Consider the following 54,581-nt stretch of genomic DNA (forward strand, 5'->3'; position numbering starts at 1 on the left):
TAGTCATAAACACGGTCATTTGACTACCTCTTAGTTTAAGAGGGGAACCGTGTCCTCAGATTCAGGGGGCCGCTCCACTGCCAGCGTGGCTGCCGCGCCGCCAAGCGGGCAGGTTGGGGACAAGCCCGTGGCGTTCGGCGGGTGTGCGCGCATCCGTGACCGATGCCAGTGCTTTGACGACAAGGGAACGCCGGTCGAGAAGGAGCGGCTTTTCTGCGAGGACATGACTCGCGTGGCCGTGGGCATCGGTGCTCCGCTGGAAAAGCTGCGCGATGACGGGGCAGCGCATCGTGAACTGCTCGCGCGTCTCGAGTGGGCCGACAACGACGCTGCCGTGCTCACGTACATGCGAGGCCGGACGGCTGCGCAGGTGGTCGGGGAGAAGGGGCCCGCACAAGCGAAGGTGCGCTAGCCTGCGACGCGCACCGTAGCGCCGGGCGGGCAATCAGGCACCTTCTTGCTAAGCGGTATTCCGGGGACCCGCTTGCGGGGGAAAGAACCTCGTGCAACCTGTACCCGGTAGTTCGTCGCCGCTATTGAACTCGGCAGTTGTTGCGCCTGAGTTCGGAGCGGATGGCAATGGTCCGCTTTTGATCCTGGTTGACTGTGTCTACCGGTTGCCAGTAGCCCTTGCTGTATCTCCCCTCGATCTCGTTGAGCTCGTTTATCAGCCTGCCGCAGTATTGGTCTGTTCCTGCTGCCTGGGCGTTCGCGCTCGCGCTGTGGCCGCTCCGGTTCATGTTCCTTTGGGCCTGCTCTACCTGCTGGTCGAAGGGCACGTCTGCCACGTTCTCGATCCTCTCGATGAAGGCATTCCTGCTGCTGCAGGTTCCGTCCGTCCAGAACGTCGAGCCGTTGTAGGCCTTGCAGAGATAGATCGTCGCGGCGTTGGCATGGGCGGCGAAGAACAAGGCGATCAAGATGAGTGGCTTGGTCATGTTGCCAAATGTACTATGCTATAAAAAGAATAGCGCGGAGTGAGGCGGGCTGATGCTTGTTGGCTATGCGAGGGTGTCAACGAATGAACAGGAAACGAGGATGCAGCTTGATGCGCTGCGGGGTGCGGGTGTGCGCCGAATTTTCTCGGAGAAGACGAGCGGGGTAGGGCCTCGACCCGAGTTGCACAAGGCTCTGGCTTTCCTTGAGCCGGGGCATACGCTGGTGGTCTACAAGCTGGATCGGTTGGCGCGCAGCCTGAAGGATTTGCTGCAGTTGTTGGACCGTCTCAAGGCGGCGGGCTGCTCGGTGAAATCACTGACCGAGCCTATCGACACATCTTCTGCGATGGGCGAGTTCGTGCTGCAGATACTGGGCGCGGTCGCTCAGCTTGAGCGGGCGATCATTCGGGAGCGGTGCGAGGCCGGGCGCGTGGCTGCTCGGGCGCGTGGCGTGCTGTTCGGGCGTCAGCCGCTGGTTACCGGCGATGAGGCCAGGGTGGCCGCGATCCTCTACCGGGAGGGCTTTACGTTGGGGGAGATTGCGCTGATGTTCGGTGTCTCGCCTACGGCGGTCCGGTCTGCGCTGGTGAGGGATGGAGTCACGCGAAGGGCGTGGGGTGGTAGCCGGCGCCGTCGATTGAGCTAGTCTCGTCGTCGGCGACCGAATTTTTTAACGTACAACACTAAAATCTTGCAATGCTGGACGACCGTGCCAAGTTGCTGTTGAAGACGCTGGTCGAGCGTTACATCGCCGATGGGCAACCCGTCGGATCGCGCACGCTCTCGCGTTCGGCAGGGCTGGATCTCTCGCCCGCGACCATCCGCAACGTCATGTCCGACCTCGAGGCGCTGGGACTCATTGCCAGCCCCCACACCTCAGCCGGGCGCGTGCCGACCACGCGCGGCTACCGGCTCTTCGTCGACACCATGCTGACCGCGCAGCGCGAGCAGATGAGCACGCCGAGCCTGGCGGCCGACCAGCCGCAGAAGGTGATCGCCAACGCCGCGCACCTGCTGTCGAACCTGTCGCAGTTCGTGGGCGTCGTGATGGCGCCGCGGCGCGTCTCGGTGTTCAAGCAGATCGAATTCCTGCGCCTGTCGGAGCGGCGGCTGCTGGTGATCATCGTCTCGCCCGACGGCGACGTGCAGAACCGCGTGATCTTCCCGGAATCCGACTACTCGCAGTCGCAGCTGGTGGAAGCCTCGAACTACATCAACGCGCACTTCGCGGGCCTGACGATCGAGCAGGTGCGCGACCGCCTGCAGTCCGAGGTCGAGAAGCTGCGCGGTGAAATCGCCGCGCTGATGCAGGCCGCGGTGCAGGTCAGCTCCGAAGTGCTCACCGACGCCCAGGCCGACGACGTCGTGATTTCCGGCGAGCGCAACCTGCTGTCGGTGACCGATTTTTCCAGCGACATGGGGCAGCTGCGGCGCGCCTTCGATCTTTTTGAAGAGAAGGCGCAGCTGATGCGGCTGCTCGACGTGTCGAGCAAGGCCGAGGGCGTGCGCATCTTCATCGGCGGCGAAAGCCAGGTCGTGCCCTTCGAGGAGTTGTCCATCGTCAGCGCCAACTACGAGGTCGACGGCCAGGTGGTGGGCACGCTGGGCGTGATCGGCCCGACCCGCATGCCGTACGACCGCATGATCCAGATCGTGGACATCACGTCGCGGCTGGTGAGCAACGCGCTGAGCCACCGCAAGTAAGCGGCCGCGCGCGGCGCATAGAATCGGGCCCGCGTGGGCCGTTAGCTCAGTTGGTTAGAGCAGCGGACTCATAATCCGTTGGTCGAGTGTTCAAGCCACTCACGGCCTACCACCACACATTCCCCCTCTGTAGACACTCCGACGAAGGCCGCATTGCGCGGCCTTTTTCCTTGCAGCTGCGGGGGCGCGAGCAAGGCCTGCGGCCGCCGCCGATTTCACCTACGGCAAACACAGGATTCCTTCAGGTTGCAATGCAACATCGAAGGCAGAATGCACCATTTGAGTGCAAATGTAACGAGCCGGGTGATCCCTGCGCACGCCGCACTGCGATTCCCGATGGCCATGACCCCGCTTTTCAAGCTCCTGCTTCCGATGTCCCTGCTCGCGCTCGCTGCATGCGGCGCCAAGCAGGCCTCCACCACCGATGACGCGCCGCCCGAAGTCGGCGTGGTGGCGCTGCACGCCAGCGACGTGGCCGTGCACACCGAGCTCGCGGGCCGCACGGCCGCCTACCGCGTCTCCGAGGTGAGGCCGCAGGTCAACGGCATCGTGCGCAAGCGGCTGTTCGAAGAGGGCGGCATGGTCCGCGCGGGCCAAGTGCTGTACGAGATCGAGCCCGGCCCGTTCGAGGCCGCGCACGAGCAGGCGCAGGCCGCGCTGGCCACCTCGCAGGCCACCATTGCCAGCCTGCGCGGCAAGGCCGATCGCTTCGGCGAACTGGTCAAGGCCAACGCCGTGAGCAGGCAGGAACACGAAGAGGCGCAGGCGGCGCTGGTGCAGGCGCAAGCCGGCGTGAAGGCCGCGCAGGCGGCCGTGAAGGCGGCGCGCATCAACCTCGACTTCACGCGCATCACCGCGCCCATCGCGGGACGCATCGGCCGCTCCGCCGTGACCGAGGGCGCGCTCGTGGCGCCGGGCCAGGCGATGGCGCTGGCCACGATCCAGCGGCTCGATCCGATCTATGTCGACGTGGTGCAGTCGAGCCTGGAACTGACGAAGCTCAAGCGTCGCTTCATCTCGGGCGACATGGCGCCGGCCAGCACCCAGGTCCGCCTGCGCATGGAAGACGGCCTGCCTTACCCGCATGCCGGCACGCTGAAGTTCTCCGAAGTGGCCGTCGACGAGGCCACCGGCTCGGTCACGCTGCGCGCGGAATTCCCGAACCCGCAAGGGTTGCTGCTGCCGGGCATGTACGTGCGCGCGCAGGTCGAGTCTGGCGTGGAGCGTCAGGCCATCCTGGCACCGCAGCGCGGCGTGGCCCGCAACGAGAAGGGCGAGCCGACCGCGCTGGTGGTGGCGGCCGATAACAAGGTCGAGCTGCGCGCGCTCGAAGTGCGCAGCACCGAGGGCGAGCACTGGGTCGTGACCCGGGGCCTGCGCGAGGGCGACCGCCTGGTGGTCGACGGCCTGCAGCGCGCGCGCCCTGGCGAAAAAGTGAAGCCGGTGCCGGTGTCCACGGCGGGCGCATCGTCCGCTGCTGCGCCTTCTCCGGCCGATTGATGAGAAGCGACAACCTCCCGTGATCGCTCATTTCTTCATCCAGCGGCCCGTCTTCGCCTGGGTCATCGCCATCCTCATCATGCTGGCCGGCGGCGTGGCCATTCGCACGCTGCCGGTGTCGCAGTACCCGGACATCGCGCCGCCGACCGTGGTCGTGTCGGCCAACTACCCCGGCGCCTCGGCGCAGGCGGTGGAAAACAGCGTGACGCAGGTGCTCGAGCAGCAGCTCAAGGGCATCGACGGCCTGATGTACTTCAAGTCGACCAGCAGCGCGGCCGGCTGGGCCGAGATCAACGTCACCTTCCGCCAGGGCATCGACCCCGACACCGCGCAGGTGCAGGTGCAGAACAAGGTCAGCCAGGCCACCAGCCGGCTGCCGCAGGCGGTGCAGCAGCAGGGCGTGACGGTCGCCAAGTCGCAGAACAACTTCCTGCTGATCGTGGCGCTCTACGACGAGACCGGCCAGCGCACCGACACCGACATCGCCGACTGGATGGCCAGCAACCTGCGCGACCCGATCAGCCGCGTCGACGGCGTGGGCTCGGTGCAGGCCTTCGGCGCGGCGTACGCCATGCGCATCTGGCTCGACCCGCACCGGCTGGCCAGCTACCAGCTGATGCCGTCCGACGTCACGGCCGCCATCACCGCGCAGAACACGCAAGTGTCGGTGGGCGAGATCGGCGCGCGGCCATCGGCGCCGACGCAGCACCTGAACGCCACCGTCACCGCGATGTCGCGGCTGCAGACGCCCGACCAGTTCAAGGCCATCGTGCTCAAGACGCAGGCCGACGGCGCCGTGGTGCGGCTGGGCGACGTGGCACGCGTGGAGATCGGCAGCGAGTCGTATGCCGAGACCACACGCCTGAACGGCCACCCGGCCGCGGGCTCGGCCGTGATGCTGGCCCCCGGTGCCAACGCGCTGACCACGGCCCGCGCGGTGAAGGCGCGCATCGCCGAGCTCGAACGCTCGCTGCCCGCGGGCCTGCGCGTGGCCTACGCGGAAGACACGACGCGCTTCGTCAAGATCTCGATCCAGTCGGTCATCCGGACGCTGCTGGAGGCCATCGCGCTGGTGGTGGTCGTGATGTTCCTCTTCCTGCAGAACTGGCGTGCCACGGTGATCCCCGCGATCACCGTGCCGGTGGTGCTGCTGGGCACCTTTGGCGTGCTCGCGGCCTTCGGCTATTCGATCAACGTGCTCACGCTGTTCGGCATGGTGCTGGCCATCGGCCTGCTGGTGGACGACGCCATCGTGGTGGTGGAGAACGTCGAGCGCGTCATGCACGAAGAGGGGCTCGATGCGAAGGCTGCCACGATCAAATCGATGAAGGAGATCACCGGCGCGCTGGTCGGCATCGCGGTGGTGGTGTCGGCGGTGTTCCTGCCCATGGCCTTCTTCGGTGGCTCGGTGGGCGTGATCTACCGGCAGTTCTCGGTGACCATCATCGCGTCGATGGTGCTGTCGGTGGTGGTGGCCATCGTGCTCATTCCGGCGCTGTGCGCGCGCTTCCTGAAGGCCGGTGTGCCGCCGCGCACGCGCGGCTTCCTGGGTGCGTTCAACCGCCGCTTCGATGCCGCGCAGGGCCGCTACGTGGGCGTGCTGGGCCGCATCCTGCGCAAGCCGCTGCGCTTCACGGCGGTGTATGTCGCCATCGTGGCCGGCATGGGCCTGCTGTACCTGAGCCTGCCCGGCGGTTTCCTGCCGGAAGAGGACCAGGGCAGCGTGATGGTGATCGCGACGCTGCCGGCCGGCGCCACCTCGGGCCGCACTGACGAAGTGAACCGCGCCATCGAAAAGCACTTTCTCGAGACCGAGAAGGACACGACCGACACCATCTTCACGCTCACCGGCTGGAGCTACAGCGGCTCGGGGCAGAACATGGGCATGGCGTTTGTCTCGCTGAAGGACTGGTCCGAACGCGCCAGCGCCGACAAGCGCGCGCACGCCATCGTCGAGCGTGCCGGCAAGGCGCTGGCCAAACAGCAGCGCGACGCCGAGGTCTTCGGCATGGTGCCGCCGCCGATCGAGGGGCTGGGCGAATCGAACGGCTTCGAGTTCTGGCTGCAGGACACCTCGGGCATGGGCGCCGAGCGGCTGCTGCAGGCGCGCGAAAAGCTGGTGCGCGAGGCCAACAAGGACCCGCGCCTGCAGTCGGTGCGCGCCAACAGCGTGGCCGGCACGCCGCAGCTGCAGGTCGACATCGACCAGCTGAAGGCCTCGGCCCTGCGGCTGTCGCTGGACGACGTGAACACCACGCTGGGCATTGCCTGGGGCGGCAGCTACGTCAACGACTTCATCGACCGCGGCCGCGTGAAACGCGTGTACGTGCAGGCCGATGCGCCGTACCGCTCGGCGCCGGACGACATCGGCCAGTGGTTCGTGCGCGGCAGCACGGGCGCGATGACGCCGTTCTCGGCCTTTGCCACCACGCGCTGGTCGCAGGGTGCGTCGCAGCTGGAGCGCTACAACGGCTTGCCCGCGGTGCAGATTCAGGGCGCGGCCGCGCAGGGCACGAGCTCGGGCACGGCCATGGCGGCCATCGAGACCCTCGCGAAGAAGCAGAGCGGCACGGGCCAGGCCTGGAGCGGCCTGTCGTACCAGGAGCGGCTGTCGGGCGGGCAGGCGCCGCTGCTGTTCGCGCTGTCGATCCTCGTGGTCTTCCTGTGCCTGGCGGCGCTGTACGAGAGCTGGTCGGTGCCGGTGTCGGTGATGCTGGTGATTCCGCTGGGCGTGCTCGGCGCGGTGATCGCGGCGGCGCTGCGCGGGTTGTCGAACGACATCTACTTCCAGGTCGGCCTGCTCGCGACCATCGGCCTGTCGGCCAAGAACGCGATCCTGATCATCGAGTTCGCGGAGGCCGCGCTGCGCCGTGGCGTGCCGCTGCTCGAAGCGGTGGCCGAAGGCGCGCGCCTGCGGCTGCGGCCGATCCTGATGACCTCGCTGGCCTTCCTGGCGGGCGTGATCCCGCTGGCGGTGGCCACCGGCGCGGGCTCGGGCAGCCAGGTCGCGATCGGCACCGGTGTGTTCGGCGGCGTGCTTGCGGCGACAGCACTGGGCATCTTCTTCGTGCCGCTGTTCTACCTGCTGGTGAAGCGCGTGGCCGCAAGGCTGATGGGGCGCAAGGCGGAGGAGGGCGGCGAACAAGTGGCCTGAGGCCGTCGCATCACAAGGCCGTGAAGCTTTTTTGAAGGCCTCGCCGGAACAGCGCTTTCGGCGGGGTAGAATTCAAGGCTGCGCGGCTGTAGCTCAGTTGGATAGAGTACTTGGCTACGAACCAAGGGGTCGTGGGTTCAATTCCTGCCAGCCGCACCATCTCTCGAATAGCCTGGAAGAGTTTCTCTTCCAGGCTATTTTCGTTTGGGCGCCTCGCAAAGAGGGGTTCGCTGCCCGCACTCGCTGCGCGGCAGGCACCCACAAAAAAAGCCGCCCGAGGGCGGCTTTTTGACGTCGATACGGACAGCTGCCAGGCCAGGCCTGTGCAGCGTCGCACCATGCGTCTTACTTCTTCTTGGCGACGGCCTTCTTGGCGGGAGCCTTGGCGACGACTGCCTTCGTGACAGCAGCCTTGGTGACAGCTGCCTTCTTCGGAGCGGCGGCCTTCTTGGCGGCGGGTGCAGCAGCGGCCTTTTCAGCCTTGCGCTTGGCGGCCTTGGGGTCGATGGCGGCCTTGAAGGCAGCGCCGGCGACGAACTTCGGCACCTTGGTGGCGGCGATCTTGATCTTGGTGCCGGCCTGGGGGTTGAAGCCCGAGCGTGCAGCGCGTGCGACTTGCTTGAAAGTACCGAAGCCGACCAGCTGGACCGAATCGCCCTTCTTCACGGCAGCGACGACGCTGCTGGTGATCGTTTCGAGGACGCGTGCGGCCTCGGCCTTGCTCAGGTTGTGGGTGGTGGCGATCTTCTCGACCAGTTCGATGCGGTTCATTCAGTATTCCTTGGATGGTATGGCGCCGTGTTGCCTACGGCGGCCCAGGCTTATTCCGGGCGGGGCGGAGTGTACCGGGTCGGAAGGGCCTCTTTGGAACGGCACGGGCCGGATGCGTTGCAACAGACCCCATGGCAGGCTGCCGTCGTCCGTATTTTCAGCTTTCGATCACAAAGGTTGGGACGGGAGAAAAAACACGCTATAATCGAAAGCTGTGCGGCTGTAGCTCAGTTGGATAGAGTACTTGGCTACGAACCAAGGGGTCGTGGGTTCAATTCCTGCCAGCCGCACCACTCTTCAAGGGTTAGCTCGTTTTTCGAGCTAACCCTTTTTCTTTGGCCGGTCATTGCGGCGTGCCCGCATCAAGGACGTGCCGGCCGTGCGTCCTTCCAGAGGCCGGCCCGCTTGGCCTTCGCTTCTTCCTCCGCAAATTCGTACTGCCCGCGCTCCTGGGGCGACAGGCGCTGCGCCTGCGCGGGCTGCCAGCGTGCCAATCCGACGGTCAGCAATGCCAAGCCTGCGTCGAGCGTCCTCGGGCCATTGGGGGCTGAATCCGGCGTGACCATCACGCGGCAGACGCGTTCGTGGGCGTGGGATGTGGGATCGTCGCAGTCGACGTCTGCCGGCTTCAGGCGAACCATGTCGTGCATCCTCTGCCGGGCCTGCTCGGCGAAGGGCTGCCCCGGCTTCGGCGCCTCGATGCCCTGCAGGCGCACGCGGCGCCACGCATCGGCGCTGGCTGCGTCGCCGCAGCGGGCGGTCATGGTGTCGCCGCTGTGGATGCTCACGACGAAGCAGGTCTGCGTCCTGGCGCGGGTGTCGAAGGGAAGAAAGCCCAGTACGGCAGCAAAGACCGCGAGAGCGTACAAATGAAGCCCCGCCGAGGCATGGCGACGGCAGGGGAAATGTCCGGTGGCGATCACGGGGGCTCCTGTCTCCTGGGCATGGAGGTTGCGGCAAACTCACCGGCTTGTAGGGCGCGGCAAGGGCGCCCAGTATTTCCGATTTGAAGGGCTCTGCATTGAACAAGGCATTCACCAAGGAGTCGGACGCCGATGCGGACGACGACGATGACGGCGCAGGTGGCGCCGCACCCGCGCTGCCGGCGGGCAGCAAGAACTACATCACGCCCGAGGGCTACGCGCGCCTGCGCGACGAACTGCTGCAGTTGATGGACGAGGAGCGCCCCAAGGTCGTCGAGGCCGTGCACTGGGCCGCGAAGAACGGCGACCGCTCCGAGAACGGCGACTACCTCTACGGCAAGAAGCGTCTGCGCGAGATCGACCGGCGCATCCGCTTCCTCGGCAAGCGGCTCGAGATCGCGGAGATCACCGACCCGTCGGTGCACCACGGGCGCGACCAGGTCTTCTTCGGCGCCACCGTCCGCTATGTCGACGAGACCGGCGAGGAGCGCAGCGTCACCATCCTCGGCATCGACGAGGCCGAGAGCGCCAAGTCGGAAGTCAGCTGGATTTCCCCGATCGCACGCGCGCTGCTCAAGGCGCGCGAAGGCGATGTGGTGAAGCTCGTGACGCCCGGCGGGGCGCACGAGGTGGAGATCCTGTCGGTGAGCTACCCGGCGCCACGCACGCCGGCGAACTGACGGGCGAGCGAACTCAGGGCGCCGGAATCGTCCGCGCCGCGGTCAGCACCGATGCGGTCCGGCGCGCAGCGCGCAGCACGGCATCGAGGTGCGTGCGGTCGCGCACCGCGATCACGAAGCGCAGGTCGGTCGAATCCTGCGGGGTCTCGTCGGCCATTTCCACGTGCGTGATGTCGGCCTCGGCGTCGGCCAGCGTGGCCGCCACGCGGGCCAGCACGCCCTTGTCGTTGCGCACGGTGATGACCACGCCGGTCTCGAAGGCACGCGTGGGCTCGTCGGCCCATTCGACTGCGAAGAAGCGCTCGCTGTCCTTGTTGCGCAGGCGCTGGCCGACGCCGCAGTCGTCGGTGTGCACCACCAGCCCTTCGCCGTGCCCGAGGTAACCGACGATCTGGTCGCCGGGAATGGGTCGGCAGCACTGCGCAAAGCGCACGGAAGAGTTCTCGCTGCCGTCGAGCGTCACCGCGCCTTGCGACACGGCCTCGTGCGAGGTGAAGCGCTCGCGGCTCAGGAGGAGGGCGTCGGGGCGCTCGCCGATCTCGGCCAGCAGCGCCATGAGCCGCTTGGCGACGATGCTCGCGATGCGCTTGCCCAGGCCGATGTCGGTCAGCAGCTCGGCGCGGGTGCGGTTGCCGGTGAAGCGCAGTAGCTTTTCCCACAGCGCCTGGTGTTCGTCGTCTTCCTCGGGCAGTTTGCCCAGGCCTTCGGCGCGCAGCGCCTGCGCCAGCAGCTTCTCGCCCAGGCCTTCGGACTCGGCATGCGCCAGCGTCTTCAGGTAGTGGCGAATCTTGGAGCGTGCCCGGCCGGTGCGCACGAAGCCCAGCCAGGCGGGGTTGGGCGTGGACACGGGCGCGGTGATCACTTCGACCACGTCGCCGTTCTTCAGCTCGGTACGCAGCGGCACCTGGTCGCCGTTGATGCGCGCGGCCGAGGTGTGGTCGCCGATGTTGCTGTGGATGGCGTACGCGAAGTCGACCACCGTGGCGCCGCGCGGCAGCGCCATGATCTGGCTCTTGGGCGTGAAGACGTAGACGGCATCAGGGAACAGGTCGACCTTGACGTGGTCCCAGAACTCGGCGGCGTCGCGTGTCTCGTCCTGGATGTCGAGCAGCGACTGCAGCCACTTGGTGCCCAGCCGGTCGTTGCTCGCGGCATTGGGCTCGGCAGCCTTGTAGAGCCAGTGCGCCGCCACGCCCGATTCGGCCACGACGTGCATGGCCTCGGTGCGCAGCTGGAACTCCACGCTCACGCCGGCCGGTCCCACCAGCGTGGTGTGCAGCGACTGGTAGCCGTTGAGCTTGGCGATCGCGATGTGGTCCTTGAACTTGCCCGGCAGCGGCTTGTACATCTGGTGCAGGATGCCCAGGCCGGTGTAGCAGGCGATCACGTTCGGCACGATGAGCCGGAAGCCGTAGATGTCGGTGACCTGCGCGAAGCTCAGGTGTTTTTCTTCCATCTTGCGGTAGATGGAATAGAGCGTTTTCTCGCGACCCGCGATGCGCAGCGTCATGCCGGCGGCGGAGAAGGCCGTCTCGACCTCTTTCTGCACCTTCTGGATCAGGTCGCGTCGTCGTCCGCGCGCCTTGGCGACGGCTTTGGCCAGCGTGGCGTAGCGCCAGGGCTTGAGGTGGCGGAACGACAGGTCCTGCAGCTCGCGGTAGGTCTGGTTCAGACCCAGCCGGTGCGCGATGGGCGCGTAGATCTCGAGCGTTTCACGCGAGATGCGGGCCCACTTTTCGCGCGGCGCATCGGCCAGCGTGCGCATGTTGTGCGTGCGGTCGGCCAGCTTGACCAGGATGACGCGCACATCGCGCGCCATGGCCAGCAGCATCTTGCGGAAGGACTCGGCCTGGTTTTCTTCGCGCGTGTTGAACTGCAGCTTGTCGAGCTTGGTGAGCCCGTCGACAAGCTCGGCAACCGGGGCGCCGAAGCGCTCGATGAGTTCCGGCTTGGTGACCCCGCAATCCTCGATGGCGTCGTGCAGCAGCGCGGCCATGAGCGCCTGGGCGTCGAGCTTCCACTCGGCGCACTGCGCCGCCACGGCGATGGGGTGGGTGATGTACGGCTCGCCGCTGTTGCGCAGCTGCCCGAGGTGGGCTTCGTCGGCGAAGCGGTAGGCCCGGCGAACCAGCTCGGTGTCTTCGGGGCTCAGGTAGTCGAGGCGGGCCGTCAGCGCGGCAAAACTCGCGGCGGCCGCGTTCAGCGCCGCCGGACTCGGTTTCGGCGTGGGGGACGGAGGTTTGGCGACCGCGCTCATGGCTACCACTTTAGCGTGACCGCTCTGTGGACGCGTCCAGACGTAAAAAAAGCACCGCAATGCGGTGCCTTTTCGTTGCAGGGCTGCGTCAGAAGATCAGCCCGGCACTTTCTTGAGCATCTCGATGCCGATCTTGCCTTCGGCGATTTCGCGCAGGGCCGTGACGGCGGGCTTGTTCTTGCTCTCGATCTTGGGGGCGTGGCCTTGGCTCAGCATGCGCGCGCGGTACGTGGCGGCGAGAACGAGCTGGAAACGGTTCGGGATCTGAACGAGACAATCTTCGACGGTGATGCGGGCCATGATGAATTCTTTCGGTCGGTGAGCGGGGATTTCAAGGGATGTTCAGTGCGGCGAACGTATCGGCACGTGCTCTGCGCTGTGCGGAATACCGGAGCCGCTGCGCGTGGACGATCGCCTTGAGATCGAAAAGTGCGCGCTCAAATAACTCGTTGATTATAACGAAATCGAATTTTCCGGCCTGGGCCATCTCTTCGGCCGCATTCTTCAGGCGCAATTCGATCACCGCCGCGCTGTCCTCGCCGCGCCGCTCGAGGCGGGAGCGCAGCTCTTCCCAGCTGGGCGGGAGGATGAAGATCATGACTGCGTTGGCAAAGGTCTTGCGGATCTGCAGCGCGCCCTGGAAGTCGATTTCGAGGATCACATCGGTGCCCAGGGCCACCCGCTCCTCGACCGCCTTCTTCGACGTGCCGTAGCGGTGCCCGTGCACATGGGCCCATTCCACGAAGCCGTCAGCCGCAATCAGGGCGTCGAACTCGGTCGGGGAGGCGAAGAAGTACTCCCGGCCGTGCTTTTCCTGCCCGCGCGGGGGGCGCGTGGTGTGGGAGACCGAGGGCTGAACGGCCGAGTCGAGCTCCATGAGCGCCTTGACCAGGCTCGATTTGCCAGCGCCGCTTGGCGCGGCGACCACGAAGATATTGCCGGGGTAGTCCATGGGTAGGCTCGTCGTCATTCGATGTTCTGCACCTGCTCGCGCATCTGTTCGATGAGGACCTTCATGTCCACGCCGATGCGCGTGAGTTCCAGGGCCGCCGACTTGGAGCCCAGGGTGTTGGCTTCGCGGTGCAGTTCCTGGATCAGGAAATCCAGCCGCTTGCCGATCTCGCCGCCCTTCTTGAGCAGCCGCTCGATCTCGTCGAGGTGCGAATTCAGCCGCGTGAGCTCTTCCGCCACGTCGATGCGGATCGCGAAGGCGGTGGCTTCGGTCAGGGCGCGGTCCTGGGCGGCTTCGGGCAGCGTGCCGCCCGTGCCGGCGGTCAGGCCCATGGCCTCCTGCCAGCGCTCCAGGAAGCGGTTGCGTTGCTGTTCGACCAGCTGGGGCACCAGTGGGCCGGCCTGCTGCACCAGGGTGCGCAGCTGCGCCAGGTGCGCTTCGAGCATCTTGGCCAACCGGGCGCCTTCGCGCTGGCGGGCCGACATCAGCGCCTCAAGCGCCTTGCCTGCCACGTCGAGCAGGTCGGGGCCCCAGTCGCCGCGCGTGGCGCCGTCGCTGCCGGCCAGGCGCAGCACGTCGGCCACGCTGAGCTCGCGGGCGCCCGGCAGCCAGGCGCGGATGCCGTCCTGCACGCCGTTCAGCCGCTGAAGCAGCTTGACGGAGGGCTCGACCACGCCCGCCTGGGACGTGTTCTCGATGGCCGCGCGCACCTCGACCTTGCCGCGCTTGAGCTTGCCTGTGAGCAGCTCGCGCAGCGCGGTCTCGTGCTGGCGCAGCTCCTCGGGGAGCTTGAAGGTGAGGTCGAGAAAGCGGCTGTTGACCGAGCGGATTTCGACCCCGAGCCGGCCCGCGGCGGAGGGCCGTGCATCGGCTTCGGAGTGGCTGCCTGCGGGGCCGTTCTGGCCGCTGGCGTAGCCGGTCATGCTGTAAACTGGCATTGCGCCTCACTGTGGTTTTGCTTGCAAGCACCGAGGCGTCGGTACAGCGTTCGCTTGCCGCACCATCGCCTTCGGGCGAAACTCCCGGATTATGTCAAAGGTCAAGCCTACGCCCCTGTTGCCCGATACGGTCATTGGCGGATATCGCGTTGTTCGCCGGCTTTCCGCGGGCGGTTTCGGCGTGGTCTACCTCGCGATCGACCCGAACGGCCAGCAGGTCGCCGTCAAGGAATACCTGCCTTCGTCGCTCGCCACGCGGGGCCCCGGCGAGCTGGCGCCGCAAGTGCCGCCCGAGAAGCTGTCGCTGTACCGCCTGGGGCTCAAGAGCTTTTTCGAAGAAGGCCGCTCGCTCGCGCAGATTTCGCATGCGTCGGTGGTCAGCGTGCTCAATTTCTTCCGCGAAAACGAGACCGTCTACATGGTCATGAACTACCTGGAGGGCGCGACCCTGCAGGATTTCGTGGTCACGGCACGCGACCTGAAGCGGCAGAAGGTGTTCCGCGAATCGACCATCCGTTCGCTGTTCGACGAAATCCTGCGCGGCCTGCGCATCGTCCACCAGTACAAGATGCTGCACCTGGACATCAAGCCCGCCAACATCTTCGTCACCGACGACGACCGCGCCGTGCTGATTGACTTCGGCGCCGCGCGCGAAGTGCTCAGCAAGGAAGGCATCTTCATCCGCCCGATGTACACGCCCGGCTTCGCTGCCCCCGAGATGTACCGGCGCGATTCGTCGATGGGCCCCTGGACCGACATCTACGCCATCGGCGCCTGCATCTACGCCTGCATGCAGGGCTACCCGCCCAACGACGCACCCCGGCGCATCGAGAAAGACCGCCTGAGCCTGTCGCTCTCGCGCCTGCGCGGCGTGTACTCCGACAACCTCATCGAGGTGGTCGAGTGGTGCATGTCGCTCGACCCGCTCTCGCGCCCGCAGTCGGTGTTTGCGCTGCAAAAGGAACTCAGCCGCGAAGGCGAGCGCCGCTACACCAAGCTCACGGTCGGCGAAAAGGTGCGCCTGTCGATCGACAACATCCGCTCCTTCGACAAGAAGAGCCTGCCGCGCGCCGCCGCGCCCACCACCCGTCCGGCCTGATCGACATGAAGTTCTCCGTGTTCCAGGTCAGCCGCAAGGGCGGCCGTCTCAAGAACGAAGACCGCATGGGCTACTGCTACACGCGGGAGTCGGGCCTGTTCGTGCTCGCCGATGGCATGGGCGGCCACCCTGAGGGGGAAGTGGCGGCCCAGCTGGCGCTGCAGACCATCGCCGCGCTGTACCAGCGCGAGGCCCGCCCCACCGTGAAGGACGTGAAGGCCTTCCTGGCCGAATCGGCCATGTCGGCGCACCAGCAGATCATGCGGTACGCGAGCCACAAGGCGATGCTCGACACGCCCCGCACCACCGTGGTCGCGGCCGTGCTGCAGAACGCTACCGCCACTTGGCTGCATTGCGGCGACTCGCGCCTGTACGTCGTGCGCGATGGCCGCCTGCTGACCCGCACGCGCGACCACTCGCACGCCGAGCGCCCCAAGCCCCACGGCGCCACCGACGCGCCCGTCAACCGCAACCTGCTGCTGACCTGCCTCGGCTCGCCGACCACGCCGCTGTTCGACGTGTCGGCGCCGCTGCCGCTGCAGCGCGGCGACCGCCTCATGCTGTGCTCCGACGGCGTCTGGGGCGTGCTCGACGACGCCGTCATCGTGCACACCCTTTCGTCCGGCAAGCCCGTGTCCGACGCCGCGCCCGACCTGGCCGAAATGGCGCTGCGCAAGGGCGGCGCCCACAGCGACAACGTGACGCTGATCGCGCTCGAATGGGAAATGCCCGAGACGCCCGGCGACGACCGCGGCGTGTCCACCGAAACCATCGACGACGGCGTGTTCGCCTCGACCATCCAGGCCGGCATGCCGTCCGACAGCGAGATCGACGACCTCGACGAAGACGCCATCGAGCGTTCCATCGCCGAGATCAACGAAGCCATCCGCCGCTCTGCCGCCCGCAAGACCTGATCTCCTGATCGGGTCTCGCGGTTTTTCTTTTTCTTTTTCGGTTTCCTCCAGACACATGACTGCTTTCACACGAAGCGGCGGCCGCGCCGCCGACCAGCTGCGCCCCGTGCGCATCACCCGCGGCTTCACCATCCATGCCGAAGGCTCCGTGCTCATCGAGTTCGGCCAGACCCGCGTGCTATGCACCGCCTCGGTCGAAGAAAAAGTGCCGCCGCACAAGAAGGGCAGCGGCGAAGGCTGGGTCACGGCCGAATACGGCATGCTGCCGCGCGCCACCCACACCCGCAGCAGCCGTGAGGCCGCCAAGGGCAAGCAGACCGGCCGCACGCAGGAAATCCAGCGCCTCATCGGCCGCTCGATGCGCGCCGTGTTCGACCTCGCCGCTCTGGGCGAACGCACCATCCACCTCGACTGCGACGTGCTGCAGGCCGACGGCGGCACGCGCACCGCGGCCATCACCGGCGCCTTCGTGGCCGCACAGGACGCCGTCGACAAGCTGCTGGCCTCCGGCGCGCTCAAGACCTCGCCCATCAAGGGCCACGTGGCCGCCATCTCGGTGGGCATCGTCGACGGCACGCCGCTGCTCGACCTCGAGTACACCGAAGACTCTGCCTGCGACACCGACATGAACGTCGTCATGACCGGCGCCGGCCACTTCGTCGAAGTGCAGGGCACGGCCGAAGGCGTGGCCTTCACGCGCGAAGAAATGAACCTCCTGCTCGGCCTGGCCGAGAAGGGCATCGGCGAACTCGTGAGCCTGCAGCAGCAGGCCCTGCTTTCGAACTGACTGAACGACGATCACAACCAACGAGCCACTGGCGCCCGCTCATCGGACGCCACAGCCATCTTTGACTTTCCATGAAACTGGTTCTGGCTTCCAACAACGCGGGCAAGCTCGCCGAACTCCAGCAGCTGTTTGCCGAGCTGTCCGTCACCCTGGTGCCGCAGTCGGCACTGGGCGTGGGCGAGGCTGAAGAACCCTTCCGCACCTTCGTCGAGAACGCGCTGACCAAGGCGCGCCACGCCAGCGCCGCCACCGGCCTGCCGGCCATTGCCGACGACGCCGGCCTGTGTGTCGACGCCTTCGGCGGCCTGCCGGGGGTCGACACCGCCTACTACGCCACGCAGTTCGGCTACGCCAAGGGCGACGCCAACAACGTGAAGGCGTTGCTCGAACAGCTCGACGGCGTGGTCAACCGCCGCGCCGCGCTCGTCAGCACGCTCGTCGCGCTGCGTCGCCACGACGATCCCGAGCCGCTCATTGCCGTCGGCCGCGTGGTCGGCGAGATCGCGCCCGCGCCCATCGGCGACAACGGCTTCGGCTTCGACCCCGTCATGTACCTGCCGACCTTCGGCAAGACCTTCGCCCAGCTGCCGCCCGACGTGAAGAACGCCAACAGCCACCGCGGCCGCGCCGCGCACGCCATGCTCGCCCTGATGCGCGAGCGCTGGTTCTGACCCATGGCCACCGTCTTCCCGATCCAGCCCGCCCAAGCCGGCGGCGCTCCCCAGGCCAATGACGTGCTGCACTGGATGCGCCCCGGCCCCCTGCAACTCGCCGCGCTGCCGCCGCTGTCGCTGTACATCCACCTGCCGTGGTGCCTGCGCAAGTGCCCCTATTGCGACTTCAACTCGCACGAGTGGCGCGCCACCAGTGAGGCCGACATCGACGGCCTTCCCGAAGCCGCCTACATCGACGCGCTGATCGCCGACCTCGACGCCGCGCTGCCGTTGATCTGGGGTCGCACCGTCCACACCATCTTCATCGGCGGCGGCACGCCCAGCCTGTTCTCGCCGCAGGCCATCGACCGGCTGCTGGGTGACGTGCGCGCGCGCCTGAAGCTCGCGCCCGAGTGCGAGATCACGCTCGAGGCCAACCCCGGCACCTTCGAGCGCAACCGCTTCCGCGCCTACCGTGCGGCCGGCGTCACGCGCCTGTCGGTGGGTGTGCAGAGCTTCAACGACGAGCACCTCACGGCGCTGGGCCGCGTGCACGACCGTGCCCAGGCCATCGCCGCGGTGGAAGAGGCTGCGAGCGCCTTCGACACCTTCAACCTCGACCTGATGTACGCCCTGCCGGGCCAGACCATGGAAGGCCTCGACGCCGACCTGACCCAGGCTTTGGCCCTCGCGCCGCCGCACATCTCGATCTACCACCTCACCATCGAGCCCAACACCTGGTTCGCCAAGTTCCCACCCACGCTGCCCGAGGACGACATCGCCTACGCCATGCTCGACCGCATCACCGAGCGCACGGGCGCGAGCGGAATGTCGCGCTACGAGGTCTCGGCCTATGCACGCGACGGGCACCAGTGCGCGCACAACCTCAACTACTGGCAGTTCGGCGACTACCTCGGCATTGGCGCCGGCGCGCACAGCAAGCTGAGCTTTGCGCACCGCATCGTGCGGCAGGTGCGCTATCGCGAACCGCGCCTGTACATGGAGAACGCGCGCGCCGGCATGGCCGTGTCGCAGAGCGACGAAGTGGCGCTGGCCGACCTGCCTTTCGAGTTCATGCTTAACGCGCTGCGGCTGAAGCAGGGCTTCACGCTGCCCCAGTTCAGCGAGCGCACGGGCCTGGCGATGACGTCGATCCAGCGCGGCTTGGAAGAGGCCGAGCGCAAGGGCCTCGTCGCACGCGACCTGTTCCGCGTGTGGCCCACCGAGCGCGGACTCGACTTCCTGAGCGACCTGCAGACGCTGTTCCTGCCCGATGACGAGTAAGGCTGCGCCGTCGGCATAAAATCGACGGTTCCGGAGAGTTGGGTGAGTGGTTTAAACCAGCAGTCTTGAAAACTGCCGACGTGAAAGCGTCCGTGAGTTCGAATCTCACACTCTCCGCATTTTGCGCATCCGGTAGCCTCCAAAACCATCCGAGTTTTTTCGCTTTTCAGAGGAGAAACCTCGAAAGCAGGCTCCGAAACAATCCCGCTTGATTCGTTCCAATCGCATAATCTTTGGTGGCAAGGATGGTGGAAAGGACGATATGCCCAAAAAAGCGGCAGAACTCGGCGCCCTACAGGTCAGCCGACTAAACAAGCCAGGCGCCCACGCTGTCGGCGGCGTCGCAGGCCTCAAGCTGAAGATCAATGACGCTGGGGCTCGGTCGTGGGTGCTGCGGGCAACGGTGGCCGGCAAGATTCGTGACATGGGGCTCGGAGGCTTCCCCGACGTGACCCTCGCGCAGGCCCGAGATCGGGCCAGGGCTGCACGCGACCAGATCCACGCAGGGGAAGACCCCATCCAGGCCCGTCAGGCGGCCCGTAGCGCCATTGCGGCAGCCTGCGCGAGCGCCAAGACCTTCGACCAGTGTGTGGAGGCCTACATCAAAGCGAAGTCAGGGGAATGGAAGAACGCGAAGCATCGAGCCCAATGGAGCAGCACGCTCGACCTGTACGCCTCCCCGAAGATCGGCAGTTTGCTTGTCGGGCATGTCGACCTCACCAACGTGCTCGCGGTGCTCGAGCCGATTTGGATGACCAAGACCGAAACTGCCTCACGCCTACGCGGTCGCATCGAGACGGTGCTCGACTGGGCCACCGTGCGTAAGTACCGCTCTGGCGAGAACCCGGCCCGTTGGCGAGGCCACCTTGACCAGCTTCTCGGCCGCCCACGGAAGATCAGAAAGGTGGCACACCATCCGGCGCTGCAGCTCGCTGATGTGGGCGCCTTCATGCGCGATCTGCGCGGCATTGAAGGGATGAGCGCGAAAGCCCTTGAGCTGGCCGTACTGACCGCCAGCAGGTCGGGGGAAGTGCGTGGGGCTCGGTGGGATGAGATCGACCTCGACGCGAAGTTGTGGATCGTCCCGCCCGAGCGCATGAAGGCGAAGAAGGAACACCGCGTGCCACTGTCGAGACAGGCGCTGCAGCTCCTGAGGGAGCAGCCGCGCATCGACGGCTCAGAACTCGTGTTTCCGGGCCGGAAGCCTCTCCAGCCGCTCAGCGATATGAGCCTGAGCTTGTGTATGCGCCGCATGGGCTACAAGGACGCGAAGGGCAGGGTGTGCGTGCCTCACGGTTGCCGCAGCACGTTCCGTGACTGGGCGTCGGAGAAGACAGCGTTCCCCGGCGACATGGCCGAGATGGCGCTCGCGCACACGATCGATTCGGCGGTGGAGGCCGCCTACCGCCGCGGCGACATGCTCGCCAAGCGCCTGAAGATGATGCAGGCTTGGGCCGACTACTGCGATGTGATCCCGAAGGTCGGCAATGTGGTTCCGCTGGTCGGTGCGCGTCGCGAGGAGCGTTGATGCTCGGCGATGGTCGCAGTGTGAGAATGCGCACGCATTACACAGGAGCGACGCATGGCAGACGTTGTGTTGATGGCAGACGCGGAGATTGGCGCAGAGGCGGATCGGTTGACTCGGAATTTCGCCGCAGATGTTGAAGCGATGCGCCGTCGCCGCGCTGCTGCTGGCAGCCTGCGCTCTGGGGCGATGCTGCAGGATATTCGGGCGTTTGGGGAGAGCTCTCTCGACGAATTGAAGGCAAAGGCCGAGGCTGTGTTCATCGCAACTTGGCCGCGTTCCGTCTGGATCAGCGAGGCCGAAGAAGCGTCGTTATTGAGATCTGCAGGCACGCATCTGCAGGCATTGCATGACACTGTTCGCGAGCGCGTGCGCGCAGCTGCTCACAACATGGCGGCGAATCCGAATGTGTTAGATGAGTTGGAGCCGCCGTTGCAGGCTTGTCTCGACCGCGCTAAAGAGCGCCTGGTGCTCGTGCTGCAGCAACAACGTCAAGCGAGCCGGACCTCGGCGGTGAAGCGAGTAGTCAGCCTCGTTCCCGCCGCCGTGAAGGCGGTCGCCAAATGGTTCTTTGGCCTGCTGGGAAAGTAGGGGCCAAATAGGAGGGCCCTCACGCGCGGGAATCTCTCGGGGGCTCGTTTCACGCGAAACGTCACCCCCGACGCGATCCCGAAGGCGGGCAACGCGGTGCCGATCAATACGGCATAGGGCGGATCAAGGCGGTTCGCACGCATCGCCTTCAGAGAGGTAGGCTCCGTGCAGCACACTTGACATGAGCACGAGCGCATGACGCTCGACGTTTATGTACAACTCAGCGCCACCTGTGTTCTTTATGCCCGTGCCGCCGAACTCTGCGTCGAACGAGATCGTGTCGATCTCGATCGCGACTGTCGGGTCGAACTCATCGAGCTTATAGAAGGTGATCAGGCCATTGAGGTCGATGTGCGGACGGATGGTCAAGACTGCGCGCAACTTCAAGCTCAGGTATTCCAGCTCGAAGGACCTCCTGTTCGTTGCGAGATCGGACACCTTCCAGGCGAAGTAGGGGTTGTTTTCTCCGGCGGCTTGGAGACGATCGCGGAATTGAGAGAGTCCTACCAAGAGCGCCGGGAATCTCTCGCTCGCATGGCCGAAGAATTTGCCGGTGATGGTGGGATCGATAGGTGATTTCATGTGATGTGCGAGAGCATCGCAGGTCTTCTTGCGCCGAATTGCGCCAGCAGATCGTGCCAGCGCTGGCGTAACCGCTAGAAGCGGGCCTACCCTCTCGCTCGTTTCGGGGATGGACAAGACCGCCGTGGTCGTCCTAAGCGAAAGCAGGGGACTCAAAATCCCCCACCGAAAGGTGTGCCGGTTCGATTCCGGCCCCGGGCACTTGCTGACGGGGGGATTTGAACCCCCCGGCGTGACAGGCCGGTATTCCTGGGTTTCAGAAGCCGAGGTAGCTAGTGAGAAGTGGCTCGTATTCGATCGGTCCCTTGGTCGCCTTGACTCTGTTGTCGAGGTCGATCGCCACCATGACGTCTTTCCCAGAGTGGAACTTGCTCTTCGTATAGAGGTGGCTCACCAAATCCTGGGCGCCGAGGTTGGACTTGAAGACGAAAAATGAAGTGGTCTGGTCCCACACCTTCCCGGAACCGCCAGCCAGTGCGATGACGGTGTCGACGAACGAGTCGTATCGTTCTTGATACTCGGAGTCAGAGGCGATTCGGAAGGTCAGTGCAAAGTGGGGCATGGTCTTGAGCGAGTGGTTCTGAAGAGTTGAGCGTAGCTACGGACGCTTGCGCGCAGATAAGGGTTTGCCCTTTGATTTGGTATTCCAAATCATTCAGATTAGGTGTACTATTTCAGTCATGAGCACAAACAAGCAAATCGGCGGGGCTCGGGCTGGCGCAGGGAGAAAGCCGCAAGTCGCTGGCGCTCCCGCAACATCTCCGGTGACGATCAAGCTATCCGAAGCACAGAAGGAAAAGCTGCAGGTTCTCGGCGGTGCGCCATGGGTGCGCGAGAAGATCGACAAAGCCAAGTTGCCGAAGGAGTGACCGCCGAGCCTCAGGGGGAGGTGTCCTCAGTCTGAGGCGACCTATCTGAGGCACAAAAAGCGACGGCCCAAGGTGCTGGACACACCAAGGACCGTCTATCCGCAACGTGCAAACCTGGAAGGACCGCACATCATGGAAACCGCAACTGTAAACCTGGACGCGATCTCGTACGAAACAAAAATGATAGTGGGGGAGGACAACTATCATTACGAGGGGCCGACTCTCTTCGCTCCGAACGACGTTTGTCTCCATCGAAAATCTGGAGAACTGCTGGTCGTTGTCGGGGGCTTCGGGAATCACTTGATCGACAAGCATGGCATGCGCAAAGGCTATGCCGTACGCAACGAAGATGGAAAAATCTTCTTCTATCCCGCCGGCTCGTTGACTGACTTAAAAGGCCGAGCGCGACATCTGCAACTCGTGCGCACCTCCACGAAGCGTGTCCGCTCGCCTCGAGCCGCCGCCACCAAATAGACGCAGTTTCCTTTTTGCCGCGTCTAGGCTGATCCCCGAAGACCCGTGAACCTGACGGGCTGGCGCGGCACCTTTCACAGGTGCGTGAGGTACGCGATGAACACCCCAACCATCGAGGCCGACTATTTGGCCTGGCACGTCGACGGCATCATGGCCCATGAATTTGGCATGGAGCCGGGGGCTTACTACAAGAGCGTTTTCTCTGTGATGTTGGCGTCAGAGTCTGCTGGCAAGGAGATCCTGCCGCCGCCGCCTGAGTCTCCGTTGCCGAACTACGGCTATCTCCTGTTGAAGCTAGCTCATCACTTGGCGTTGGCGATTCGACTCGATGCTGCAGGCCAAACGTCTGAAGCCTTCTTAGAGGTCATCGAGGCCCACGAGTGCCTGACGCCGGCGGCGCTGGCCATCTTCGTGATGAAACACATTAAGTCTCCAGACATGGAGAAGGTGCAGAACGCGCGGCACAGCAAGACGCGGGCGGTGGAGGCATACGCCGTTGAACTCTATCGGTCTGGACGCTACGCCTCTCCGCACGAGGCATCGAAAAAACTCAAGAATGACGTGCTGAGTAAGGCGAGCGAGATGGGCCGCCCGCTGAGCGAGGATCGAGCGCAAAAAACAATCCATGAATGGCTTTTGAAGGCAACAAGAGGGGAGCACTAGCACCCGCCTCCGCCCGAGACGGGGGCGTTTACGCGCCGAAGCGGGGGCGTCTCTGCGGACGCGGTCTATTCGGCTTGCCCCTCCAAAAACACACTGCATCCATCCAAACCAATACGGATGAATGCAATGCAACTGACCCGCACCGAACCGGACGCACCGGTTTACATACAAGGCCCCCGCCTGCGCCAGCGTTGGGGCATCTCCAATTCCACGTTCTACGAAAAGCTCAAGTCGGGCGTGATCCCGGCCCCGGAGTACCCGTTCGGCCCCTCGAAGCCGTACTGGCGCATGGAGACCATCGAGCGCTTTGAGAACGCTAGCAAGGTGGCCGCATGAGCACGGCCGACAAAGCTCTGAGCACGATTCAGGCGCGCGCCGCACTGCTTGGATATACCTGCACCCTCACTAGCGCCGGAAACATCGTTCTGAGCATGCCGCTCGGTGGTGCCTGGATCTTCGGGTGCATCGAGAAAGCCGACACTTGGCTTGACCGTCTCACTCAGCCGTCGACGGAGGTGCCGGCATGACGGAAAAAAAGAAACCCCAGAACCGCGGGAACGGTGCTGAGGCCTCAGGCGAAATCAATAAGCAGCGCGAGTCTAAGTCCACCGCCACCGAAGTGCAAATGGCCAAGTTGCTGGCGCGATTGCGCAGTCGGCCGCACCACACCTACGAGTTGCGGCAGTGCGGTATCAGCCACCCGGCCGGTCGCGTGCTCAATCTGGTTGAGCGCGGCTTCCTGATCGAGTCGGCCCGTGTCACCAGCGTGGACTCCGACGGCTTCACGCATCGTGGTGTGGCTTTGTATAGCCTCATCGCCGAGCCGAAAGGAGCGGTGTGATGGATGGCCAAGCGCAACCGCTACGCGACCCAGACGCGCGATTCTGGGGGCTTTGTGGCCTTGCCCTTCAGCGTGATCGATTCGGCCGCCTACCGCGGTCTGAGCGTGTACGCGAGGGCACTGCTGATCGAGATCGCCCGACAACTGCGCGGCGACAACAACGGCTCGCTGCTGTGCTCACGCGCCTACATGGAGACCCGCGGATGGAACAGCAACGACACGCGGGAGAAGTGCCTCAAGGAACTGATCGCGGCCAAGCTCGTGCACCAGACCGTGATGGGATGCAGGCCGAACAAGGCCTCATGGTTTGCGGTGACGTGGATCGGCCTCGACAAGTTGGAGGGGTTCGATCACGACCTGGCGCGGACCTTCGAGCGCAGCGCCTACAAGGCGAACGCGCCCGTGTCACGCGTGAGTCACGCGCGCTGACGCGTCACGCACAGAGTCTGTCACAGACATTGAAAAATGCGACCCTTATCCCGCCCCACGGGACAGAGGGCATGCCTATAGACCCGCCCCACGGGATAAGGGACTCGCTCTCTGTCCCGCCATGCGGGTCTATAGGGCCGGTTATCCACAGACTCTCTGTCCCGCCATGCGGGCACCATCTAGAAGAGCCATCTACACCGGGTGTCCTGTCCCCGATCCATGCCTTCAAGGCTTTTGGGGTGCGTGGGCCAAATTGGGCCATCCCGGCGGCTAACGCTGCAACCGTTACCCAACCGTTAGCGAACCCCTGCGAAGGGGCTCGGGAGGGGCTTTGTCCGCACGCCATGCGGACAGATTGCGGACAACTGGCGGCGGACTGCGGACAGATGTCCGGCGGGACGGACACGGGTCAGCACCGGACGAGCATCGTGCTAGCACCGTGCTGCTCGCATGCTGCTAGCACGGCGCCAGCATCGGCCTTGTGTGCTGACCGCACCGATGGGCAGAGAGCGCAACCGAACGCGGCCGAACGCATCGCCTGCGAAACCCAACCCGAACCCACCGGGTTATCTGCTGGAAACCGATTCGGTTTCTCGAACACCCCCGAAAACGGGACCCTTAAAGACACCCAAAAACGGGATGCTTCAAGCATTGCCCGAGCAGGAGATCGAGCATGACTGACATCTCCCTTGGATTTGCATTCGCCCGCTACCTCTCTGACCCCTGCGCCGAGACGGTCGAAGCCGTTGTGGTCGCGCTGGAAGGCCGCCCGGATCTTCCCATTACCGCCGCCCAAACGCGCAAGGCGCTGATGGATGGCATCGCTCAGGTAAAGGCAGCCAGCGGCGGCACCCCTGCCGCGCAGACGGGCAAGTTGCTGCAACGGTTGTTGGGAGGGAAGGGATGACCGAGCCTTGGAACCATGCCACCTTCGACCCGTGGACTGCATCGGCCGCTGAAGCTGCGAGCGCTGCGTTTTCGCCAGGCATGCCCGAGCCTCTCGCGCAGCACTACGCCGCGCAGACCGTGCTCCAGGCGCGCGGCGCGTGCATCGCGGTGGGTGGGGGGCTCGAGGTCATGCGCTGCATGCGGTTGTGCGCTTCGAACAGGCTGGCGGCGCCTGAATGGCTGGCGGCAGAGTTCGCGCGCCGTCACTCCTTGGTAGAGCAGGCCAACGTTGGTAGCTGGGATGACGCCTTCGGCAAGCCCTGGCCAGGCGGCGAGAAACGCCTGGCCGCGGCACGCCAGCGCATGCAGTTGCGCTCCCTCGTGCATGGATGGGTTTTCCGTCTTGCGATCGCAGACAACGACTTGCCGATCAACACCGAGCTCTTCGAGCGCATCGGCAAGTTGCCGGAGGTGAATGCATGCGCCTCGAAGGTCGCGACGCTGTACTACGAGAGCCTTTCAGACGGTCGGCCCAGCGTGGCCGCACTGCGCTGAAGCTTCGGCCAGTTCCATCAATTTGCGGCAAATCTGAAGAACCAGAACCGCGACAGAAGAAGGCGCGATTGCCATGATCACTCATCAACTTTCCACACCCACAGAGGTACGAATGACCCCCATCACCAAGCATCCGGAGTACGCCGCAGCGGCCAAGGAAATCGAGGGACTCGCGGCCGCGCTCGGCAAGGTCCAAGGGCGCATCGCGGAGATCGAATCGCTGCTGCGCGCGCCAGTCGTGGAAGACCGCGACTCTTCGCATGTGGCAGCCGCACTGCGCTTCGCAGAAACCGGCCAGGTCGAAGGTCCCGGCAACAACCCTTCCGCGCTCAGCGAAGAGCATCTGATCTTGCGCCAGCAGGCCGAGGCTCTGACCAAGGCGCTCACCGCCCGGCAGCAGGCGCGCGACCAGTTGACGGGCGAACTCAGCGCCGGCGTCTGCCGAGCCCTCGAAGCCGAGCACCGCAAGCTTGCCGGACGCGCGTTGGAAGCCCTGAAGGCGCTCGACGCACTGTCTCAGGAAGAGGTCGAGATGATCCGTACCGTTGAACGTGCCGGCTACCGCGCCAACTTCCGCGAGTACGTGCGCTGGCCCTACCTAGGCACGCTCTCGATGGGCTCGTCCGAAGCCCCGATCTGGTCGCGCGTCCGTGAACTGCAGAACTACGCACTCTGAACGGGAGACACCATGTACAACGAGAACCGATTCCAGCCCATCGACTATTCGCGCCTGAAGCTCGAGGCAATGGCCTCTTCGCTGCCGGGTGGCTACGCCGGCCTCCGCGACGGTGTCGAAACCTACATCCGCAACCACGCCAACAGCTACACAAAGGAGCAGGCGGCCAAGGTGCGCAATGCCATGTCTACGACGACCGGCTCGCAAGGCGGCTACTCCGTCGCCACGTTGGTCGCGGCGGAGTTGGTCAACATGCTGAAGGGCTACGGGTGGATGCGTGCCGTTGCATCGCAGTTCCACACGGCGAAGGGAAGCGACCTCTCGATCCCGACATCCGACGGCACTTCGGAAGTCGGCGAAGTGCTCGCGCAGAACGCCGCCGCAACCAACCTTGACGCCAATTTCGGCACCGCCCCGGTGAACACCTGCCGAGTGTCGAGCAAGGTTTTCACCGTGCCGGTCGAACTCTTGCAGGACAGTTCGATCGACATCGTGTCCTTCCTGATGCTCCGCATGCGCGAGCGCATCGGCCGCAAGCAGAACGCGCTGTTCACTACGGGCACGGGCACCGGCGAACCGACAGGGCTCATCACCGCAGCCACGGTCGGCAAGGTCGGCACCACCGGTCAGACGCTGACGATCATCTATGACGACATCGTCGACCTGATGGAGAGCGTTGACGACGGGCACCTCGGCATGCCGGACAAGACGCCGGGTGCGCCGCAACCGATGGTTGGGTTCATGTGCTCGAGCGCGATGCGGAAGGTTCTGCGGAAGCTCAAGGACACCGACGGCCAGCCCATCTTCAAGGAAGGTCGTCGCGACTCGGATGGCTCGTACTTCGCCGAGATGCTTGGCTTCCCGGTGTTCCCGAACAACGACATGGCTGCGCCCGCGGCAAATGCGAAGACGCTGGCGTTCGGCAACTTCAGCAAGTACAGCATCCGCGACGCACTCGACGTGACGCTGCTGCGCATGGATGACTCGGCCTTTGCCCTCAAGGGGCAGGTCGGCTTCCTGGGTGCCGCACGTACCGGTGGCAACCTGCTCGACGTCGGCGCCGTCAAGACCTACCAGCACTCGGCGACCTAACCGAAGCGGAGACGCAAATGACTGCTCAACGTCAGACCTCTGAACAGGCCGACCGGCTCCAGGCGACCATGAACTCGTACCGACGCCTGATGGCTGCAGGCGTCGTGATCCCGGTGTCGCCCCACGTCATCGCTGGAGGCGTCGCGTCTATCGCGGGAGCTCTGGTCTTCGCGAAGGCGATGGCAATCAAGACGCAAGCTGAAACCGGTGCGTTGACTGCGCCGAAGGATGTCGTCGAGGCTGCCATGACGATCATGTCGCGACGTCAGTCCGTCAGCCGCTGACAGAAGACGTAGATGCAAATTGCCGGCGCCACCGAGAGAGCAGCCCATAGGGGCGCCAGCACGCAGGGGTTCGCTTGCCCCACTCACTCATGGGCTCGCAGGGCAGTGCCTCCACAGGCCTGTGAAGTGGCTCCCGACCGACCTTTCGCGGCCGACGCCACTCCCTTCGGGGGCGCAGGGGGGGGCACCCAAATGTTACAGCCGGTCGGGTGCCGGAAACCGCGTGGTTCCGCACGCGCAGTGTGCGGCGGGCAAATTTCCTAATTTTTGACCTATGACAACTCGAAAACGCCCCCCGCGCACCCGGGCGCCGCAGGGGCTAAGCAGCGAAGCCCGAGCCCTTTGGGCCGCGACGAATGACGAGTATTCGTTTGAGACTGCCGCCGACTTCGCACTCCTGTGCCAACTCTGCGAAACCCTGGACCGCTTGCGCGAGATCCAGGGGGCCATCAAGACCGGCGGTCTCATGGTCGCGGGATCACAGGGGCAACTGCGAATGAACCCGCTGTTGCAGGCCGAGGAGGCGGCTCGGCGAACCATCCTCGCTCACGTCCGCGCCCTCCGATTGACTTCAACCCTGGAGATCTGAAATGCCAACTACTGATCGCAGGCCACGAGCCCGCCGTGCTCAAGCCGATGAGCCGCCGCTGCGCGGATTGGCGCTTTCGCGCGCCATGCACGAAGCCAAAGGTAACCCGCAAAAGTGGGCCGACCTTCGACCGCGTGCAATCCGCGGTATGAGTGGAACGCTCACGCGTGAACAGGCCGCACGGGTCTTCGATGCCTACGGCCGCAAGCCTGAATACATGCCTCAACTGCCCCCGATCGACTTCCAGGAGGCGGACCAATGAGCATCGGCGCTGTCCTGGTTCGAACCGCACATCATTGAAGGAAACGAATGTCCCAAGTCATCGGTCAAGGCGTCATCGAAGTGGCAGTCGACGGCAAAGGCGTCCGCGCCGGCGTCGACGAAGCCAAGCGTTCTATCAGGAGCCTGGGCAAGGATGTCGGCGACTCCATGTCGGCCGGCTCTGCGCGTGCTTCGAAGTCGATCGACAACTACGTCAAGAAGCTTCAGACCGCCGCCGCCACGAATGGCATGTCGACGCGCGAGTCTGAGCTCTACACCCTCTCGCTCAAGGGTGCTTCGAAGGCGCAGCTTGAGGCCGCCGATTCGGCGCTGAAGATGTCCGAAAGCTACGAGCGCGGCGTGCGGGTCACTCAAATGATCAGGACCGGCTTCATCGCCGTCGCGTCAGCGGCCGTTGCAGCGGGAACGGCTGTCGGTGGAAGCATTGCTGCGCAGGTCAACGCACTCGACAAGTTCAACGACATCAAGGACGCGACAGGCGCCAGCATCGAGAACATCAGTGCGCTTGACCAAGTGGCCCGTGAGACCGGGGGAAACATCGAGGCGGTCGAGTCCATTCTGGTGAAGTTCAATTCGACGCTGAAGGAGTCGAAGCCTGGCGATGATGCGGACCGACTGTTCAAGGCCTTGAACCTGAACATCAAGGAGCTCAAGGGGCTTGATCCCGCAGAAGCCCTGCGCCGTACCGCGGTTGCGTTCGCCGGCTTCGAGTCGGATGGCACCAAGGCTCGCGCGATGCAGGAGTTGTTTGGCAAGAGCGTGAAGGAGGCGGCGCCGTTCCTCAACGACCTTGCGGAGAAAACCAAGCTAGTCGGCACCGCCACCACGCAGACGGCCGCGCAGGCCGAGATATTCAACAAGCAACTCTTTGCTCTCAAGGCCTACGCCACGGACGCGGCGCGGTCGATCGTGAGCGATCTGTTGCCGGCGATGAACACGTTCCTTCAGAACTTCAAAGAGATCCGCGAACAAGGAAATTTCGGCCTGCTGATCAAAGACGCCGCAAAGGATGTTTTCGGCTTTGGCAAGCTCTCAAGCGATGCCTCGGCCGACATCAAGAACCTGATGCGGGATCGCGAACGGCTTCAGAAGAATCTCGATTTCTCGGCTCGCAAGGGCCTCGGAACTCGTGGCATCGAGAGCGACCTGGCCGACAACGCGCGGCTTCTGGCGCTGTCCCGCGCGCGCGAGCGCAACACGATCGCCTCACAATTCGCCGGGCAAGAGTTCGGCGACGCCGTGTCGCGAAAGAACCGCCCCCCGACGATCGCCGACACCTCGAAGGAGAGCGGCAGCAAGAAGGGAAGCACCGCCGCCCAGGAGGCGAAGGCGCAGCTCGCCTTCGACCTGGATGCGATCAAGACGGCCAGCGCAACGATCCTCGACACGTTCTCGAACAGCGAAAAGGTGTTCGAAGCGATGCGCAACGCGGGGCTTGTCGATGAGCGTGAGTACTTCGCGCAAAAGATCGCCTTCCTGACGGCGAACGAAGCTGCCCAGGTGTCGACGCTCAAGGCTGAGAAACGGCGGCTCGAGCAGGAGTCGTTGACCGGCAAGGACCGGATCGACAACGATCGGAAGATTGCCGACGTGGAGGCCAAGATCTCAAAGGTGCGCCGAGCCGCGGCTGCGGACACAGAAGTCCTGGCCACGCAGCAGGCTGCGGCCTTGAGGCAGGTCGAAGCCTCCTACCTATCGGCAACGCAGGCCGCGCAGGAGTACCTCGACACCACGGCAAAGCAGCAGGCGCGCGAGATCGCAGACGTAGGTGCGGGGCCGGCTCGGCGTGACTTCAACCAAGGGGTCACGCAGATCGAGGACCGCTATGCCAGCCAGCGCCGCGACCTGCAAAACAACCGTGCGGTGCTCGAGCTCGAAGGCAAATTCACCGAGCAGTCGCGCGTCGAGTATGACAAGCGCCTTTCGATCATCGATGAGTTTCAGAGCAAGTCGCTCGAGCAGTGGAAGAAGCACTACGCGGACCTCAAGGCGGCGCAAGGCGACTGGGTCAACGGGCTGAGCCTGGGTCTGCAGACCTACTTCGACGAAACCCAGAACCTGAGCAAGCAGACCTCGGACGCCGTCGGCAGCGCCTTCAAGGGTATGGAGGATGCGATCGTGGAGTTCGCCAGGACTGGAAAACTGAGCGTCAAGAGCCTAGTCGACTCCATCCTGACGGACATTGCGCGCATCGTCATCAAGCAGCAGATCACAGGCCCGCTGGCGAAGCTGTTGGACGGCACGATCAGCGGCTTGGGTGGCTCCGGAGGGTCGCTCACCGGCGATAACGCCACGGACATCCTGACGGGCTTGGCGGGCAGCTCAAGCGGCCTTTCGATCAGCGGCTCTGGTCGCAGCTGGATTGCAGAGCTGTTCAGCAGCATCTTCAAGGGCGGCCGCGCCATCGGCGGCCCGGTGTCGGCTGGCGGCCTATACCAGATCAACGAGAAGGGCTCGCCCGAAGTCCTGAATGCTGGCGGCAAGAGCTATCTGATGATGGGCAATCAGTCAGGCGCCGTGAGCCCTGGCGGCGGCGGGCAACCGGTGCAAATCATTCAGAACTTCACCGTTGGCGACGTGGCGAGCATGGCTCAGGTCAAGCAGGCCGTCGCTGGGTCCGAGCGCCGCTTGGTCGCCGGCCTGGGTCGGAGCCGTACCTATGGTGGGGCCGCATCATGATGGTTGCAGGCGCCGGCGGCTTCACTCGGCGGGGTAAACCACCGTCGTTTTAGTGGCGTTGTACTCGGGTGCTAAGGTCGGCCACTTGGCCGACTTGACCAAATGTTGAACTACAACCACAGTCGGTTGTCTACAGGGCTTGCATTGCTTGCAAACGTGCAGTAGCTCTGTAAGCTCGAAAGTCATCACAAATTCTTACACTCGATGACTTTCCTGGGAGAGAGAACGTGGCGGTAACGAAACCCGCCGGCGCTCCAGCGCCGGCAAAGGTTGGGCCCTCACAGGCAATCAGAGATGTATTCATTACATCTATCAATAAGGGGCAATTCCCCTTCGCCATTATTGGCGCCGTTGCTCTTTTGCTAATTTGGCGAATACCAGAGCAAGAAATAGTCCCGTTGATTCGTTGGATTTTCGAAGCACTCGGTTCTGTCTACTACCTCGGCTTTTTGTTATTTGTACTGACTGTTTTTGGTTGGTATTTTCATGCGCAGAGGATGCGCAGGGAATTTACGGAGCAGTTGCAAGCCTTCAAGGCTGGACAAAAACTCCCCAAACCAGGAAAGTAATCATGATTTTTTTGGGAACACTAATACTTGCGCTGACGCTTTTTGCGTTTTTGCATTTCATTGCCGATGGCATTCTTGCACCCTCGGAGCAAATGCTCGTCCGCCTGAAGCTATTGCACGCCACGGAAGAGGCGGAAGATTTGCTTGAGAAGTCCCACGGTTCCAACCGTCAACATGCGTTGCGAGTGCGAGCTTCTTATCACAACCTTATAAACGACATGCCTCGTTTCAATCTATGGACCTTCGCGGCGTTCAAACATAAGTTTGATACGGACTCGAAATTTCGAGAGGAAGCCATCGCGCGAGTTCAGGAGTTTGACTCGTGCGGCGATGAAGAATTGATCGAGATGCGAAAACGAGTTGTTAGATACGGCGATAAGATTTTGCTTTGGAACACCATCGGATGGGGTATTTATATAGTCCCATTTGTGGTTTGTGGCATGGTGTTCTCCAAGATTCAAAACGGCATCAAGGCAATAATCACGCTGCCGCCGTCTAAGCTCGAAGAGATTCAGAAGAATTTTGCTTAGTTTTCGCGCTTAGGTTCGAGCGATCACGAAACACGCCCCCAGCCTTTGCGCTGGGGGTTTTCGTTTGTGGCCCGATCTACCGCAGTGGCCGGCGGCAGCTTCTAAATCGTGGCGAGGACCGCCGCGGCCAGTGCATAGGCTCTCTGCGCGCAGTACTAGCGAGTTTTGGCCGCTCAAGCGCAAAGACGGCGTACGCCAGCTTGGCGATATACCGTGGGTCGTCTTTGAAGGCGATGGCGTAGACGACGTGGCAGACCATGGTGAGCCAGGTGTTGTCGATCAAACCCTCCGCCAGCTCTTCGAGTTCGTTTCGAAACTCGTGCCACCAGACCTCCTGATCGGTCAGGACGCAGCCGTCGATCACGATGGGGCTAGCGGGCTTCCACATGGGCGAATGCTACTGTGCCGCTGCAGGTGACGGTGCAGCTTTGCTGGCCGCGAGCTGATTCATCTTCGCAATGCGCTCCAAGCGGTCCGCGCGAGCCACGTACCACTCACGATCGAGCAAGTGGATTAGCTGCAGCAGCGTTTCTGCCTCGCCTGGCTCTACATCGACGATGAGGTTGATGTCCTGCTCGGGGTGCGCGCCGATGTTTCCTACGCTTTTGACCGCCATCATCGCCTCATAAAGTGCTGAATCGCACTTGTCTTGGATGGCCTGAAGTTCTGCATGCAGGGTCTTTTTTCCGAGAACCTGAAAAAAATCCCGCACCATTCCCTGTAGCGCCCTGCGAGCCAGAGTCGCTGAGGCTTTGGGGCTGAGCTGAGCTATGAGATAGGCCTCGTTGTAGTCAGCCTGGACCCCAGCCGGGGGGTATTCGGAGAGGGGCTGCGCTGTCGTCGGCAAGAAGGTGAACGTGCCGATCCCGACCTTGCGCCCATATTCGTGCTCTACGATGAATTCATTCTCTGAGCGGCTGTATCTGTAGTCGCCATGCCATGCCTTGACAGAGAAGGTTTGAGCCTTGCATTCTTGATTGGGGCATTCGATCAGGGATGCCCGCAAGTCAATTGCGCTCCCAGCGGCGGTCGTCTCGCATCGGATGGGCACCCGTTGGAAACAGACATTGGGGTTCGTAATGGTCGTGTGATTCCCGCAGGTTGGGCACGTCCAGTTGAATGAATCAGCCAAGTCTCGCTCCTCAATGTTTTGGTGTGACGAGATAGTAGCTGGCAAGCCGGGGGCGGGCTCAGGCGCGGTGGGCACCGCTCGTGTGCTGACTTGATCTTGAACCTATACCTGTCCGCTGGACCAGTCTCCGATAGACAGCAACACATTCCTGTTGCTGGACTCGCGACTGTCCACCAGCCGCCATGTCGAAAAAGAAGCTCGCACGTTGCTCACATCGTGGAAAGCAACGAACTCCCAAGTTGCCAGAGAAATGCAGCCCTCATCGGTGAAACCCTGGTTCCGAACGCTTGCTACGAAATAGGCGCCGCTGTCGGCGATGAGTAGCGTTCCTGGAGTGCCGTCCGCGCGACCGACACCTTTGCTGTCGTTTATTTCTAGCTCAATATCCGCGCCAGAAGCAACGAGCAGCGTGGGCACCGCGCCCGGGGCTTGCACTGGCCAAACTTCCATTGCGTGGCTTCCAGTGAGGTTGACTATCAGCGAGGCTCGAGGATCATTTCCGGCAAGCCTCAGCCATAGCTCGTAAGTCGCACCGGAGCGCAGCGCGCACAAAAAATCGCCAGGCTTGGCATTTTTTAGATCAACAGCCTTCAGGTCCGAAGGCTTGAAAGTCCAAGTCATACCGTCTCCTTGTTGAGCACTGCAAATATCTCATGCAGCACACACATCATCGGCGACATGCAGCCGGCAGTACGGAGGTGCATTCTCAGGTTGATGGTAGAGTTGATGGTAGCGATACGAAAACCGCCCGGAAACCCGCATGGATGCTGGAGGTGTGGCTGACACACTCTCCGCCATCAGCCTGCTGCTCACGCAGGCTCGCGATCAGGGCAAGCCATTTGCCCCCTCACGCAACCTACCTCCCCGACCCGTACCGCCGCACCAAAATGCGCGTCCCTGCCGCAGCCTCAAACTGCTGCCAGGCCAGCACCGCATTCCCCACTTCATTCATCGCCAGATCCGGCGCCGCAGCAATTTCGTCCGCGCCCTCCTGAGCCACCGGCGCCCCCCAGCCATCCGCCAGCGTGTGCCGAGCCGCATAAATATCGCTCGTCCCCACCCCATTCCCCTGCGCCCATGCCACCAGCGCATTGGTCGCATCGTCCACGCCCAATGCAGGCAAGCTAGCCAACGCCTGCGAAGCCGCCGCCCGCACCGCACGGTCCGCGCCGAATGCGGCCCCCGGTGCCGCCGTCGCCGCCATGAGCGCGTTATCCAGCCGCCCCCAGCTCACGACTGCCGCACCCGCCGCGTTCATGCGCAGCACGGGCGTGCTCAGCAACGCCTGCGTGGCGACGAACGGTGCGCCCACGCGCGCGGTGCCGCCCTGCCATGCGCCCGCTGAGAAGCGCTTGAACCACACGGCGCTCTCCCACTGGTTGCTGCCGCCGGGCAGGTCGGCCTGGCCCCAGGCGAGCAGGGCGTTGCCGGCGGCGTCGATCGCCAGGTCGTGGGCGCCGATGGTGTGGGCGGTGCCGGTGTCGGGCACGAGTTCGGTGGCCGTGGTCCAGGTGCCGCTTGCGTTGGCGCGGTTGGTCCAGAGCGAGGCGCTGCTGCCGTCGGAGCGCTTCCATACGGCGACCGATTCGCCGGACCCCGCGACCACGACCGCCGGATCGCCGTCGACGCTGCCCACGACCTCGTTGGTCTCGATGAGCGCGGCGGTGCCCCAGCCGCCGGCCGGGGTGTAGCGGTTGGCGTAGATGCTGAAGCGCGTGGCCGGGCCGATCTGCGACCACACGGCGACGGCGTTGCCATTCGCGTCGATGCCCACGCTGGCGTTGCCGACGATGCCGGTGCCGGTCTCCAGCAGCGCGGGGCTGCCCCAGCCGCCCGCGGGGTCGACGGGCAGCGCCCACAGGTCGTAGCCGGTCACGGAGCTCAGCTGGGTCCACAGCACGACGGCGCGGCCGCTGGGCTTGTCGATGGCGATGCGGATGTCGCGCACGCCGCCGGCGTTGGCCTCGAGGCGCTGCGGCGCGGTCCAGCCGCTGCCGGGCAGGTAGCGGCTGCCCCACAGGCGATCCGCCTGGGGGTTGCCTTCGACCTGGCGCCACACGACCAGCGCGCGACCCTGCGCGTCGATCGCGGTCTTCGGCAGGCTGGCGCCGCCGGCCGACAGCGCCAACGCATCGCCCCAGCCGATCACCGGCGGAGCCGCCACAAAGGTGGCCGTCACGCCGAGCGCCGCATCCATCCGCACGGTGCAGGTGCTGGCGTTGCCGCTGCAGGCGCCGCCCCAATTGCCGAGCACCTGTCCCGCGGCCGGCGTGGCCGCGAGGACGACCTCGGTGCCCGCGCTGAAATCGGCATTGCAGTTATCGGTGCAGTCGATGCCCGCGGGCTGCGAGCCGACACGCCCGTTGCCGGTGATGCCGACTTCCAGGCGATGCGTCACTGCCGCCGGCGGGGGCGCGGGCGGGAAGATGCCCAGGGGCGGCAACGCGCCGCCGCCCGATCCGCCGCCACCGCCGCCACAGGCCGCCAGCAGGGCCAGCGCGCCCGTCCAAACCATCCACCGTCCGTAGCTGCTCGTCTTCGTCATGTCCGTGTTCCTCCTCGTCCGCTGGCGCCGGGGCCCGGCGCCTTCTGTGCTTGCTTGTTCGTTCAAGAGGGGCGGATCGTAGGGACGGCTGCGCGTGCGGCCCATAGCACCTTCGGGCACCTGCCCGAAGGTGCTATGGGCCGTTGCAAGGTGTCCCGATAGGCTGCTGGCATGACCTCTTCACGCACGCTCTTCCGCCAGCCCTGGCTTCTCGCGGCTGCCGTTCTGGCCGGCGGATGCGCTTCGCATGCCGTGACCGACGACGCCATCGTCACGAACACCTCGCGCGCGCTGGGCCTGCCGCCGCAGGCGTTCACGATCTCGAACCGGGCCGACAGCGGCGTGCAGACGACCTTCCAGGCCCGCACCGACGGCGGGCGGGTCTACAGCTGCTACGTGGAGGGCTCGGTGTCGGTCGTAGGCCGGGTGGTCAGCGACGCCATCTGCCAGGAGATGCGCCAGAGCGACGCCCCCGCGTCCGCACGCCGCCCAGCCACGCGGCCGACGACGGGTCCCGCACCGGCGTGCAATGCGCTGCTGCGCGCCGCCGGTCGTTGCAGCTGAAGCTTCGCGACAGCCGGCGCGGCACCGATGCGCCGGCGTGGACAACAATGGCGCCCTACGAGGAGAGGGCGCGGGCCGGGCCCGCACCCGAGGATCACGGCACCATGAAACTCCTGCTTGTCGACGATCACCCGCTGTTCGGTGTCGGCTTTGCGCATGCGCTGACGCACGCCCGCCCCGACTTCGAAGTGCAGACCGCACTTTCGCTGGCCGAGGGCGTGGCGCGGGCTTCGCAATGCGCGCCCGACATCGTGCTGATCGACTACCGCCTGGGCGGCGAAGACGGCCTCGAGGGCCTGCGCCTCTTCGGTGCCCGGCATCCCCTCGTGTCGCGCCTGATGATCTCGGGCGACGAAGAACCGGCACTCGCCGCACGCGCACGCGCCGCGGGGGCGGCCGGCTTCATCGGCAAGTCGCGCTCGGTGGCGCACATCGCGGCGGCGCTGGACGAGGTGGCCGCCGGTGGCGAGTCTTTCGATGTGCTGACCTCGCGCACCGGCCTGCCGGTCGCGAGCCTCACGCCGCGCCAGCTCGAAGTGCTGCTGCTGGTGGCGCAAGGCCGCCAGAACAAGCAGATCGCTGCCGAGCTGGCGATCGCGGAGCGCACGGTCAAGCTCCACATCACGGCCTTGCTCGACACGATGGACGCGCGCAACCGCACGCACCTGCTGGTCCAGGCGCGGCGCGCGGGGCTTCTGCTGGAGCCGCGATGAAGCCTTCGGTTCCTGCTGCTCTCGCATCCCCGCTGAAAGCGCCGCGCGACCCCGGTGTGCGTGGCCTCATCGCCGCGTGCCTGCGCTTCTCGGACCTCCAGCTGCAGCAGGTCGAGCAGATGATCCGCACCACGCCCTGGGCTTGGATGCTGGCCGCGCTCGGCGGGTACCTGTGCTACCGCGAATACGCGACGGGCGTGGACGGAGCGCGCATGCAGGCGTGGTTCGCCGTCTACTGCTTTCTCGTGGCCGTGCGGGGCGGCATCTGGGTGGCATGGGCACTGCGGCCCGGCCTTCGATCGAACCTCGCGGCGATGGCACTGCCCCTCATGGCCAGCAGCCAGAGCCTCGCCTTGTCGTGGGGCGTCTTGTGCGTCCTGCTGCAGAACGACGGGCCGGCGCAGGCCGAGGCCATCCTTCACATCACGATGGTCACCGTCTCGCTCGGCGGCGCGATCCGGCTCTCGACGATGGAGCGCTCGGCCATCGTCTATGTGGGCCTCATCCTCGGTCCGCTGGTGCTGCGCGACATCTGGTTCGGCGGCAGCTACCACCTGGCCATGGCAATGATCGTGACGCTCATCGGCGTCTACACGCTGTTGAGTTCCCGCGAGCTCTCACGCGCGCTGCACGAGATCCAGGCGCAGCGCCGGCGCAATGCCGAACTGGTGACCGCGCTGAGCGCCGAAAACGAGCGCAGCCGTTCGGCCCGACAGACCGCCGAAGAAGCCGTGGCGGCACGCATGCGTTTCTTTGCCTCGGCCAATCACGACCTGCGCCAGCCGCTCAACGCGATGGCGCTGCTGGCGCAGACGCTGCACACGGTCAGCACACAGCCGCAGGTGCAGGCGCTCTCCGAGCAGCTGGTGGCCTGCGCCGACGGCATGACCGACGTGGTGGACGATCTGCTCGACATCACGCGCGCCGATGCCGGGTCGATCAACCCACAGTGGTCGCTCTTCGCCATCGACGCGCTGCTGCGCGACTGCTGCCGGCCGCACCAGGCCGTGGCCGCGGCCAAGGGGCTGACGTTCGAACTGGCCATCGACCCCGCCACCGTCCGCAGCGACCGCGCCTTGCTCACGCGTGTCGTCACCAACCTGCTGGCGAACGCCATCCGCTACACGCACCAGGGCACCGTGCGGATCGGTGGCCGGGTCGACAACGGCCGGCTGAGCCTGACTATCGAAGACACGGGCATCGGCATCGCGCCCGAGCACCTGCCGCACGTCTTCGACGAGTTCTATCAAATCGATAACCCCGCGCGCGACCGCCGCCTGGGCTACGGCCTGGGCCTTGCGACCGTGAAGCGCCTGAGCGAACTGCTCGACCTGCGCGTGACCGTGCGCTCGCAGCCGGGGCAGGGCAGCGTGTTCGACGTGCAGGTGCCGTTGGCGGATGCGGCCGAGAGCGATCAGGCGGACGACGTCGAACGGCTCGCCGCGTCATCGACGGCCGCATTGGCGGCGCGCGTGCTCATGCTCGACGACGACCAGAGTTCGTTGCAGGCGCTGCAAGGGCTGCTGGCCTCCTGGGGCGCGGAGGTCCGCGCCGCGAGCGACATGGCGAGCGCACTGGCGTGCCTGCAGGCGGGCTTCCGGCCCGATGCGCTGGTGGTGGACCTGCGGCTTGGCCTGCAGGCGAGCGGCCTCCAGGCCATCGCGGACCTGCGCCTTGCGTTGAACGAAGCCGACCTGCCTGCGTTGATCGTGACCGGCGATGTCGGAGGCGATTCGCTGGCCGCGGCACGCGAGGCCGGCCTGCCGGTGCTCGTCAAGCCGGTGCGGCCCTCGCAGCTTCGCGCCTTCCTGGGCCATGCGCAGGCCTGGAGGCGGACTGGCGTCTCGAGCGAGTAGCTGAAAGCCCCGGGCGACTCGCTTCGCGCCGGGTCTCATCCTCCCTATCCATTGCCCTGCCCGGTCAAGGTGCGGCGAGTGCGATGGCGCGGGAAAACACCGAGAGCGCGTTCGTTGACTGGCCCACCCGCAATCCCTAAAGTTCATCCATCTGATCAATTGAGCAGTTGAAGATCAAATGTTCACAAAATACACGACATGGACCCCGAACTGAGTCTTTCCATCCGCGCCGCATGGCTGGCCTATGTGGGCGGCCACACGCAGGAGCAGATCGCCGAGCGCCTCGGCGTGTCGCGCGTCAAGGTGCAGCGGCTGATCGCCTCGGCCATGCAGAGCGGGTTGATCAAGTTCTTCGTGGAAGGTGTGCCTGCCGAGTGCATGGCGCTCGAAGACAAGCTGGTGGAAGCCTTCGGCCTGAAGCGCTGCGTGGTCGTCCCGACCACCCAGGCCGACCTGGACGATGCGACCGATGCGATCCCCGCGCTGGCAGTGGCTGCCGCACGCCAGCTGACCCGTGTACTCGACGCCGGCGAGGTGCGCACCATCGGTGTGGGCCACGGTCGCACGCTGGCCGCGATGGTCGAGCGGATGCCCGCGGCGAATCGCAAGGACACGCGCTTCATCTCGCTCCTGGGCAGCCTCACGCGCCGCTCCGCCGCCAACCCGTTCGACCTGATTGCCAAGCTGGCCGAACGCACGGGTGGCGAGTGCTACTTCATGCCGGTGCCGTTCCTGGCCGACAGCCGGGCCGACGCTCAGGTGCTGCGCGCCCAGCGTGGCGTGCAGCACGTGCTCGAGCTCGTGCGCGAGTGCCAGCTCTGCGTCGTCGGTGTCGGCGACCTGGGCCCGGACACCCATCTGCTGCGCACCCAGTCGGTCACGGCCAAGGAGCTGGCGGCGCTGCGCAAGGCAGGGGCGGTGGGCGAACTCGCTGGCTGTTTCGTGGCGTCGAACGGCGAACCGGTGAAGTGCGAGATGAACGAACGCGCGGTCGGTGCGTCGCTGGACGACCTGCGCGGGCGCGACGTGCTCGCGGTGGCCGGTGGCACGTACAAGGCCGAGGCGATCTGCGCGGTGCTCAACACCGGCCTGATCACCGAACTCATCGTCGACGAGGCGACCGCGCAGCTGTGCCTGCGCCACCAGGCCAGTCAGCGCCGCTGACCGCGCCGCCATCTTCCGGCCGTCGGAGTCGGTGCCCCTAGAGCGCCAACGTCGACCGGAACACACAGGTTCAAGAAGATCAACAGGGAGGAGGTTCGCATGGGCGCCCAGCTCGAAATTTCCGCGCGCAGACCGTTCCGTCTGCGGACGTCGGCCTGCGTGTGGACGGCGGTGCTCCTGCTGCTGTGCGTGGCGATGGCGCTGGACACCAAGGCGGTCCGCATCGGCTCCAGCGAAGACGCACGGGTCGACGCGTTTTCGGCCGAGGCCTACGGCAAGAAGGCATTCGCACCCATTCGGGCCCTGATCGAGAAGGCGGCCGTCGACGCCCCGGTGCTGGCGCAGGCCCTTGCGGCGGACAAGACGGCCGCGGGCGAAACGTACGGCAAGCCCGGGAGCGTCGGGCCGATCTTCCCGGTCCGGTTCACCGGGACGGTCGGCGAGGGCCGTGCGGGCATCTTCACGGTGGCGGTCGACGGCCTGCCGCAAGGGTTGCAGCTTCGCGTGCAGACCGGGCCGGCCCTCAACGGCACCGAGGTGCGGGACGCGACGGGCACGGTGGCCTTCGGTCAGTTCACCAACCAGATCGACTACCAGGACGCGGGCTCGGCACTGAACAACGAGGTCAAGGCGCAGGTGCTCGGCACGCTCGATCGCGACACGCTCACCGGCAGGAAGGTCGACGTCGTCGGTGTGTTCCAGCTCATCAATCCGTCGAGCTGGCTCGTCACGCCCGTGCGGCTGAGCGTGCAATGAGCGCCGCTGGCATCGCCCGTCATCCCGACAGCGCGATCGTGCTGTCTGCGCGGAACATCGCCAAGTCGTACGGCAGCGTGCAGGCGCTCAAGGGCGTGAACTTCGACATCCACCGCGGACAGGTCACGACGCTGTTCGGTGAAAACGGCGCCGGCAAGTCCACGCTGATGAAGATCCTCTCGGGCGTGGTCACGCCCACGTCGGGCGACATCGTGCTCGACGGCGTGCCGGTCGTCCTGGCGTCGGCCGCCGATGCCCGCGAGCGCGGCATCTCGATCATCCACCAGGAGCTGAGCCTGGCACCGAACCTCTCGGTGCGCGACAACGTCTTCATGGGCCGCGAGCTGCGCGGCGCCACCGGCGTCGACTTTGCCGAAGAAGCGCGACGCACGCGGGCGCTGATGGCAGAGCTCGAGGAAGCGATCGATCCGCTGACCTTGGTCGAAGACCTGCGCCTCGGGCAGCAGCAGATCGTCGAGATCGCGCGTGCGCTGTCGGTCAACAGCCGCATCCTGATCATGGACGAGCCCACGTCGGCGCTCTCGGCGACGGAGGTGGAGGCGCTGTTCAAGGTGATCCGCGACCTCACGGCGCGAGGGGTGTCGATCGTCTACATCTCGCACCACCTGGAGGAGGCGCTGCAGATCACCGACCATGCGGTGGTGCTGCGCGACGGTGCCATGACCGCCAGGGCGCCGCGCGCCGAGATCGATCTCGAATGGATCGTGCGCCACATGGTCGGCGAGAACTTCGATCTCGGCAGCCCGCCCGGCGGCTACGACTTCGGCGAAGTCGCGCTGGCCATCGAGGACGCCGTCCTCACCGAAAGCTCCGGCGCCGACGTCGTCGACCACGTGTCGCTCGACGTGCGGGCGGGCGAAATCGTCTGCATCTACGGGTTGATGGGCGCGGGGCGCACCGAACTGCTGGAGGCCGTGGCCGGTCGGTGCGCACTCGACGGCGGGCGCGTGCTGCTCGAAGGACAGGACGTGTCGAGGCTGAGCATCGCGCAGCGCATCGCCAAGGGCCTCGCGCTGGTGCCCGAAGACCGCCAGCGCGACGGCCTCGTGCAGACGATGAGCGTGGGCCAGAACCTCTCGCTGGCCAGCATCGGCGCCTTCGTTCGCGGGTGCTTCACATCGCCGGCCCGGGAACGTGCATGCGTCGACGAATCGATCCGGCGCGTCACCGTCAAGACCAGCGGCGGCCAGGCGGCCATCGGATCGCTGTCGGGCGGCAACCAGCAGAAGGTGGTCATCGGAAAGATGCTCGCCACGCACCCGAAGGTCCTGCTGCTCGACGAACCGAGTCGGGGCATCGACGTCGGCGCCAAGGCCGAGGTGTTCCGCCTGCTCGCCGAGCGCGCGCGGCAGGGCCTCGCGGTCGTGTTCTCGACCTCGGAGGTGAGCGAATGCCTGGGCGTCGCGCACCGGATCGTCGTCATGCGACGGGGGCGGATCTCGGCCCAGTTCGGCGCCGACGCCACCAAAGAAATGATCATGGCCGCCTCGGGCGAAGCCATGGTTGCCTGAATGAAGCCCTTCGAGCGGACATCACCATGAGCGAAGCCCCATCTCCAGCCCTGCCTTCCGGTCCTGCCAACGGGGGAGGCGGCGGCATCGACATCGTCCGCCTCCTGCTCGAAGGGCGCGCCTTCTTCGCGCTCATCGCTATCGTGGCCGTGTTCTCGTTGCTGTCGCCCGTGTACTTCTCGACCGGCAACTTCCTCATCATGTCGTCGCACGTCGCCATCTTCGGGCTGCTGGCCATCGGCATGCTGATCGTGATCCTCACCGGTGGCATCGACCTGTCGGTCGGGTCGACCCTCGGCCTGTGCGGGGTCGTCGCGGGCTATCTGATGCAGGGCGTCACGATCGACGCGCTCGGCCTGGTGCTCTACCCACCGGTCTGGGTCGTGGTCCTGCTGACCTGCGCGCTGGGGGCCTTCGTCGGGGCCGTCAACGGCGTGCTGATCGCCTTCTTCAAGGTGCCCGCCTTCGTGGCCACGCTGGGCGTGCTGTACGTCGCGCGCGGCGTGGCGCTGCTGATCACCAACGGGCTGACCTTCAACAACCTCGGCGGCCGGCCCGAGTTGGGCAACACGGGCTTCAACTGGCTCGGCTTCGACCAGATCCTCGGCATGCCGGTCGGCGTGCTGGTCCTGGCCATGGTCGCGGTGGTGGCGGCCGTGCTGCTGAACCGCACGGCCTTCGGGCGCTGGGTGTATGCGAGCGGCGGCAACGCGCGGGCGGCCGAGCTGTCGGGCGTGCCCGTGCGATTCACGACCGTCACCGTCTACGTGCTGTCCGGTGTCTGCGCGGCCATTGCGGGGCTGGTCCTGTCGTCGCAACTGACTTCGGCCGGCCCGACGGCGGGCAGCACCTACGAGCTCACCGCGATCGCCGCCGTCGTGGTGGGCGGCGCGGCGCTCACCGGGGGGCGCGGCAACGTGCGCGGCACGCTGCTCGGCGCCTTCGTCATCGGCTTCCTGTCCGATGGGCTCGTGATCATCGGCGTGTCTTCCTACTGGCAGACCGTCTTCACGGGCGCCGTGATCGTGCTCGCGGTGCTGCTGAACGCCATCCGGTACGGCCGTCGGCCTGGGCGTGCCGCGACCCCGGCCGTGTCCGGCACGCCCGCCCAGCCACGGCCCACGGCCTGAAAGATTCCCGTCCGCCGCAGCCGCGGCATCTGTCCAGAAGAAACCACCAAGGAGACGAAGTCATGTTGAACACCACCCGCCGCACGCTGCTTGCTGCACTCTCGCTCACGCCCCTGATGGCCAGCCCGGCATGGGCCCAAGGCAAGGGCAAGGGGCTGATCACGATCATCGTGAACGATCCCGCCAACCCCTACTGGTTCACCGAAGGCGAAGTGGCCAAGGCCACGGCGCAGAAATTGGGCTACACCGCGGTCGTCGCCGCGCACACCGGCGACACCAACACCGAGAGCCGTCTGATCGACACGGCCATCACCAACAAGTCGGTCGCCATCATCCTCGACCCGGCGAACGCAAGCGGCTCGGTGGGCGCCGTGCAGAAGGCGGTCGCCGCCAAGATCCCTGTGATCCTCGTCAACGCCGAGATCAACAAGGAGGGCCTGGCGCAGGCGCAGCTCGTGTCGAACAACGCCCAGGGCGCCGCGCTCGGGGCCCAGCACTGGGCCGAGCTGATGGGCAGCAAGGGCAAGTACGTCGAGCTCGTCGGCGCCCCTTCCGACAACAACGCCGCGACCCGGTCGAACGGCTTCAAGACCGTGCTGAGCCAGTACCCGGACCTGGCCAAGGCCGGGTCGGAAGTCGCCAACTGGAACCGGACGCAAGGGCACAACAAGATGCAGTCGCTGATGCAGGCGCACCCCGACATCAAGGGCGTCATCAGCGGAAACGACGAGATGGCCCTCGGCGCGATCGCCGCGCTCAAGAAGGCGGGCAAGTTCAACGGGGTCGTCGTCGGCGGGTTCGACGGTTCGCCGGACTCGGTGGCCTCGGTCAAGGCCGGCGAGCTGGCCTACACGGTGCTCCAGCCCGTCGCGGTGTTCGCCGCCGCTGCCGTGCAGCAAGCCGACTCGTTCATCCGAATCGGCAAGACCGGTGCCAAGACCGAGAAGCAGCTGTTCGACTGCATGCTGATCACCAAGGGCAACGCCGCCAAGTACTCCTCGCCGTTCGTCCTGGACAAGTAAGCCCGTGGAACGTCACGACACCCCGGCACCGCAAGGTTCCGGCGGCGCTCGCCACGCGACGCCGCCGGTTGCACAGCCGGTTCGAAGAAATGGAAAGCACATGAAGATCGCCATTGCCGCGGACACTGCGGGCGCGCCCCTTGCCGAGGTCCTTGCCAGGCACTTCGCCGGCCGTGAGGGCCTCGAGGTGACCCACATCGGCCTGCCCGAGGAGGACGCCGATTTCTTCTATGCCGACCTCTCCGACCGGGTCTGCCAGGGCATCCTCAGCGGCCTCTACGACCGCGCGATCCTGGTGTGCGGGACCGGCATCGGTGTCTGCCTCTCGGCCAACAAGGTGCCCGGCATCCGCGCGGCGCAGACGCACGACACCTACTCCGCGGAGCGCGCCGCGCTCTCCAACAACGCGCAGGTCATCACCATGGGGGCGCGGGTGATCGGGGCCGAACTGGCGAAGGCGGTGGCGCAGGCCTACCTGTCCTCCCACTTCGACCCCCACGGCACGTCGGCGCGCAACGTCCGCGCCATCGATGCGCTGGACGAGAAGTACCACGCGAAGCACCGATGAACGCAACCCGTTCTTTCGGCGGCCGGCACTGACGCGCATGGCACGCGACCTCATCATCGGCGTGGACGCCGGAACCTCGGTCATCAAGGCCGTGGCCTTCGACCTGCAGGGCCGGCAGGTGGCGGTGGCCAGCACGCCGAACCGCGTGCTGCTCGGCCCCGACGGCGCAGCCGAGCAGGACCTCGACGGAACCTGGACCGACACCGCAGCCACGCTGCGCGCGCTGGCCGCGCGCGTCCCTGGCCTGGCGGCGCGCGTGGTGGCCCTGGCGGCCACCGGCCAGGGCGACGGAACCTGGCTCGTCGATGCCGATGGCCGCGCGGTCGGACCCGCGATGCTGTGGCTCGACGCGCGCGCGGGCCGTCACGTGCAGGCGCTGCGCGAGACGCCGGCCTCGCGGCTCGTCGCCGCGCGCACCGGCAACGCGCTCAACCCGTCGATGCAAAGCGGCCAGCTGCTGTGGCTGCAGGCGCACCAGCCCGAGCGCCTGGCACGGGCCGCATCGGCCATGCATTGCAAGGACTGGCTCTTCTTCCAGGCCACGGGCGTGCGTGCGACCAGCCCCTGCGAAGGCGTCTACACCTTCGGCAACTTCAGGAGCCTGGCCTACGACGACGAGACCCTGGCGCTGCTCGGCCTGGAGGCCATCAAGCACCTCCTGCCCCCGATCGTCGACGGCACCCGCAGCCACGCGCCGCTGACCCGCACCGCCGCCACCGAGACCGGATTGCCCGAAGGCCTGCCGGTGGTGCTGCCGCTCATGGACGTGCCGCTGTGCGTGCTCGGCGCCGGCGGCATGGCCTTCGATGCGCAGGGCGGGCTGCGGCACGTCGGCTGCTCGGTGCTCGGCAGCACCGGCATGCACGGCTGGGTCACCGACAACACGGCGGCCATCGAACCCAGCGCCGAAGCCGGCTACACCATCGCGATGCCCGCGCCGGGCCTGCGGGTCCGCCTGGTCTCGCACATGGCGGCGACACTGAACATCGACTGGTTGCTCCGGCTGCTCGGCAGCGCGGCCGAACTGGCTGGCGGCGCGGCGTTGCCGCACGCGCAGATGCTGGAGCGGCTCGATGCGCTGGTGCTGTCCACCGCACCCGCACAGGCGGTCTACCACCCCTACATCGCGCAAAGCGGCGAGCGCGGCCCCTTTGTCGACGCGAGCGCCCGTGCGCAGCTCAGCGGCTTCAGTGCGACGCTGGGCGTGGCGGGCCTGTCGCGTGCGGTCTTCGAAGGCATCGCGATGGCCACGCGCGACTGCTACACCGCGCTCGGCGCGCTGCCCGAAGAGATCCGCCTGTCCGGCGGCGCCGCACGCAGCCTGGCGCTGCGGCAGATGATCGCGTCGGTCACCGGGCGCCCGGTGCGTGTGTCGAACCGCGAGGAGTGCGGCGCCGCAGGCGCGGCCATCACCGCCGCGCTGTCGATCGACAGCCACGCGAGCATTCACCAGATGCTGCCCCAGTGGGTCGATGCCTACCTCGATGAGGCGGTCACCTTGCCGGACCCGGGCCAGACCGCGCTCTACGACCAGATCTATGGGCAGTACCGCGAGACCGCACAGCGGGCGAGGGCGCCCTGGCAGGCCCTGGCTGACATCCGGCGTGCCCACCTCGATGCCGCCGCGCAGGAGATTCGATGAACGACTTCGTCTCGCCCGCCGTGCTGGCGCGGGCCTTCGAGCCGGCCGACGCGACCTGGCTCCATCCCGCGCAGCGGCGGCGCGACCTGGCCGAAGCCTCGCGCAGCGTGGCCGACGTGCTCGTGATCGGCGCGGGCGTGACCGGCGCGGGCGCCGCGCTCGATGCCGTCGCGCGCGGACTCTCTGTGGTGCTGGTCGAGGCCGGCGACATCGCCACCGGCACCTCGTCGCGTTCGGGCAAGACCTTTCATGGCGGCCTGCGCTACCTCGAACAGCTCAACTTCAAGCTGGTGGCGCACGCGATCGAGGAGCGCGACCTGATGGTCAAGGTCCTGTGCCCGCACATTGCCCGCCCCGAGTCCTTTCTCTATCCACTCACCCGCGCCTGGTGGGAACGGCCCTATGTCGGCGCCGGCGTGCTGCTCTACGACCTCTTCGGCCTGAAGGGCGGCGCCGTCCCGCGCCAGCGCCACTTCGGCCGGGCGGCGCTCAAGCGGCACATCCCGTCGATCGATGCGCAGCGCGTGGTCGGCGGTGTCCAGTTCCATGACGCGCTGATGGACGACGCGCGCCACACGCTCGCGGTCGTGCGCACGGCGGCCGGTCGCGGCGCCCGGGTCATCACGCGGGCGCCCATGGTCGAGTTCATCAAGGACGGCGAGCGCGTCGCGGGCGTCGTGGTGCAAGACACCCTCACCGGCGAGCGCCATCGCCTGGCCGCCCGCGCGGTGATCAGCGCCACCGGCATCTGGGCCGACGACATCCAGCAGCGCGCGGGCGCCAACAGCTTCCGGGTGCAACCCGCGAAGGGCGTGCACATCCTGCTGCGGCCGGAAGCACTGCAGTCCGACACCGGCATCCTCGCCCGCGCCACCGACTCCGTCATCATCGCGCGCCGCTGGTACGGCTACTGGCTCGTCGGCACCACCGACACGCCGTGGCATGGCGACAAGTCGCAGCCGGTCGCCGAAGCGGCCGATGTCGACTACCTGCTCGACAACCTCAATGCCTACCTCGAGCGCAAGGTCGGCCGCGCCGACGTGCTCGGCACCTTCGCCGGCCTGCGCCCGCTGCTGAAGTCGGTCGGCACCACCGATTCGACATCGGCACTGCTTCGCGACCACGCGGTGATCGACGGGCCGCCCGGCCTCACCACCGTCGTCGGCGGCAAGTACACGACCTACCGCCGCATGGCGGCCGACGCGGTCGATGCCGCGGTGCGGCCCCTGGGGGTGGGCACGCCATCGTCCACGGCCTCGCTGCCGCTGGTCGGGGCCGGCGACTGGGCCGCGGTGCGCGACAGCGCCGGCGACCTGGCGCGGCATTTCGGTATGGGCATCGGCGATGCGGGTCGCCTGCTGCAGCGGCACGGCGACCGGGTGCGCGACCTGCGGGCGCTCGCGCGGGCCAGGCCCGCACTGCGCGCGACGCTGCCTGGTGCCTCGCACTACCTGGTCGCCGAACTCGTGCATGCCGTCGTCGCCGAGGGTGCGCACACGCTCACCGACGTGATGACGCGCCGCACCCACCTGTCGATCGAACTCGCCGATGGCGGGCTGGCTCTGGCCCCGTTCGTGGCCGGGTGCATCGCGCCGTACCTGGGCTGGTCGAGCGACGACACCCGCCGGCAGCTTGCCGCCTACCGCGAACTCATCGCGGCGGAGCGTGCGGCGCTGGGCCCCGGCGTTGCCGTGCCGCCGGCCGCGTCGTCTGCCGCTGCCCCTGCCACGCTCGCCGCGGCCCTGTAGAGCCATCCCTTCGCGCACACCCCGCGGGCCGCGTCCGGCCCCGCCCTTACCCAGGAGACCTGCTTTATGTCCATGAACCGTGTCGTCAACCACCCCGATCGCGTCGTCGAGGACATGCTCGGGGGCTGGTTGCTGGCCCACGGCGACAGCGTCGAGGCATTGCCCGCCAACCCGCGCGTCGTCAAGCGCGCCCGAGCGCCCGAGCGCGGCAAGGTCGGTGTGGTGACCGGCGGCGGGTCGGGGCACGAGCCGGCATTCCTCGGCTACGTGGGAGACGGCATGGTCGATGCCGTGGCCGTCGGAGAGATCTTTTCCTCGCCCACGGCCAAGAGCTTCCTGGACGCGATCCGCACCGCCGACGGCGGCGCGGGCGTGGCCTGCCTCTACGGCAACTACGCCGGCGACAACATGAACGTCGGCATGGCCCGCCAGATGGCCGAGCGCGAGGGCATCGTGGTCAGGACCGTGGTCGCCAACGACGACGTGCCCTCGGCCGCGAAGGGCGACGAGGCACGGCGCCGCGGTGTCGCGGGAGAGATCTTCATGTGGAAGGTCGGCGCCGCCAAGGCTGCGCTCGGCGCCTCCCTCGACGAGGTGATCGCCGCGGCGCAGAAGGCCATCGCGAACACGCGCAGCATCGGCGTGGGCCTGTCCGCCTGCGTGATCCCCGCGGTCGGAAAGGCCAACTTCCACATCGAGCCCGGCACGATGGAGGTCGGCATCGGCCACCACGGCGAACCCGGCATCGACGTGCGGGCGACGGCGAGCGCCGCCGAGATGGCGCAGCTCATGCTCGATGTCGTGCTGCCCGACCTGCCGTTCGGCGCCGGCGACCGGGTCGCGGTGCTGATCTCGGGGCTCGGCGCCACGCCGGTGATGGAGCAGTACATCCTCTACGGAGAGATCGCGCAGCGTCTGCTGGCCAAGGGCATCACGGTGGCGTTCAACCAGGTCGGCAACCTCTTCACCTCGCTCGAGATGATGGGCGTGACGCTGACCCTCATGAAGCTCGACGACGAACTCGAGACCTGCCTGAAGCACCCCTGCCGCAGCGTCGGGCTGAGCGTGCCCGGCGACGCCTTGCAGGGCCGCACCTACAGCGGGAGCGCCCGCATGCACCCTGCCGTGGCCACGGCGGCCGCGTCTTCGGGCGCCGGCGCGCGCGCACGCACGGTGAGCGGGGCTACGCTGGCCCTCGCGGAGGCGGGGCCCGTGGTGCGCGACCTCATCGACGCCATCGTCGCGAACCGGCAGCACCTGAGCGAAATCGACGGCCTGATCGGCGACGGCGACCACGGCATCAACATGGCCAAGGGCTTCACCGGCTGCGGCACGCGCCTGGACGCGCTCGGCCCGCGCGCCGCGTCGCTGCCCGGTGCGCTCGAGCAGCTGTCGCAGGCACTGATGGACGACATCGGCGGTTCGATGGGGCCGCTCTATGGCCGCTTTTTTCTCGGCTTCGTCGACACCCTCGCGCCGCATGCGCAACTCGATGCGGCGCTGTTCGGCGAGGCGCTGGCCGTGGCCGTGGCCAACGTGCAGGCGATGGGCAATGCCCAGGTCGGCGACAAGACGCTGATCGACGCGCTCGTGCCGGCGCGCGATGCCTACGCCGCCGCGCTCGCCAGCGGCGCAGGTTTCGCTGCCTGCCTGCAAGCCATGGGTGCTGCCGCGCAGCAGGGGCGCGACGCCACCAAGGCCCTGCAGGCCCGCATCGGCCGTTCGGCGCGGCTGGGTCCGCGCTCGATCGGCGTGCTCGACGCCGGCGCCACCTCGTGCTGCCTGATCCTGCAGACGCTGGCGGCTTCGCTGCAGCGCCGGCTGGCCCCCTGAATTCGACTGTCACACGCAAGGAAAGCCTTTTTCATGAAGACCATCCAAGCCGTCGTCTTCGACATGGACGGCATCCTGATCGACTCCGAAGTGCTCTGGCGCCAGGCCCGCGAGGAGTTCGCCGCCGACCACGGCATGACCTGGAGCGCCGAGGACCAGGAGTCCACCATGGGCTGCAACACCCGCATGTGGTCGCGCCTCATGGTCGAGCGGCTCGACCTGCGCGCCAGGCTCGGCATGGACGAGGCCGCGATCGCCCGCGAAATCAAGGCGCGCCTGCTGGCGAAGTACGAGGTGCACCTGCCCGAGCGCGAAGGTGCTATCGCCGCGGTGCGCCTGGCGGCGACCCGCTACAAGGTCGCGCTGGCCTCCGGCTCGCCGAACGAACTGGCGGCGCACGTGATGAAGGTGACGGGCCTCGACAAGGTCTTCCTGGCCACCACGTATGGCGACGATGTCGCGCACGGCAAGCCCGCGCCCGACATCTACCTCGACGTGCTGCAGAAGATCGGCGTGAAGCCCGAGCATGCCGTCGGCGTCGAGGACTCCGGCAACGGCATCCGCTCGCTGCATGCGGCCGGCATGGGCATCATCGCGGCGCCCGGGCCGGAGTTCCCGCTCGGTCCCGAGGTGCTCGCTCTGGCCGACGTGTGCATCGCCGAGCTGACGGCGTTCGACCTAGACCTCGTCGAGCGCGCCGGCGCGGCGCATCGGGCGCGCATGCGCTGACGGGCCGGGCCGCCCGAGGCCCGAAAGAAATCAGCGGCCCTCGACCGCGTGCCCCGCAATCGCATCGATCACCGGCGCCCACGTCACCTTCGGCAGCGCGTGCCCCATGCCCTCGATGGTCACCATCCGCGCGCCGGGCACGTGGCGCGCCACGTCCTTCCCGCATTCGATCGGCACCAGCGGATCGACATCGCCGTGGATCACCAGCGTCGGCGCCTTCAGCGACGCCAGCCGCTCCCTGCGACTGCCTGACGCGATGATGGCCGCGAGCTGGCGCGCGTAGCCGGCCGGGTGCAGGCCGCGTTCGAAACTGCGTTCCGCGCGCGCGGCGTCGAGCGCCTCTTCGTCCGGATGCGAACCGGCGCGCAGCACCTTCATCACCTGCTGCTGGCGCGCGATGTAGCCGTCGCGGTCCAGTGGCGTGGGCGTGAGCAGCACCTGCAGCGCCTGCGGTTGGGGCGGCGGCAGGTCGGGGGCACCGCTGGTGGCCATGATCGACACCAGCGTGCGCACGCGCGCCGGATGGCGCAGCGCGATCTCCTGGCCGATGGCGCCGCCCATCGAGGCGCCGACGATGTGGGCACGATCGATGCCCAGCGCGTCGAGCAGGCCGACCGCATCGTCGGCCATGTGGGCCAGCGTGTACGGCACCTGGCTCGCGCTCACCGGCACGCCGGCCAGTGCCTGCCCGAGCAGCTTGGCCACGTCGGGAATACCCGCGGCGCTCAGGCGCGTGGACTGTCCGATGTCGCGGTTGTCGAAGCGGATGACGCGGTAGCCGCGACCGGCCAGGCGCTCGCAGAAGGCCTCGTCCCACGCAATCATCTGCGTGCCCAGGCCCATGATGAGCAGCAGCGGTGGCGCCGCCGGATCGCCGAAGCAGTCGTAGGCCAGCTCGATGCCGTTGGACGAAGCGAACGAAGGGGAAGAGGGGTCGCGTTGCATGGGGCGTGGCGGTGAAAAGGAAGGGGAGAGAAAGGAAGAGAAGCGAAAGGCAACCGTCGCGCGTTGCGCTTTGTGCCCTGCGGCCGGGACGGTGTTCCGTGGACGATCTTTCCGTGGGGCACCAGCGCGAGAAAGGTTCGTTCAGACCAACCGGGAGTGACTTCGGGACAATTTGGCGCTATCGGGAAACTCCGAGTCTGCGCGTGCAGAACGCTTCGATATCCTGCGACGACCTTGGAGTGCGAGGCCAGTGGCGGCCTCGCCATCGAAGGCATGTGTTCTGAAGGGATTGAATCGTCGTGCATCGTTCGCCACCCGACTTCGCGTCACGCGTCTACGGACCCCAGCGCGTCGCAGCCATCGTCGCCACCCTGGTCGAAGAAGGCATCGCACCGGAACAAACCCTGAGCGGAAGTGGCCTGACGGAAGACCAGCTGCGCGCACCGGCGACGCGGATTTCCTACGAGCAGGCGGCCGTGGTCTTCCGCAACGCGGTGCGTCTGGCGCCCGGTCCCAGCATCGCCTTTCGCGCGGGCATCCGCATGCACCTCACGGCCTACGGCATGTACGGCTACGGGCTGCTGAGCAGCCCCACGCATGCCGACCTGATGGACTTCACCATCAAGTACAACCGCGTCATGGGCCCCGTGGCCGGGCCGGTGTCGTACACCTGCAGCGGCGGCACGGCGGTGCTGCCCTACGAGGTGCTGCTGTCGTCCGACCCGCAAGACCCGCTGTACCGCTTCGCGCTCGAGTTCGCCTTTGCGGTGCACCTGCGGCTGGGCCGCGATCTCTTCGGTCCGTCGTTCGGTCTTTCCGCACTGCACGTGCGCTTCGCCGAGCCCGAAGATTTGAGCGCCTACCGCACGCTGTTCTGCTGCCCCGTGGCGTTCGGCCAGCCGCGCGACGAACTGCATGTGGGCTCGCCGTGGGTGGGCCATCCCTCGCGGCTGCCCGACTCGGTCACGCACGCGATGGTGAGCGAGATGTGCCAGCAGGTGCTGGCCGATCTGCCGCGCTCGGGCGGTGTGTCGTCGGTGGTGCGGCGCACGCTGATCGACCACATGCCGTGGCGCTTTCCGACCATCGAGCCGATGGCTTCGGAGCTGTCGATCCATCCGCGCACCTTGCGCCGTCGGCTCGAAACCGAAGGCACGACCTACCGCGGCATCCTGGCCGACGTGCGCCGCGTGCTGGCCATCGAGTACCTGCGCACCACGCGCATGACCACCGAGGAAATCGCCGAGCGGCTGGGCTACAGCGACGCCTCGAACTTCCGCCACGCCTTCGTGCGCTGGACCGGCCGCAGCCCGCAGGACTACCGCGCGGCGAAGGCCTGAGCCTCGCCTGCGCAATGCCGCATCGGGCATCGTGAACCACCGCTGATTCGCACGCGCGCGCCCTCGTGCGGCGTTCGCGTGGGCGTCGATCCACACATCTGTTCGCAGTTGTGAGTCGCGCCTGCGCGTCGTTCAAATGCGCGTCCCGAAATCACCGCGAAGTGGTCGCATCGCACCTTTTCTTGTCGACGTCGCCGCGAAAAGATGGCGCCCAGAGCAACGACAACAAAGTGCCCGATCCGAGCCTCGCTGAAGGCCCGGACGAGGCCGACAGGAGACAACCACATGGATGCACCTCGCGCGTGCCGGCATGCCCGGCACGGACTGGACGTACGCGGCGGGTTCACACCATGCATGCGTGCCGCCGCACAGGCCGGGCGCCGCCGTTGCGCGGCGCCGTCAACCCTTTTCCCCGACCTCGATCCTCTCTCGAACGACCGCCCGACCGGGTAGCCGTGTGCATCGCGTCTGCACGTCGGGCTTTTTCTTCGCCTCTCTTTTTTCTTTTCCCTTTCCCTCCACTCCCGAGATGACCATGACCGAATCTTCTTCGATGGCCCCGCCGTCCCGCCGCCTGCTGATGCTCGAGTGGCGCGCCGTGGCGGAGCTGTCCGCGTTCTTCACCATGGCCCCGATGCTGCGCATGGCGCCCGCGGGCGACGGGCATCCCGTGCTCGTGCTGCCCGGCCT

59 protein-coding genes and 5 tRNA genes (1 of these 64 running past the window's edge) are annotated in these 54,581 nt (G+C 66.1%); 50 read left to right on the forward strand and 14 right to left on the reverse strand.

The features are described 5' to 3' along the window. Nucleotides 1–85: 85 nt before the first annotated feature. The gene (locus tag AC07Y4_RS12660) at nt 86–412 is read left to right on the forward strand and encodes a hypothetical protein (protein ID WP_495274583.1); all 327 of its coding nucleotides are present in this window, start codon (nt 86–88) and stop codon (nt 410–412) included. A gap of 121 nt (nt 413–533) precedes the next feature. On the opposite strand, the gene AC07Y4_RS12665 is transcribed toward AC07Y4_RS12660, so the two are convergent. Continuing rightward, on the reverse strand, nt 534–938 hold the full coding sequence (locus AC07Y4_RS12665) for a hypothetical protein (RefSeq protein ID WP_495274584.1): 405 nt from the start codon (nt 936–938) through the stop codon (nt 534–536). 52 nt (nt 939–990) lie between these two features. Between AC07Y4_RS12665 and AC07Y4_RS12670 the strand changes: the two genes are divergently transcribed. The 6 genes from AC07Y4_RS12670 to AC07Y4_RS12695 all read left to right on the forward strand — a co-directional run bounded on the left by AC07Y4_RS12670 (nt 991) and on the right by AC07Y4_RS12695 (nt 7,455). Continuing rightward, nucleotides 991–1,584, forward strand: a complete 594-nt coding sequence (locus AC07Y4_RS12670; RefSeq protein WP_495274585.1) for a recombinase family protein — start codon at nt 991–993, stop codon at nt 1,582–1,584. Nucleotides 1,585–1,634: 50 nt separating this feature from the next. Further along, nucleotides 1,635–2,642 carry a heat-inducible transcriptional repressor HrcA gene (hrcA, locus tag AC07Y4_RS12675; protein ID WP_062476292.1) on the forward strand — a complete coding sequence of 336 codons (1,008 nt, stop codon included), beginning with the start codon at nt 1,635–1,637 and terminating at the stop codon, nt 2,640–2,642. A gap of 35 nt (nt 2,643–2,677) precedes the next feature. Next, nucleotides 2,678–2,754: transfer RNA gene (locus AC07Y4_RS12680), tRNA-Ile, on the forward strand. A 230-nt stretch (nt 2,755–2,984) separates the two neighbouring features. Continuing rightward, nucleotides 2,985–4,142, forward strand: a complete 1,158-nt coding sequence (locus tag AC07Y4_RS12685; RefSeq protein WP_495274586.1) for an efflux RND transporter periplasmic adaptor subunit — start codon at nt 2,985–2,987, stop codon at nt 4,140–4,142. Nucleotides 4,143–4,161: 19 nt separating this feature from the next. Beyond that, nucleotides 4,162–7,296, forward strand: coding sequence for an efflux RND transporter permease subunit (locus AC07Y4_RS12690; protein WP_495274587.1), 3,135 nt, complete (start codon nt 4,162–4,164; stop codon nt 7,294–7,296). An 82-nt stretch (nt 7,297–7,378) separates the two neighbouring features. Then, a tRNA-Arg gene (locus tag AC07Y4_RS12695) sits at nt 7,379–7,455 on the forward strand. Nucleotides 7,456–7,641: 186 nt separating this feature from the next. Here AC07Y4_RS12695 and AC07Y4_RS12700 read toward each other — a convergent pair. Further along, the gene (locus AC07Y4_RS12700; RefSeq protein ID WP_062476298.1) at nt 7,642–8,067 is read right to left on the reverse strand and encodes an HU family DNA-binding protein; all 426 of its coding nucleotides are present in this window, start codon (nt 8,065–8,067) and stop codon (nt 7,642–7,644) included. A 216-nt stretch (nt 8,068–8,283) separates the two neighbouring features. On the opposite strand from AC07Y4_RS12700, the gene AC07Y4_RS12705 reads away from it, so the two are divergent. Further along, a tRNA-Arg gene (locus AC07Y4_RS12705) sits at nt 8,284–8,360 on the forward strand. Nucleotides 8,361–8,429: 69 nt separating this feature from the next. Here the strand turns inward: AC07Y4_RS12705 and AC07Y4_RS12710 are convergent. Beyond that, on the reverse strand, nt 8,430–8,990 hold the full coding sequence (locus AC07Y4_RS12710; protein WP_495274588.1) for a thermonuclease family protein: 561 nt from the start codon (nt 8,988–8,990) through the stop codon (nt 8,430–8,432). A gap of 98 nt (nt 8,991–9,088) precedes the next feature. Here AC07Y4_RS12710 and greB point away from each other — a divergent pair, with 98 nt between their 5' ends. Further along, nucleotides 9,089–9,670, forward strand: a complete 582-nt coding sequence (greB, locus tag AC07Y4_RS12715) for a transcription elongation factor GreB (RefSeq protein ID WP_307587260.1) — start codon at nt 9,089–9,091, stop codon at nt 9,668–9,670. Nucleotides 9,671–9,683: 13 nt separating this feature from the next. On the opposite strand, the gene AC07Y4_RS12720 is transcribed toward greB, so the two are convergent. From AC07Y4_RS12720 to AC07Y4_RS12735, 4 genes are all read right to left on the reverse strand, one after another. Beyond that, a complete protein-coding gene (locus AC07Y4_RS12720; protein WP_095746649.1) occupies nt 9,684–11,927 on the reverse strand; it encodes a RelA/SpoT family protein in 2,244 nt (747 codons plus the stop codon). Nucleotides 11,928–12,023: 96 nt separating this feature from the next. Further along, the gene (gene rpoZ / locus AC07Y4_RS12725) at nt 12,024–12,227 is read right to left on the reverse strand and encodes a DNA-directed RNA polymerase subunit omega (protein ID WP_013543330.1); all 204 of its coding nucleotides are present in this window, start codon (nt 12,225–12,227) and stop codon (nt 12,024–12,026) included. Between the two features lie 31 nt (nt 12,228–12,258). Next, a complete protein-coding gene (gene gmk, locus AC07Y4_RS12730) occupies nt 12,259–12,879 on the reverse strand; it encodes a guanylate kinase (protein WP_056573336.1) in 621 nt (206 codons plus the stop codon). Nucleotides 12,880–12,893: 14 nt separating this feature from the next. After that, the gene (locus AC07Y4_RS12735) at nt 12,894–13,817 is read right to left on the reverse strand and encodes a YicC/YloC family endoribonuclease (protein WP_070062006.1); all 924 of its coding nucleotides are present in this window, start codon (nt 13,815–13,817) and stop codon (nt 12,894–12,896) included. A gap of 91 nt (nt 13,818–13,908) precedes the next feature. Between AC07Y4_RS12735 and AC07Y4_RS12740 the strand changes: the two genes are divergently transcribed. From AC07Y4_RS12740 to AC07Y4_RS12775, 8 genes are all read left to right on the forward strand, one after another. Then, complete coding sequence (locus tag AC07Y4_RS12740; RefSeq protein WP_056573330.1) at nt 13,909–14,916, forward strand: serine/threonine protein kinase; 1,008 nt, start codon at nt 13,909–13,911, stop codon at nt 14,914–14,916. Between the two features lie 5 nt (nt 14,917–14,921). Further along, nucleotides 14,922–15,830: a PP2C family protein-serine/threonine phosphatase gene (locus AC07Y4_RS12745; RefSeq protein WP_062476311.1), complete on the forward strand. Its 909-nt coding sequence runs from the start codon at nt 14,922–14,924 to the stop codon at nt 15,828–15,830. A gap of 55 nt (nt 15,831–15,885) precedes the next feature. Then, a complete protein-coding gene (rph, locus tag AC07Y4_RS12750) occupies nt 15,886–16,617 on the forward strand; it encodes a ribonuclease PH (protein WP_062476315.1) in 732 nt (243 codons plus the stop codon). 71 nt (nt 16,618–16,688) lie between these two features. Beyond that, on the forward strand, nt 16,689–17,288 hold the full coding sequence (locus AC07Y4_RS12755) for a non-canonical purine NTP pyrophosphatase (protein ID WP_495274589.1): 600 nt from the start codon (nt 16,689–16,691) through the stop codon (nt 17,286–17,288). A gap of 3 nt (nt 17,289–17,291) precedes the next feature. Next, the gene (gene hemW, locus AC07Y4_RS12760; RefSeq protein WP_062476321.1) at nt 17,292–18,554 is read left to right on the forward strand and encodes a radical SAM family heme chaperone HemW; all 1,263 of its coding nucleotides are present in this window, start codon (nt 17,292–17,294) and stop codon (nt 18,552–18,554) included. Between the two features lie 32 nt (nt 18,555–18,586). Beyond that, nucleotides 18,587–18,671 (forward strand) — tRNA-Ser (locus AC07Y4_RS12765). A gap of 91 nt (nt 18,672–18,762) precedes the next feature. Next, the gene (locus AC07Y4_RS12770) at nt 18,763–20,082 is read left to right on the forward strand and encodes a tyrosine-type recombinase/integrase (protein ID WP_495274590.1); all 1,320 of its coding nucleotides are present in this window, start codon (nt 18,763–18,765) and stop codon (nt 20,080–20,082) included. A 54-nt stretch (nt 20,083–20,136) separates the two neighbouring features. Further along, nucleotides 20,137–20,670 carry a hypothetical protein gene (locus tag AC07Y4_RS12775; RefSeq protein WP_495274591.1) on the forward strand — a complete coding sequence of 178 codons (534 nt, stop codon included), beginning with the start codon at nt 20,137–20,139 and terminating at the stop codon, nt 20,668–20,670. 123 nt (nt 20,671–20,793) lie between these two features. Here the strand turns inward: AC07Y4_RS12775 and AC07Y4_RS12780 are convergent, their stop codons facing one another. Beyond that, the gene (locus AC07Y4_RS12780; protein WP_495274592.1) at nt 20,794–21,252 is read right to left on the reverse strand and encodes a hypothetical protein; all 459 of its coding nucleotides are present in this window, start codon (nt 21,250–21,252) and stop codon (nt 20,794–20,796) included. Between the two features lie 121 nt (nt 21,253–21,373). Here AC07Y4_RS12780 and AC07Y4_RS12785 point away from each other — a divergent pair. After that, nucleotides 21,374–21,453 (forward strand) — tRNA-Leu (locus AC07Y4_RS12785). A 55-nt stretch (nt 21,454–21,508) separates the two neighbouring features. Here AC07Y4_RS12785 and AC07Y4_RS12790 read toward each other — a convergent pair. Further along, nucleotides 21,509–21,814, reverse strand: a complete 306-nt coding sequence (locus AC07Y4_RS12790; protein WP_495274593.1) for a hypothetical protein — start codon at nt 21,812–21,814, stop codon at nt 21,509–21,511. Nucleotides 21,815–21,932: 118 nt separating this feature from the next. On the opposite strand from AC07Y4_RS12790, the gene AC07Y4_RS12795 reads away from it, so the two are divergent. The 17 genes from AC07Y4_RS12795 to AC07Y4_RS12875 all read left to right on the forward strand — a co-directional run bounded on the left by AC07Y4_RS12795 (nt 21,933) and on the right by AC07Y4_RS12875 (nt 32,672). Then, complete coding sequence (locus tag AC07Y4_RS12795; protein WP_495274594.1) at nt 21,933–22,121, forward strand: hypothetical protein; 189 nt, start codon at nt 21,933–21,935, stop codon at nt 22,119–22,121. 132 nt (nt 22,122–22,253) lie between these two features. After that, nucleotides 22,254–22,595 (forward strand): hypothetical protein, encoded by a 342-nt coding sequence (locus AC07Y4_RS12800; RefSeq protein ID WP_495274595.1) that lies wholly within the window; start codon nt 22,254–22,256, stop codon nt 22,593–22,595. A gap of 96 nt (nt 22,596–22,691) precedes the next feature. After that, nucleotides 22,692–23,258, forward strand: coding sequence for a hypothetical protein (locus AC07Y4_RS12805; RefSeq protein ID WP_495274596.1), 567 nt, complete (start codon nt 22,692–22,694; stop codon nt 23,256–23,258). Nucleotides 23,259–23,384: 126 nt separating this feature from the next. Beyond that, the gene (locus AC07Y4_RS12810; protein ID WP_495274597.1) at nt 23,385–23,594 is read left to right on the forward strand and encodes a helix-turn-helix transcriptional regulator; all 210 of its coding nucleotides are present in this window, start codon (nt 23,385–23,387) and stop codon (nt 23,592–23,594) included. Next, complete coding sequence (locus AC07Y4_RS12815; RefSeq protein ID WP_495274598.1) at nt 23,591–23,785, forward strand: hypothetical protein; 195 nt, start codon at nt 23,591–23,593, stop codon at nt 23,783–23,785. Before AC07Y4_RS12810 ends, AC07Y4_RS12815 begins: the two co-directional genes overlap by 4 nt. Beyond that, on the forward strand, nt 23,782–24,099 hold the full coding sequence (locus AC07Y4_RS12820) for a helix-turn-helix domain-containing protein (RefSeq protein ID WP_495274599.1): 318 nt from the start codon (nt 23,782–23,784) through the stop codon (nt 24,097–24,099). The genes AC07Y4_RS12815 and AC07Y4_RS12820 overlap by 4 nt, the downstream gene beginning before the upstream one ends. Nucleotides 24,100–24,102: 3 nt before the next feature. Continuing rightward, nucleotides 24,103–24,528: a hypothetical protein gene (locus tag AC07Y4_RS12825; protein ID WP_495274600.1), complete on the forward strand. Its 426-nt coding sequence runs from the start codon at nt 24,103–24,105 to the stop codon at nt 24,526–24,528. 673 nt (nt 24,529–25,201) lie between these two features. Next, entirely contained in the window at nt 25,202–25,435 is a 234-nt protein-coding gene (locus AC07Y4_RS12830; RefSeq protein WP_495274601.1) for a hypothetical protein, read from the forward strand. Then, entirely contained in the window at nt 25,432–25,971 is a 540-nt protein-coding gene (locus AC07Y4_RS12835; RefSeq protein WP_495274602.1) for a hypothetical protein, read from the forward strand. Before AC07Y4_RS12830 ends, AC07Y4_RS12835 begins: the two co-directional genes overlap by 4 nt. Before the next feature lie 112 nt (nt 25,972–26,083). Beyond that, nucleotides 26,084–26,647, forward strand: coding sequence for a hypothetical protein (locus AC07Y4_RS12840; protein ID WP_495274603.1), 564 nt, complete (start codon nt 26,084–26,086; stop codon nt 26,645–26,647). 12 nt (nt 26,648–26,659) lie between these two features. Further along, nucleotides 26,660–27,739: a phage major capsid protein gene (locus AC07Y4_RS12845; RefSeq protein ID WP_495274604.1), complete on the forward strand. Its 1,080-nt coding sequence runs from the start codon at nt 26,660–26,662 to the stop codon at nt 27,737–27,739. Between the two features lie 17 nt (nt 27,740–27,756). Continuing rightward, entirely contained in the window at nt 27,757–28,023 is a 267-nt protein-coding gene (locus AC07Y4_RS12850; RefSeq protein WP_495274605.1) for a hypothetical protein, read from the forward strand. Nucleotides 28,024–28,297: 274 nt separating this feature from the next. Next, nucleotides 28,298–28,612 (forward strand): P27 family phage terminase small subunit, encoded by a 315-nt coding sequence (locus AC07Y4_RS12855; protein ID WP_495274606.1) that lies wholly within the window; start codon nt 28,298–28,300, stop codon nt 28,610–28,612. A 1-nt stretch (nt 28,613) separates the two neighbouring features. Beyond that, nucleotides 28,614–28,874 carry a hypothetical protein gene (locus AC07Y4_RS12860; protein WP_495274607.1) on the forward strand — a complete coding sequence of 87 codons (261 nt, stop codon included), beginning with the start codon at nt 28,614–28,616 and terminating at the stop codon, nt 28,872–28,874. A 47-nt stretch (nt 28,875–28,921) separates the two neighbouring features. After that, on the forward strand, nt 28,922–31,573 hold the full coding sequence (locus AC07Y4_RS12865; RefSeq protein ID WP_495274608.1) for a phage tail tape measure protein: 2,652 nt from the start codon (nt 28,922–28,924) through the stop codon (nt 31,571–31,573). A gap of 227 nt (nt 31,574–31,800) precedes the next feature. Further along, nucleotides 31,801–32,142, forward strand: coding sequence for a hypothetical protein (locus AC07Y4_RS12870; RefSeq protein WP_495274609.1), 342 nt, complete (start codon nt 31,801–31,803; stop codon nt 32,140–32,142). A gap of 2 nt (nt 32,143–32,144) precedes the next feature. Further along, the gene (locus tag AC07Y4_RS12875) at nt 32,145–32,672 is read left to right on the forward strand and encodes a hypothetical protein (protein ID WP_495274610.1); all 528 of its coding nucleotides are present in this window, start codon (nt 32,145–32,147) and stop codon (nt 32,670–32,672) included. A gap of 76 nt (nt 32,673–32,748) precedes the next feature. Here AC07Y4_RS12875 and AC07Y4_RS12880 read toward each other — a convergent pair whose 3' ends face one another. From AC07Y4_RS12880 to AC07Y4_RS12895, 4 genes are all read right to left on the reverse strand, one after another. Beyond that, nucleotides 32,749–33,060, reverse strand: a complete 312-nt coding sequence (locus AC07Y4_RS12880) for a hypothetical protein (protein ID WP_495274611.1) — start codon at nt 33,058–33,060, stop codon at nt 32,749–32,751. 9 nt (nt 33,061–33,069) lie between these two features. After that, nucleotides 33,070–33,804: a DUF4145 domain-containing protein gene (locus AC07Y4_RS12885; protein WP_495274612.1), complete on the reverse strand. Its 735-nt coding sequence runs from the start codon at nt 33,802–33,804 to the stop codon at nt 33,070–33,072. Nucleotides 33,805–33,906: 102 nt separating this feature from the next. Beyond that, the gene (locus tag AC07Y4_RS12890; protein WP_495274613.1) at nt 33,907–34,425 is read right to left on the reverse strand and encodes a hypothetical protein; all 519 of its coding nucleotides are present in this window, start codon (nt 34,423–34,425) and stop codon (nt 33,907–33,909) included. 235 nt (nt 34,426–34,660) lie between these two features. Then, a complete protein-coding gene (locus AC07Y4_RS12895; protein ID WP_495274614.1) occupies nt 34,661–36,349 on the reverse strand; it encodes an InlB B-repeat-containing protein in 1,689 nt (562 codons plus the stop codon). Nucleotides 36,350–36,520: 171 nt separating this feature from the next. Between AC07Y4_RS12895 and AC07Y4_RS12900 the strand changes: the two genes are divergently transcribed. The 13 genes from AC07Y4_RS12900 (at nt 36,521) to AC07Y4_RS12960 (ending at nt 51,606) form a co-directional block, all read left to right on the forward strand. After that, a complete protein-coding gene (locus AC07Y4_RS12900; protein WP_495274615.1) occupies nt 36,521–36,913 on the forward strand; it encodes a hypothetical protein in 393 nt (130 codons plus the stop codon). Nucleotides 36,914–37,017: 104 nt separating this feature from the next. Next, nucleotides 37,018–37,626 carry a response regulator transcription factor gene (locus AC07Y4_RS12905; protein WP_070062039.1) on the forward strand — a complete coding sequence of 203 codons (609 nt, stop codon included), beginning with the start codon at nt 37,018–37,020 and terminating at the stop codon, nt 37,624–37,626. Next, nucleotides 37,623–39,482 carry a sensor histidine kinase gene (locus AC07Y4_RS12910; protein ID WP_495274616.1) on the forward strand — a complete coding sequence of 620 codons (1,860 nt, stop codon included), beginning with the start codon at nt 37,623–37,625 and terminating at the stop codon, nt 39,480–39,482. Before AC07Y4_RS12905 ends, AC07Y4_RS12910 begins: the two co-directional genes overlap by 4 nt. A 198-nt stretch (nt 39,483–39,680) precedes the next feature. Next, nucleotides 39,681–40,646 (forward strand): sugar-binding transcriptional regulator, encoded by a 966-nt coding sequence (locus AC07Y4_RS12915; protein WP_159273027.1) that lies wholly within the window; start codon nt 39,681–39,683, stop codon nt 40,644–40,646. A gap of 99 nt (nt 40,647–40,745) precedes the next feature. Next, the gene (locus tag AC07Y4_RS12920) at nt 40,746–41,402 is read left to right on the forward strand and encodes a DUF2291 family protein (RefSeq protein WP_495274617.1); all 657 of its coding nucleotides are present in this window, start codon (nt 40,746–40,748) and stop codon (nt 41,400–41,402) included. Next, nucleotides 41,399–42,934 carry a sugar ABC transporter ATP-binding protein gene (locus tag AC07Y4_RS12925; RefSeq protein ID WP_495274618.1) on the forward strand — a complete coding sequence of 512 codons (1,536 nt, stop codon included), beginning with the start codon at nt 41,399–41,401 and terminating at the stop codon, nt 42,932–42,934. The genes AC07Y4_RS12920 and AC07Y4_RS12925 overlap by 4 nt, the downstream gene beginning before the upstream one ends. 26 nt (nt 42,935–42,960) lie before the next feature. Continuing rightward, nucleotides 42,961–44,064, forward strand: a complete 1,104-nt coding sequence (locus AC07Y4_RS12930) for an ABC transporter permease (RefSeq protein WP_495274619.1) — start codon at nt 42,961–42,963, stop codon at nt 44,062–44,064. A gap of 62 nt (nt 44,065–44,126) precedes the next feature. After that, on the forward strand, nt 44,127–45,086 hold the full coding sequence (locus AC07Y4_RS12935; protein ID WP_495274620.1) for a D-ribose ABC transporter substrate-binding protein: 960 nt from the start codon (nt 44,127–44,129) through the stop codon (nt 45,084–45,086). Between the two features lie 100 nt (nt 45,087–45,186). Continuing rightward, nucleotides 45,187–45,654 (forward strand): D-erythrulose-4-phosphate isomerase, encoded by a 468-nt coding sequence (gene derI, locus AC07Y4_RS12940; protein WP_070062045.1) that lies wholly within the window; start codon nt 45,187–45,189, stop codon nt 45,652–45,654. Nucleotides 45,655–45,691: 37 nt separating this feature from the next. Further along, the gene (locus AC07Y4_RS12945; RefSeq protein WP_495274621.1) at nt 45,692–47,296 is read left to right on the forward strand and encodes an FGGY family carbohydrate kinase; all 1,605 of its coding nucleotides are present in this window, start codon (nt 45,692–45,694) and stop codon (nt 47,294–47,296) included. After that, nucleotides 47,293–49,044, forward strand: a complete 1,752-nt coding sequence (locus AC07Y4_RS12950) for a glycerol-3-phosphate dehydrogenase/oxidase (protein WP_495274622.1) — start codon at nt 47,293–47,295, stop codon at nt 49,042–49,044. Before AC07Y4_RS12945 ends, AC07Y4_RS12950 begins: the two co-directional genes overlap by 4 nt. 72 nt (nt 49,045–49,116) lie before the next feature. Beyond that, on the forward strand, nt 49,117–50,877 hold the full coding sequence (gene dhaL, locus AC07Y4_RS12955) for a dihydroxyacetone kinase subunit DhaL (protein ID WP_495274623.1): 1,761 nt from the start codon (nt 49,117–49,119) through the stop codon (nt 50,875–50,877). 33 nt (nt 50,878–50,910) lie between these two features. Continuing rightward, a complete protein-coding gene (locus AC07Y4_RS12960) occupies nt 50,911–51,606 on the forward strand; it encodes an HAD family hydrolase (protein WP_495274624.1) in 696 nt (231 codons plus the stop codon). 30 nt (nt 51,607–51,636) lie between these two features. Here AC07Y4_RS12960 and AC07Y4_RS12965 read toward each other — a convergent pair whose 3' ends face one another. After that, nucleotides 51,637–52,551, reverse strand: coding sequence for an alpha/beta fold hydrolase (locus AC07Y4_RS12965; RefSeq protein ID WP_492731138.1), 915 nt, complete (start codon nt 52,549–52,551; stop codon nt 51,637–51,639). Between the two features lie 299 nt (nt 52,552–52,850). On the opposite strand from AC07Y4_RS12965, the gene AC07Y4_RS12970 reads away from it, so the two are divergent. Next, nucleotides 52,851–53,891: an AraC family transcriptional regulator gene (locus AC07Y4_RS12970; protein WP_159275467.1), complete on the forward strand. Its 1,041-nt coding sequence runs from the start codon at nt 52,851–52,853 to the stop codon at nt 53,889–53,891. Between the two features lie 535 nt (nt 53,892–54,426). Next, on the forward strand, nt 54,427–54,581 hold the 5' portion of the coding sequence (locus tag AC07Y4_RS12975; RefSeq protein WP_495274625.1) for an esterase/lipase family protein. 625 nt of this gene lie beyond the right edge of the window; the window shows 155 of its 780 coding nt (coding positions 1–155); the start codon lies at nt 54,427–54,429; its stop codon lies beyond the right edge, outside the window.

This window comes from Variovorax sp. GW460-12-1-14-LB1 (genome assembly GCF_059423605.1).

Bases quoted from the DNA above. Each gene is read 5' to 3' on its own strand.
- AC07Y4_RS12665 (WP_495274584.1), bottom strand. From the start codon at position 938: ATGACCAAGCCACTCATCTTGATCGCCTTGTTCTTCGCCGCCCATGCC.
- AC07Y4_RS12670 (WP_495274585.1), top strand. From the start codon at position 991: ATGCTTGTTGGCTATGCGAGGGTGTCAACGAATGAACAGGAAACGAGG.
- hrcA (WP_062476292.1), top strand. From the start codon at position 1,635: ATGCTGGACGACCGTGCCAAGTTGCTGTTGAAGACGCTGGTCGAGCGT.
- AC07Y4_RS12685 (WP_495274586.1), top strand. From the start codon at position 2,985: ATGACCCCGCTTTTCAAGCTCCTGCTTCCGATGTCCCTGCTCGCGCTC.
- AC07Y4_RS12700 (WP_062476298.1), bottom strand. From the start codon at position 8,067: ATGAACCGCATCGAACTGGTCGAGAAGATCGCCACCACCCACAACCTG.
- AC07Y4_RS12720 (WP_095746649.1), bottom strand. From the start codon at position 11,927: ATGAGCGCGGTCGCCAAACCTCCGTCCCCCACGCCGAAACCGAGTCCG.
- rpoZ (WP_013543330.1), bottom strand. From the start codon at position 12,227: ATGGCCCGCATCACCGTCGAAGATTGTCTCGTTCAGATCCCGAACCGT.
- gmk (WP_056573336.1), bottom strand. From the start codon at position 12,879: ATGGACTACCCCGGCAATATCTTCGTGGTCGCCGCGCCAAGCGGCGCT.
- AC07Y4_RS12735 (WP_070062006.1), bottom strand. From the start codon at position 13,817: ATGCCAGTTTACAGCATGACCGGCTACGCCAGCGGCCAGAACGGCCCC.
- AC07Y4_RS12740 (WP_056573330.1), top strand. From the start codon at position 13,909: ATGTCAAAGGTCAAGCCTACGCCCCTGTTGCCCGATACGGTCATTGGC.
- AC07Y4_RS12745 (WP_062476311.1), top strand. From the start codon at position 14,922: ATGAAGTTCTCCGTGTTCCAGGTCAGCCGCAAGGGCGGCCGTCTCAAG.
- rph (WP_062476315.1), top strand. From the start codon at position 15,886: ATGACTGCTTTCACACGAAGCGGCGGCCGCGCCGCCGACCAGCTGCGC.
- AC07Y4_RS12755 (WP_495274589.1), top strand. From the start codon at position 16,689: ATGAAACTGGTTCTGGCTTCCAACAACGCGGGCAAGCTCGCCGAACTC.
- hemW (WP_062476321.1), top strand. From the start codon at position 17,292: ATGGCCACCGTCTTCCCGATCCAGCCCGCCCAAGCCGGCGGCGCTCCC.
- AC07Y4_RS12775 (WP_495274591.1), top strand. From the start codon at position 20,137: ATGGCAGACGTTGTGTTGATGGCAGACGCGGAGATTGGCGCAGAGGCG.
- AC07Y4_RS12780 (WP_495274592.1), bottom strand. From the start codon at position 21,252: ATGAAATCACCTATCGATCCCACCATCACCGGCAAATTCTTCGGCCAT.
- AC07Y4_RS12790 (WP_495274593.1), bottom strand. From the start codon at position 21,814: ATGCCCCACTTTGCACTGACCTTCCGAATCGCCTCTGACTCCGAGTAT.
- AC07Y4_RS12795 (WP_495274594.1), top strand. From the start codon at position 21,933: ATGAGCACAAACAAGCAAATCGGCGGGGCTCGGGCTGGCGCAGGGAGA.
- AC07Y4_RS12800 (WP_495274595.1), top strand. From the start codon at position 22,254: ATGGAAACCGCAACTGTAAACCTGGACGCGATCTCGTACGAAACAAAA.
- AC07Y4_RS12805 (WP_495274596.1), top strand. From the start codon at position 22,692: ATGAACACCCCAACCATCGAGGCCGACTATTTGGCCTGGCACGTCGAC.
- AC07Y4_RS12810 (WP_495274597.1), top strand. From the start codon at position 23,385: ATGCAACTGACCCGCACCGAACCGGACGCACCGGTTTACATACAAGGC.
- AC07Y4_RS12815 (WP_495274598.1), top strand. From the start codon at position 23,591: ATGAGCACGGCCGACAAAGCTCTGAGCACGATTCAGGCGCGCGCCGCA.
- AC07Y4_RS12820 (WP_495274599.1), top strand. From the start codon at position 23,782: ATGACGGAAAAAAAGAAACCCCAGAACCGCGGGAACGGTGCTGAGGCC.
- AC07Y4_RS12825 (WP_495274600.1), top strand. From the start codon at position 24,103: ATGGCCAAGCGCAACCGCTACGCGACCCAGACGCGCGATTCTGGGGGC.
- AC07Y4_RS12830 (WP_495274601.1), top strand. From the start codon at position 25,202: ATGACTGACATCTCCCTTGGATTTGCATTCGCCCGCTACCTCTCTGAC.
- AC07Y4_RS12835 (WP_495274602.1), top strand. From the start codon at position 25,432: ATGACCGAGCCTTGGAACCATGCCACCTTCGACCCGTGGACTGCATCG.
- AC07Y4_RS12840 (WP_495274603.1), top strand. From the start codon at position 26,084: ATGACCCCCATCACCAAGCATCCGGAGTACGCCGCAGCGGCCAAGGAA.
- AC07Y4_RS12845 (WP_495274604.1), top strand. From the start codon at position 26,660: ATGTACAACGAGAACCGATTCCAGCCCATCGACTATTCGCGCCTGAAG.
- AC07Y4_RS12850 (WP_495274605.1), top strand. From the start codon at position 27,757: ATGACTGCTCAACGTCAGACCTCTGAACAGGCCGACCGGCTCCAGGCG.
- AC07Y4_RS12855 (WP_495274606.1), top strand. From the start codon at position 28,298: ATGACAACTCGAAAACGCCCCCCGCGCACCCGGGCGCCGCAGGGGCTA.
- AC07Y4_RS12860 (WP_495274607.1), top strand. From the start codon at position 28,614: ATGCCAACTACTGATCGCAGGCCACGAGCCCGCCGTGCTCAAGCCGAT.
- AC07Y4_RS12865 (WP_495274608.1), top strand. From the start codon at position 28,922: ATGTCCCAAGTCATCGGTCAAGGCGTCATCGAAGTGGCAGTCGACGGC.
- AC07Y4_RS12875 (WP_495274610.1), top strand. From the start codon at position 32,145: ATGATTTTTTTGGGAACACTAATACTTGCGCTGACGCTTTTTGCGTTT.
- AC07Y4_RS12880 (WP_495274611.1), bottom strand. From the start codon at position 33,060: ATGTGGAAGCCCGCTAGCCCCATCGTGATCGACGGCTGCGTCCTGACC.
- AC07Y4_RS12890 (WP_495274613.1), bottom strand. From the start codon at position 34,425: ATGACTTGGACTTTCAAGCCTTCGGACCTGAAGGCTGTTGATCTAAAA.
- AC07Y4_RS12895 (WP_495274614.1), bottom strand. From the start codon at position 36,349: ATGACGAAGACGAGCAGCTACGGACGGTGGATGGTTTGGACGGGCGCG.
- AC07Y4_RS12900 (WP_495274615.1), top strand. From the start codon at position 36,521: ATGACCTCTTCACGCACGCTCTTCCGCCAGCCCTGGCTTCTCGCGGCT.
- AC07Y4_RS12905 (WP_070062039.1), top strand. From the start codon at position 37,018: ATGAAACTCCTGCTTGTCGACGATCACCCGCTGTTCGGTGTCGGCTTT.
- AC07Y4_RS12910 (WP_495274616.1), top strand. From the start codon at position 37,623: ATGAAGCCTTCGGTTCCTGCTGCTCTCGCATCCCCGCTGAAAGCGCCG.
- AC07Y4_RS12915 (WP_159273027.1), top strand. From the start codon at position 39,681: ATGGACCCCGAACTGAGTCTTTCCATCCGCGCCGCATGGCTGGCCTAT.
- AC07Y4_RS12920 (WP_495274617.1), top strand. From the start codon at position 40,746: ATGGGCGCCCAGCTCGAAATTTCCGCGCGCAGACCGTTCCGTCTGCGG.
- AC07Y4_RS12925 (WP_495274618.1), top strand. From the start codon at position 41,399: ATGAGCGCCGCTGGCATCGCCCGTCATCCCGACAGCGCGATCGTGCTG.
- AC07Y4_RS12930 (WP_495274619.1), top strand. From the start codon at position 42,961: ATGAGCGAAGCCCCATCTCCAGCCCTGCCTTCCGGTCCTGCCAACGGG.
- AC07Y4_RS12935 (WP_495274620.1), top strand. From the start codon at position 44,127: ATGTTGAACACCACCCGCCGCACGCTGCTTGCTGCACTCTCGCTCACG.
- derI (WP_070062045.1), top strand. From the start codon at position 45,187: ATGAAGATCGCCATTGCCGCGGACACTGCGGGCGCGCCCCTTGCCGAG.
- AC07Y4_RS12945 (WP_495274621.1), top strand. From the start codon at position 45,692: ATGGCACGCGACCTCATCATCGGCGTGGACGCCGGAACCTCGGTCATC.
- AC07Y4_RS12950 (WP_495274622.1), top strand. From the start codon at position 47,293: ATGAACGACTTCGTCTCGCCCGCCGTGCTGGCGCGGGCCTTCGAGCCG.
- dhaL (WP_495274623.1), top strand. From the start codon at position 49,117: ATGAACCGTGTCGTCAACCACCCCGATCGCGTCGTCGAGGACATGCTC.
- AC07Y4_RS12960 (WP_495274624.1), top strand. From the start codon at position 50,911: ATGAAGACCATCCAAGCCGTCGTCTTCGACATGGACGGCATCCTGATC.
- AC07Y4_RS12965 (WP_492731138.1), bottom strand. From the start codon at position 52,551: ATGCAACGCGACCCCTCTTCCCCTTCGTTCGCTTCGTCCAACGGCATC.